The following is a 55,381-nucleotide window of genomic DNA, read 5'->3' on the forward strand; positions in this document are numbered from 1 at the left end:
TCCAGGGCACCGCCGGACCGGCTTTGCCGGACGGCCAGTGCCGCCCCCCTTGAGGGGGGTGACGCGAAGCGGCGCGGGGGGTGTTCATCGTTCGTGCACACAGCGGCCTTCGAACCAGGTCTGCAGCACTCGGGTCTGGCCCAGCTCGGTCGGGTCGATGTCGAAGACCCGTCGGTCCAGCACCGCGAGGTCGGCGGACTTGCCGGGGGTCAGCGACCCGGCGCGGTCCCCCAGGCCGGTGGCCTGGGCGGCGTTGAGGGTGTAGGCGCGCAGCGCGTCCTGCACGCCGATGGCCTGTTCGGGCGCGAGCGCACCGTCCAGCCGGCTCGAGGGGTCGCGCCGCGTGACCATGCCCTGTATGGCGGGCCATGGGTTGGGGTCGGGCACCACGGGCCAGTCCGAACCGCCGGCGATGAGCGCGCCGGCCTCGACCAGCGAGCGGATGGGCGCCATGCGGTCGACGATGGGCTTGGCCACGGTGCAGCGGATGGCGTCGATGATCACGCTCGGAAACCACAGCGGTGGCGACAGGTCGGCCACCACGTCCAGCGCGGCAAAGCGCGGGATCTCGGCGGGGTCGATGAAGGTCGCGTGCGCGATGTGGTGCTGCAGCCCGGGGCCGTTGAAGCTGCGCAGCACGTCGATGGCGTCCAGTGCCGCGCGCGTGGAGGCGTCGCCCGTGCAGTGGATCTTGACCCGGATGTTCTTCTGTTCGCAGTCGGACAGCACGCGCGCCAGCTGCGGCACGGTCAGTGTGGTACCGCCGCGGAAGCAGCAGCCGTGCACCGCGTCGGGCAGGTAAGGCTCCAGCATGGCGGCGGTGCGCGAGGTGGGCACACCGTCGAGGAATATCTTGCCGGCGTCGGGCAGGAAGTGCCGGGTGCGGAACTGGTCGCGCAAGGCCTGCAGCTCGTCCGGCATCTCGCCGGGCGCCAGCGGGGCTTCGGTCATGGGCAGCGAACCCATCACCCAGGCGCTCAGGCGGCCCTCGTCGTCCAGGGTCTTGAGGGCGCGCATCACGGCGCGCGTCGTCAGCGCCTCCTGCATGCCGGTGACACCGACGGTGTTGAGCCGTTTCACCGCGTGCGCCGCAGCCTCGACATCCAGTTGCGGTGCCGCATCCAGAGCACGCGCCACCGCCATCTCCACCAGGCTGCAGGCGGCCTCCAGCAGCAGGCCGGTGGCCTCGCCGGTGGTCGCATCGCGCACGATGCGGCCGTTGACGGGGTCGGGTGTGTCCTCGCCGATGCCCGCGGCGGCCAGCGCCGCACTGCTCACGAAGCGGTTGTGGTGGGAGTCGTCGCGCAGCATCACCGGGCGGCCGCCCGCGGCCTCGTCCAGGCGCCGCCGGGCCTGGCCATCGATCTCGCCGATCAGCGCCGAGCCCCAGATGCCGCCCACGATCCATTCGCCGGGGGCCTTGCCCGCGGCGGCGGCGCGCACCGCGTCCAGCACCTGGTCGAGGCTGAAGACGGGGGGCACGAACACCTCGTACAGCTCGGCCCGGCCGGCCCACACGAAGTGGTTGTGCACGTCGATCAGGCCGGGCGTCACCATCTCGCCGGGCAGGTGCATGACGGCGGCCTGGGGCAGCGCCTGGCGGGCCTCGTCCAGCGACCCCACCGCGACGATGCGGCCGTCGCGGACAGCGATGGCCTGGGCCCATGGCCGTTCGGGGTCCATGGTGCAGATCAGGGGGTGGTGCAGGATGGTTTCTGGCATGGCGATTGCTGTGAAGTTCGGGTGAATGAAAAGGGGCGCATGGGCAGGGAATCCACCCTTGCGGTGCGCCGGTTGCTCGCTAATCTCTGCCCACCATGTCGAACGCCCCCGCCGCCTTCCTGAGAAAACCGGACGAACTGATGCTGGACCTGTACGCGGGTGCCGCGCAGCCGGCGCGCTGGGTGCAGTCGATGGACCGGCTGTGCAGCCTCACCGGCGCGCAGTCGGCCGTGGTGCAGGCCTTCCGTTTCGAGGGCGGCCAGGCGCAGGTGCTGTGGTCCGCGCAGGACTCGCGCACCCGGGCGGTCACCTCGGTGCAGTCGCCCGAACTCAACACCGGCGACAACCCGCGGCTGGAGCAGCGGCGCGTGCTGCGCGGGCTGGACCGCGTGGCCAGCGACGAGCTGCTGTTCGACCCCGACGACGAGGCCCGGCCCCGGCTGCAGCAGCGGCTGGCCATGCTGGGCCTGGGCCGTTTCATCGGCACGCTGCAGGACGTGGGCCGTGGCGTGTACCTGGGCCTGGCCCTGCACCGCCCGGTGCACGACAGCAGCGACTTTTCGGTCGAACACATCAACCGGCTGGCCGACCTGGCGCCGCACATCGGACAGGCGTTCCTGCTGACCGACCAGCTGCAGGCGACCATGGAGCGCGACGAGCGCCTGCGTGGCCTGATGGACAGCCTGTGCTTCGGCATCGTGCTGTGCGGCGAGGACGGCCGCGTGCAGTGGGTGAACCGGCAGGCCACGGCCTTGCTGGCGCCCGGCGCGGCCCTGTGTCTGCAGGGCGAGCACCTGTACGGCCGCTCGGCCCAGGACACCCTGGCGCTGCTCGCGGCGCTGTCGGCGGCCCGGCGCGCGGGGCCGCAGCGGGTGGGTTACCTGCGGCTGGGCGAGGGCGCGCAGGCCCTGCACCTGGCCATCCGGCCCGGCGACGACCCCGGCGCGCTGATGCTGGTGCTGTCCTCGGCCGCGGTGGCGCTGGAGCTGCCCGCCGGGGCGCTGGAGAACCTGTTCGGGCTCACCCCCACCGAGGCACGCCTGCTGGGCGCCATCGCCACCGGCAGCACGGTCGAGGAATACGCGCAGCTGCGCGGGGTCTCGGTGGGCACGGCGCGGGTGCAGCTCAAGCAAATTCAGGCCAAGACCGGCCAGCACCGGCAGTCCGACCTGGTGCGCCTGGTGTTGTCGTCCGCCGCAGCCCATCTCTCGGTCCCCCGCCCGTCCTGAGTTCAGAACGTCCAGGCCGCGCGCACGGCGACCTGGGTGCCCTGGCTGCGGTTGCGCGCACCGAATTCCTTGTAGGCGTGGGCCCAGATCAGCGGCCAGTCCGAGCCGAGGTCGAAGAAGCTGATCGCCGGGCCCAGCGCCATCACGCGCGAGCGGTTGCCGTCCTGGAACTTGGCGCCGTTGACCTTGTCGTCGCTGAGTTGCTGGTACAGGTAGCCGCCGACGCCCAGCGTCCAGGGACCGACGTGCTGGCCAATGGCGAACTCGTGCTGGTATTCCACGCCGGACTGGTACTGCGTGTCCTTGTTCTTGCCGTGGAAGTTGATCTGGATGTTGGAGGACAACTCCAGTCCGCTCGGGCCGATCCAGGTGAAGGCCACGGCGGGCGACGCGGTCCAGTGGTTGGAACCGGTGTTGATCAGGCGCTCGGCTTTGTAAGAGCCGGTGGGCAGTTGCAGCTCCAGCCGGCCATTGACGAACAGACCGGGCGAAGGGGTCCACTTCACCATCACGGGAGCGATGGTCACGTCGCCCACCGCAGCGTTGGTTCCCTTGAGCGGCATGGGGTCGCCCGGGGTGGGGATCGTCAAGCGGTTGCTCATGTCCAGGTAGGGCACCACCGCGCTGAAGCCGTAGGTACCGCCCAGCAGCGGGATGTCGGTGGTCTTGACGATGGCCAGCGCCGCGCTGTTGACCTTGAGCTTGATGCCGACCGGCGAGACCTTGCCGTTCGTGTCGCGCAGTTCGCTCGCGCTGTAGAACGCGGCACGCACACCCACGGTGGCCACGTCCGATGGCGGCGGCAACATGCCGGCCCCGAAATCAAAGACGCCGAAGGGCGTGATGGGGGCGCCGTTTTCGACACAGTGCGCCGCGCCGGCCAGGGTGAGGGCCGCGGCCGACACCAGAAGTTTCGGGATGCAGAAGGACGTGGGGGACATGAAAGGCCTCTCGTGGGTCAGGGGTTGGAAGAACCGGAATCTGAGCCACAAGCGTAGGGATCGGCCTGCGTTGCCTCGCCTCCCAAACGGGATAGAGACCCATGGGGGTTTGTGCGGATGCCGCGCGCGCTATGCTGGCGCGATGAACGCTTCCGACCGCATCGAACTTCGTGAACTCGTCACCGGTGGTGACCCCGCCGCCCAGCCCGTGGCCAGCATCGTGGTGCTGCACGGCCTGGGGGCCGACGGTGGCGACTTCGTGCCCATCGCGCAGGAACTGGACCTGTCCGCCGTCGGCCCGGTGCGCTTTGTCTTTCCCAGCGCGCCGGTGCGCCCGGTCACGATCAACGGTGGCTACGAGATGCGCGCCTGGTACGACATCTACCCGCCCGGCCCCGACGGCTCACGCCGCGAAGACGAAGCCGGCCTGCGCGCGTCACAGGCCATCGTGCAGCAGCTGCTGGACCGCGAAGCCGCGCGCGGCGTGCCGCCCGAGCGCACCGTGCTCATGGGGTTTTCGCAGGGTTGCGCCATGACCCTGCTGGCCGGCCTTCGCGCGCCGCAGCGCCTGGCGGGGCTGGTGGGCCTGTCGGGCTACCTGCCGCTGGCCGAGGCCACCGACGCCGAGCGCAGCGCCGCCAGCGCGGACGTGCCGCTTTTCCTGGCCCATGGCGAGTACGACGATGTGGTGGTGATCGAGCGGGGGCTCGGTGCGCGTGACGTGCTCACCACCCTGGGCCACGTGGTGGACTGGCACCGCTACCCCATGGCGCACGAGGTCTGCGGGCAAGAGGTGGCCGATCTCAACCGCTGGCTGGTGGCTCGCCTGGGTCACCGCTGAGCCTGTGCGCTCCGGTGTGCAGCTCCACCATTCCGTAGCAGCGTGAAATCAGCCCCACTTCCTCCAGCGACTTCAGCGCCTTGTTGGCGCTCTGCCGGCTCACGCCCATCATCTGGGCGATCACTTCCTGGGGAACATTGACCCGCCGGCAGGGGGTCACCCGGCTTCCGTAGCCCGTGGCGATGCGCTCCAGGCGCTTGAGGATGCGTTGCTCCAGCGACAGGAAAGACGTCTCCTGGATCGAGTCCAGCATCACCCGCAGCTTGTTGCACGCCAGGATGCCGATGTCCCGCCAGCACAGCGGATGCTGGTTGAGCCAGGGCACCAGCGCGTCTCCCGGCACAAACAACACCTCGGTGCTGCCGTTGGCGTGGGCAGAAAAATGCCGCGTACCGCGGTCCAGGGTCGCGATCTCGCCAAACCACTGGCAGGGCTCGAACTGGGACAACACGGCCACCCGGCCGTCTTCGTTCACGTTGCTGATCAGCAGCGCCCCGTCCAGCACGCAGTACATGCCGCTTTCCGTCTCCCCGCGCTGAAAGAGTTCCTGCCCGTCGCTCAACCGGATGGGGCGCGACAACCGCACCAGGGCCGCCTGCAGCTCGGGAGGGCAGGCCCGGTACCACTTGTCGGTCCCGAGTTTGAGGTGCAACGGGTTGGATTTCATGGGCGGGCGGGTGGATGGGCTCGGACCGGTGGGCGTGCGCAAATCATGGGTGAATATCACGGATTGTGGGTGAATATGAATATTAATGAATAGTTATCCACAGACTGTCAATTGTTTGACAGTCGCACAAATAAAGTCAAGGCACAGTCGGCCCGCCTGAAGCGGGTGCGAGGCGACGTTTCAGGCCGTGTGACAGCCTCGGAATCCGGCCGGACGAAGTCCCGCTGGCCTGGTGGTCGCGATGTAACGCCGCATCCAGCCCACAAACCCTTGCCACCTGACGGACTTCAATCCATGGAAGAACCCATTCCCATCGTGCTGGTCATTGGCACCGGAGCGCCGGCGCGCCATATCGGGGAAGCGCTGCGCCACTGCGGGGTCCGCGTCGACTTCGTGCAGGAGCTGAAAAGCCTGCTGGGCGATGGCGCGCCGTGTCCGGCCGGCTCCCGCATCGCCGGCAGCGCCGACCTCGTGCTGTTCGCGGTGGACCCGGACGACACCCTGGAGTCGGCCATGCTGCTCCAGCGCCTGTTGCCGAAAGGCACGCCCGTGGTGGCGCTGCAGCCAGGCATCCGCCGCCTGGCCTGGGCCGCCCACGCGGCTCCCCAGCTGCGATGGATACGCTGCGTCATGGCCTTCGACCCGGCGCAGCTCTCGCAACCCCAGGGCTCGACCAGAAGGCGTCGCAAGCTCTACCTGAGCGACACTCCGCAGATGCGCCACTGGCAGTCGCGCTTCGAATGCGCTGGTTTCGAGGTGGAGCTGTGCGCGGACATGCAGTCCGTGCAGTGGGGGCACCTGTTGCTGCAGCTCAGCGCCCTGCTGGTGCTGGCCTCGGGTCTTGAATACAAGCAGATGCTGGCCGTGCGCGCCTGGCGGCTGCGTTATGCCCGTCTGCTGGACGAGGCCCTGGGGCTGCTGGCGGGCACGGCCATCGAGCCCCGGAACCTGCTGGGCGTGCCGTGGCGCACGGTGCCAATGATGCTTCGCCTGAACGACGCCCTGTTTTCCTGGCTGGCGGCGCGCCATTTGTCGGGCCGTGGCGAAGGGCTGCCCGACCTGTCCTGCGCCGACGACAAGTCGCTGGAGCTGGCCGTCGACGCCACCTGCGGGGAAATCATGCGCCTGGCGGTGGGCCTGGGGGCCGACGCGCCGCGCACGGTCGATCTCGCCGAGCAGCTCATGGTGATCGCTCGCCAGCAGACCGAAGACCGCCGACTGGTGACGACGGAATGGTGATGCGGGTCGGCCTGTTCAAAGCCCTCAGAGGGCCGGCGCATTTCCGCAGGCACCCCATGGCCACGCCCCGCGAAATGCTGGACCGGCTCAAGGGGGACGTCGACAGCCTGGTGGTGGGTGTGCTCGACGACCTCACCTTCGAGGTCATCCGCGCCTATAAAAACCGGCCTCCCCCGGGGTACCTGGAATGGGTGTCCACCACGGCCACGCACCGGATCAGAAGACTGGCCCAGACCATCTTCCACGACCGGGCCAGGGCCAGACCCCTCGGCCAGGCACCGACCGTCCATGACGAGCCCGAGGCGATACGGTCGCTGGTGGTCAACTGGCTGCAGCCGCAGATGGAGCAGAGCTTCGGCCCACTGCCCGACGCGGTCAAAAAGGTGTTCTCCGCCAAGGTTTCCTGATGCCCTGACGCGGGGCAGTTTCCCCCTCTGCGGCGGTGGGTGGGCGGGCCGTTGCCACCCGCATCGCCGGCCGTGCTCCTGCATCGCTATGCACACAAAGCATTGGCTGTTGCTCTGACTCATACCTACCATCTGGCGCATCTTGAACAGGTGCTCATATGGCTTTGGTGATGCGTCAGACGTTGGGGGTTCTTGGTGGCATGGGTCCCATGGCCACGGTCGATTTCCTGAGGAAACTGACCCAGGCCACGCCGGCCTCTTGCGACCAGGAACACATTCCCCTGGTGGTCCACTTTTCCTCGCAGACGCCCGACCGCTCGGACGCGCTCAGCGGTGTGGGGCCGTCGCCGCTGCCCGCGCTGATCGAGTCGGCGCTGATGATCCAGCGCTCGGGTGCCCGGGGTCTGGTCATTCCGTGCAACACCGCCCATGCGTGGTACGACGACGTGGCCAGCGCCATCCACATTCCCGTGCTGCACATCGTGGATGCCGCGGTGGAGCAGCTCCCGCCCGCGCTGCGCGGCCAGCCGGTGGGGCTGCTCGCCACCAGCGGCACCCTGAACAGCGGCATCTACGCCGCGCGCCATCCCGAAATCCATTGGGTGCTGCCGTCCGCGCACGTGGTGGACCTGTTCGTGATGCCCGCGATCCGCTGCGTCAAGAGCGACGACATGACCCGCGCCAGCCAGTTGCTCGACGCAGCGGTGTATTCGCTGGTGGAGCAGGGCGCCCGGGCCATCGTTCTGGGTTGCACCGAGCTGCCGCTGGCCCGCTCGGACCGGAACTTGCGTGTGCCTCTGATCGATGCCACCGATGCCTTGGCGCACATGGCGGTCCGCTGGGCCCTGAGCGGCCTGCCCCCAGCGTCTGAACACATGAAAGGTCTTTGATCATGGAAACCACCTGGCTGGAAGACTTCGTCGTGCTGGCGGAAACGCGCAGCTTCTCGCGCGCCGCGCAGCAGCGCCACGTGACCCAGCCGGCGTTCTCGCGCCGCGTGCAGGCGCTGGAGGCCTGGGTGGGCATGGACCTGCTGGACCGCACCACCTATCCCCCGTCCTTGACCCAGGCGGGCGAACATTTCTACACCCAGGCGCAGGACCTGCTCAACCGCATCGGCCATCTGCGGCTGAGCTCCAACGAACTGCCTGGCCAGAAGCAGGAAACCATCGGGTTCGCCATTCCGCACACGCTCTCGCTGAGCTTCTTCCCCGAATGGCTCGGGCGGGCCCAGGCCGCCGTGGGTGGCATCGAAAGCCGCTTGCGCGCGGGCAATGTGCTCGACGTGGTGCTGTGGCTGGTGGAGGGGGGCTGCGACATTCTCTTCTGCTACCACCACCCCCAGCAACCCGTTCAGCTCGATCCCGAGCGCTACGAGATCCTGACTCTGGGCACCGAATCGCTGGCGCCGTATTCCCTGCGTGGCGAGAACGGCAGGCCCCGGCACGACTGGCCGGGCAAACCGCAGAAGCCCGTGCCGTTCCTGGCCTACACCTCCAGTGCCTACCTCTCGCGCATGACCGACATCGCGCTGAGCCAGGGCCGGGCCTCACCCTATGTCAAACGCGTCTTCGACACCGACATGGCCGAGGGCCTGCGCCGCATGGCGCTCGCCGGCCACGGTGTGGCCTTTCTACCGGCGAGCCTCGCGTCGGCCGACGTGGAGCGGGGCGACTTGTGCAAGCTCGAAGGTGGGTGGGAGCTGGAGATGCACATCCGCGCCTACCGCGAACGCCCCACGCTGAGCCGCCCGGCGCGGCCCCGTGTTGAACAACTCTGGAAGTGGATGGAGCTGCACAGCATCCCCACCCCCTCCGTCGCGCTGGGCAGCCACGCGCCGGCACCGAATCTGCGAAGCGCCAGGCCCGCCAGCCGCCGCGCTTCCGCAGTGTCCCCGTCGCCCAAGGCCGGCAGTGCCCGAACGCGCAACCGCTAACCCGTCCCGCCACCCTCACCACCGGACAAGGAGTCCTTCATGAAAACTCGCCACGTTGTTGCCCTGTTGACCCTGGGCCTCTGCGCCACCACCGCCTTTGCCGAAGGCACGCTGGACAAGATCCGCGCCAGCGGCACCATCACGCTGGGCCACCGGGACGCGTCGATCCCCTTCTCTTACCTGGACGACAAGCAGCAACCCATCGGCTACGCCATGGACCTGTGCCTGAAAGTGGTCGATGCCGTGAAGGCCGAACTCAAGCTGCCGGCGCTGAAGGTGAGCTACCAGCCCGTGACCTCCGCCACCCGCATCCCGCTCATGGCCAACGGCACCATCGACCTCGAATGCGGCTCGACCACCAACAACACCGAGCGCCAGAAGCAGGTGTCGTACACCATGTCTCACTTCATCACCGCCAACCGCTTCGTGGCGAAGAAGGCCGACAAGCTCAGCAAGCTCGACGACCTCAAGGGCAAGACCGTGGTCTCCACCTCGGGCACGACCAACATCCGCCAGCTCACCGAGCTCAACGCCTCGCGCAACCTGGGCATCAACATCCTCGCCGCCAAGGACCACGCCGAGGCTTTCCTGATGGTGGACACCGGCCGCGCCGTGGCCTTCGTCATGGACGACATTCTGCTGGCCGGTCTGGTGGCCAACCACAGCAACCCCGGGCAGTTCGCCATCTCCAGCGAGCAGCTATCGGTGGAGCCCTACGGGATCATGCTGCGCAAGGACGACCCGGCGTTCAAGAAGGTGGTGGACGACGCCATGACCCAGGTCTACAAGAGCGGCCAGCTCACCGCGATCTACGACAAGTGGTTCATGGCGGCCATTCCCCCGCGCGGCATCAAGCTGAACATCCCCATGGGCGACGCGATGAAGAAGGTGATGAACGCGCCCACCGACTCGGCCGACCCGGCCCTGTACCGCTGAGTGTTTTCCGCAGGGCCCACGCGGCGTCGCGTGGGCCCATCCACACCATGACCTGGCCGCCGGGCTGAGGAGTACCGCTTGAACTACAACTGGAACTGGGGCATCTTCTGGGAGCTGTCGCCCGATGCGACGGGCACCTATCTGGCCACCCTGCTGCAAGGCCTGCGATGGACCGTGGCCACCGGCCTGAGCGCCTGGGTGATTGCGCTGCTGCTGGGGCTGGTGGTGGGCACCTTGCGCACCGTGCCCTCGCGACGGATCGTCATGCTGGCCAACGGCTACGTGGAACTGTTCCGCAACGTGCCCCTGCTGGTCCAGATGTTCCTGTGGTTCTTCGTCGTGCCGGAGCTGCTGCCGGTGGCCTGGGGCACCTGGATCAAGCAGATGCCCAACGCGTCGTTCTGGACGGCCGTGGTCGCGCTGGCGTTCTTCACCTCGGCGCGGGTCGCCGAACAGGTCAAAGCGGGCATCCAGTCGCAGCCCCGCGGCCAGTTGATGGCCGCCACCGCGCTGGGCATGACGCTGTCGCAGAGCTACCGCCATGTGCTGTTGCCCATGGCGGTGCGCCTCATCCTGCCGCCCTTGACGTCTGAGTTCATGAATGTGCTGAAGAACAGCGCGGTGGCCCTGACCATCGGTCTCATGGAACTCACCGCGCAAGCGCGTTCGATGCAGGAGTTCAGCTTTCAGGTGTTCGAGGCCTTCACGGCCGCCACGCTGCTCTACCTGCTGATGAACCTGGTGGTGGTGCTGGGCATGCGCGCCGTGGAGCGCGCCCTGGCCGTGCCGGGTTTCACCGGCAATCGCACGTCCGCATCCGCCACGCATTGAGTCCAGAAAGCCGCTCCCATGTTCAATACGTTCGACTTCGACACCATCACCCGCTCCTGGCACACCCTGATCTTTCAGGGGCTGGCCTTCACGCTGGAAGTCACCGCGCTGTCGATGCTCGGTGGCATCGTGCTGGGCACCTTGCTGGCCATGATGCGACTGTCCTCCTTCAAGCCGCTGGCGTGGTTCGCCGGGGGCTACGTCAACCTGGTGCGCTCGATTCCGCTGGTGCTGGTGATCTTCTGGTTCTATTTCTTGGTGCCCTACATCGGGGCCTGGATCATCGGCGCGAACCAGCCGATCCGGGTGGGGGCCTTTGCCTCCGCCCTCATCACCTTCGTCATGTTCGAAGCCTGCTACTACTGCGAGATCATGCGCGCCGGCATCCAGAGCATTCCCCGCGGGCAGCTCAACGCGGGCTACGCCCTGGGCTTCAACTACTGGCAGGTCATGGGCCACGTGGTCCTGCCCCAGGCGTTTCGCAACATGCTGCCGGTGCTCTTCACCCAGACCATCGTGCTGTTCCAGGACGTCTCGCTGGTCTACATCATTTCCCTGCCCGACTTCGTCACGCTGGCCAGCAAGATCGCGCAACGCGACGGCCGTCTGGTCGAGATGTACCTCTTCGTGGCGGTGGTGTATTTCGCCATCTGCCTCACGCTCTCCTACGGCGTGAAAAAGCTGCAGTCCCGTCTGGCCGTGATCCGCTGAATCACCGGCCCGCACCCCCTTCACCGCAAACACCGAGTTGAAAGAAAGACCCCCATGGCCATGATTGAGATCCGAGACGTGAACAAGTGGTTTGGCCCGTTCCACGCACTGAAGAACTGCAGCACCCAGGTAGAGAAGGGGGAGGTGGTGGTGGTCTGTGGCCCCTCCGGGTCGGGCAAGTCCACCCTGATCAAGACCGTCAACGCGCTGGAGCCCATCCAGCAGGGCGAGATCGTTGTGGACGGGCACAGCGTGCACGGCGGCAAGACCCATCTGCCGCGCTTGCGCTCGCGCATCGGCATGGTGTTCCAGAACTTCGAGCTGTTCCCCCACCTGTCCATCACCAGCAACCTGGCCATTGCCCAGGTCAAGGTGTTGGGGCGCGAGCCGGACGAAGCTCGGGAGCGCGGCCTGCGCTTGCTGGAGCGCGTCGGTCTGCTGGCGCACAAGGACAAGTTCCCCGGCCAGCTGTCAGGAGGCCAGCAGCAGCGCGTGGCCATTGCCCGCGCGTTGTCCATGGACCCGATCGCCATGCTGTTCGACGAACCCACGTCGGCGCTCGACCCGGAGATGATCAACGAGGTGCTGGACGTGATGGTGGAGCTGGCCCTGGAGGGCATGACCATGATGGTGGTGACCCACGAAATGGGCTTCGCCAAGAAGGTGGCCGACCGGGTGATCTTCATGGACGCCGGGGAGATCGTCGAAGACGCGAAGAAGGACGAGTTCTTCGGCAACCCGCGCTCGGAGCGGGCCCAGGCCTTTCTCTCCAAGATCCTTCAGCACTGAGAGGCTGTGAGAGTCTTTCAGTCCTTGTACCAGTCGTCCACCCGGTCGCTGGGGTACTTGAAGCTGTCGCGCAGGAAGAAAGGCATGGGCAGTTTCAGGTTGGTGCCCCGGGGCGGGATGGGCGATTCAAACCAGCGCTGGTAGATCGGGTAGATCTCGCGGTCCAGGATGATCCGGCGCATGGCTTCATTGATGAGCCTTTTGAACGCCGGCTCGTTCTTGGGCAGCATGATGGCGTAGGGTTCGATGCTCATCACCTTGCCCACCACGGCGTAGTCGTCGGGCCGTTCCGCGGTGGCGATGAGGCCGTACAACAGCACATCGTCCATGGCGAAGGCAGCGGCGCGTCCGTCGGCCACCATGGTGAAACCCTCGGCGTGGCCTTCGGCCTCCAGGATGTCGAGCCGCAGCGCCTGTTCGGCGTTCAGGCGCTTCAAGGTCTTGAGATTGGTGGAGCCTTTGGTGGACACCACCTTCTGGCCCGCGAGGTCGGTCAGGGCTGTCACGCCCGAACGCTTGCGCACCACCAGCCGCGATGACGACACGAAGTGGGCCACCGTGTAGTCGACTTGTTTGCGGCGCTCGGCGTTGTTGGTGGTGGAGCCGCACTCCAGGTCGGCCTGGCGTTGCGCGATCGCGGTGATGCGGGTGCTCGAAGTCACGGGCAGGTACTTCACGTCCAGCGCGGGCAGAGCCAGGTGCACGCGCACGGCTTCCACCAGCCGGTGGCAGATGTCGATGGAATAGCCCATGACCCGGCCTTGCCCGTCCACGTAGGAAAAGGGGATCGAGGCATCGCGGTGCGCCAGCACCATGTGCTTGCGCGCCTTGATCTCATCGAGCAGGTCGGCGTGCACCGCCGGAGCGAGCACCAGCGCACAGGCCACCGCCGCAGTCTGTGTTGCACGGCGGCTGAAAAACAAGCCCAGGTTCATCCGGATTCCTTTGGCAAGACAACACAGGCGGGAGGCTCCACGCACTTTGCGTCAGACCATGCTACTGAGATCGATCACGGAATTCTTGACGGGCAGGGGGTGATGCCGAGCGCGCATGGAGCGCCGCAACAGCCAGGCATTTCGTGGCGGCATGAGGACGGCGCCGCAGATTCAATGGCCCGCAGGCGGGGCGGCGTTGTTCCGCGGGCAGACCGGCTCTGGCGGACCGTGCCGCTGTGCCCCTCGCATGCGCGAAGGGCATCGGGGTACGCAGAACCTGCCTGCGGTGTCAGCCGGCGCTCAAGCCTTCGCCGAAGAGCGGGGCGCCTTGAAGGCACCGCGCAACGCCCCCACCCAGGCCAGCGCCTCGCGCCCGTACAGGATCAGCGCCAGCGCCGCCAGGATCAGCGGCATCGCCACGAACACCCAGCCGGTGAGCTGTTCGCCCCCGAGCAGCACGCCCACACACAGGGCCACCACCGGGTTGACGAACGAGTAGCTGCCGGCCAGCGCGGCCGAGCTGTTTTTCAGCAGCCACAGGTAGGCGTTGAGCGTGACCAGGGTGCCCATCACCACCAGGTAGAGCCATGCCGCGCCCGATGCGGCCGTGACCTGGCTCCACTGGAACTGCTGCGCGCCCGGCTCCCACAGCGCCGCCACCCCCAGGCCCAGCAGGCCGCCCAGCAGCCACTGCGCGCCCGAGGCCATGGCGGGCGCGGGCAGGGCCATCTTGCGCGAGGCGTAGGAGCCCAGGCTCCAGGCCAGCGGCGCACCGAAGGCGCACAGCGTGCCCAGCAAGGTGGCGGAAAAGTCGCCTTCCAGCGCCAGCACCAGCGCGCCCGTGGCGCCCAGCACCAGGCCGATCCAGCTGGTCAGCGGCACCGGCTCGCCGCCCCAGCGGGTCCACAGCGCGAGCCACATGGGCATGGTGGTCACCACCGTGGCCATCAGCCCCGAGCCGATGCCCAGCCGCTGCGCCAGCACCACCAGGGCCATGGCGACGAAGGCCATGAGCGAGCCGATGAGCGCGCTGCCGCGCCATTGCGTCGCCGTGGGCCAGGCCTGGCCCTGCCAGCGCGCATACGCCAGCATCACCACGCCGGCCAGCACGAAACGCGCGCCGTTCATGAGCAGCGGCGGCAGGCTCTGCACCGCCACGCTGATCGCGAAATAGGTGGTGCCCCACACCAGGTAGACAATCAGCAGGGCGCCGGCCAGGCGCATGGTCTGGCCTTCAAGCCCTGGGCTCTTGAGAATGGCTGGCATTTTGTGGCTCCTGGAAGATAATTTCCGGTGAAAATCGCAGGAGCCAGATTTTGAACAGAATTGGGTCGGTATGCAAGCAAATATTCAGCTCGATGACGTGGACTCAAGAATTTTGACGGCCTTGGGCGCGGATAGCCGTCGTTCTTACGCCGACGTGGCCTCCGAGGTGGGCCTGTCCACCGCCGCTGTGCACGAGCGGGTGAAGAAGATGGTGGAGCGTGGGGTGATCGAGCGTTTTTCGTTGCGCGTCGACCCGGAGCGCGTGGGCCTGCGTTTCACCGCCTTCGTGGCCGTGCGCAACGACGGCGGCATCCACTGCCGCGAGGTGGCGCCGCTGCTGCGCGAGATGCCCGAGGTGCTGGAGCTGCACAGCGTGGCGGGCGAATACGACTTTCTGGCCAAGATCCGCACCACCCATGCCCGCGCGTTGGAAGAGGTGCTCTACAAGATCAAGGCCATCCCCGGCGTGGCGCGCACCACCAGCACCGTGGTGCTGAACACCGAGTTCGAAGACCGGCCGCTGCGCCTGCCATGAACCGCGTTGAAACGCTGGAGCGCGCCGGTCCGGGCGCGTGGGGGCGGTCACCGTGTTGAGCTTCCTGGCGCGCCGCTGGCGGGGCGAGGTGCCGGTGCTCACGCTGTTCTGGCGCGACACGCTGCTGGTGGGCAGCATCGTCAATGTGCTGGCCACCTTCGTGGCGCTGGCGATCGTCTCGCAGGACGGCCCGGCTGGCCTGGCCGCCGCCCTGCATTTCCTGCCCTTGCCCTACAACCTGTTCCTGGTGGCCGCGCTCTGGCGTGCGCCCGAGCGCAGTCCCGCGCTGCGCTGGGCTTCGTGTGTGTGGCTGTTCGTGGCGACCCTGGTGTAGGAAAGGCCCCCCCCGCAGCGCTGCGCGCTACCCCCCAGGGGGCGACACCAGCCGTCCGGCAAAGCCGGCCCGGCGGTGTCCTGGGCTGCATCGTTTCATGCGTTGCGGGTCGCGCTCCGTGTGGCAGAGCAGCCGAAAATATCTTTTCAACGCGCCGCTTCGACCAGTGCCAGCGCGAGCCGGTTGTGGCGCTCCACCAGCGGCCCCAGGTCCACGGTGGTGAGCTGGCCTTCGCGCACCACCACCCGGCCGTTCACCACGGTGTAGGCCGCCTGCGGGCTGGCGCAGAGCAGCAGGCTGGCCACGGGGTCGTGCACGGCGCCGCCGGCGAAGCCCAGCGTGCGCAGGTCGAACAGCGCGAAGTCGGCGCACATGCCCACCGCGAGGTGGCCGATGTCCTGGCGCCCCAGTACCTGCGCACCGCCGCGCGTGGCGATGTGCAGCGCGTCGCGCGCGGTCATCTCGGCCGGGCCGAGGTCGCAGCCGAAGAAGGTTTGGCCATTGCGGGTTTCGGGCGGCATCAATGCTCGGCCCACGCGGGCCAGCAGCAGCGCCTGGCGCGCTTCGTTCACCATGTGCGCGCCGTCGTTGCTGGCGCTGCCGTCCACGCCCAGGCCCACGGGAACGCCCGCGTTCAGCATGCGGCGCACCGGCGCGATGCCGGAGGCGAGTCGCATGTTGCTGCAGGGGCAATGCGCCGCGCCGGTGCGGCTCGCGGCAAAGAGCGAAATGCCTTCGTCGTCCAGCTTCACGCAGTGCGCGTGCCATACGTCGTCACCCAGCCAGCCCAGCGCCTGCGCGTACTGCGCGGGCGTCTTGTTGAATTTTTCGCGGCTGTAGGCGATGTCGTGGTCGTTTTCGGCCAGGTGGGTGTGCAGGCGCACGCCCTGGCCCTGGAAGCTGCGCGCGAGCAGGGCGCTTTGGCGCATCAGATCGGGGCTCACCGAAAACGGCGAACACGGTGCCAGCGCCACCTGCAGCATGGCGCCGTGCGCGGCGCTGTGCCAGGTCTCGATCAGGCGCTGGCTGTCTTTCAGGATCGCGTCTTCGCGCTCCACCATGCTGTCCGGCGGCAGGCCGCCCGCGCTCTGGCCCACGCTCATGCTGCCGCGCGTGGCGAGGAAGCGCATGCCGATCTGCTGCGCCGCCTCGATGCTGTCTTCCAGTCGCACCCCGTTCGGGTAGATATACAGGTGGTCGCTGCTGGTGGTGCAGCCGCTCAGCAGCAGCTCGGCCATCGCAACCTGGGTGGACACCCGCACCATCTCGGGCGTGAGCCCGGCCCAGATCGGGTACAGCCCGCGCAGCCAGCCGAACAGCTCGGCGTCCTGCACGCCGGGAACCGCTCGTGTGAGCGACTGGAACATGTGGTGGTGTGTGTTCACCAGTCCGGGCGTGACGAGGTGGCCTCGTGCGTCGATGGTGTCAGCCGCCTCTTCGCGCAATGCAGGTGGCAGCGCGGCGGCGGGGCCGATCCATTCGATGCGGTTGTCGCGCACGAAGAGCGAGGCGTCCGCCAGCTCGCGGCCCTTGGCCGGGTCGGTGTGGTCGAAGCAGGCGATGCAGGTGGCGTGGTGGATCAGCAGGCTGGACATGGCGGGCGCGTGGGGAGTGTGGCGACAATGGCGGGCAGACGCCCATTCTCAACCCAGTCCTGTCAACCCAGCCCGGCCCCACCCATGAAGCACAGCACCCAGAACCCCCGCGCCCTGCTGCGCCACCTGTACCACGTGGCGGTGCAGCGCGCCCTGCCGTTGCACAACACCGCCGCCCACCTGCCGCCGCCTCCAAAAGGCAGGACGTTGGTGCTCGGCGCGGGCAAGGCCGGTGGCGCGATGGCGCAGGCGGTGGAGGCGCTGTGGCCGGCCGATGCGCCGCTCTCGGGCCTGGTCGTCACGCGCTACCACCACACGCCGCCGCGCCCCGACGGCCTGCCGCCGCGCATCGAGGTGGTCGAAGCCTCGCACCCCGTGCCCGACGCCGCCGGTCTTGATGCCGCGCAGCGCATCCTGCAGCTGACCGAGGGTCTGACCAAAGACGACCTCGTGTTGTGTCTCATCTCCGGCGGTGGCTCGGCCCTGCTCACGCTGCCCTGCGAGGGCCTCACGCTGGAAGACAAGCAGCGCATCAACCGCCAGCTGCTGGACAGCGGCGCGCACATCGGCGAGATGAACACCGTGCGCAAGCACCTCTCGGCCATCAAGGGCGGGCGTCTCGCCGCGGCCTGCGCGCCAGCGAGTGTGGTCACGCTCACCATCAGCGACGTGCCGGGCGACGACGTGAGCGTGATCGCCAGCGGCCCCACCGTGGCCGATGCGTCCACCTGCGCCGAAGCGCTCGACATCCTGCGCCGCTACGGCATCGAGGTGCCGCCCGCCGTGCGCGCGCAGCTGGAGAGCGGCGTGCTCGAAACGCCCAAGCCCGGTGATGCGCGGCTGGCCGGCATTCAAACCCACCTGATCGCCACGCCCCAACAAAGCCTGGACGCCGCCGCCGACGCGGCCCGCGCCCTGGGCCTGAACGTGGTCGTGCTCAGCGACGAGATCGAAGGCGAGTCGCGCGAAGTCGGCAAGGTGCACGCCGCGCTGGCGCGCTCCACGGCGCTCGGCCGCAGCAGCTTCGCCAAGCCCTGCGTCATCCTCAGCGGCGGCGAAACGACGGTGACGGTGCGCCCTCGCGCCGAAGGCCAGAAGAAAGGCCGCGGCGGCCGGGCCGGCGAGTTCTGCCTGGGCCTGGCCCAGGCGCTGGGCGGGCAGGGCGGTGTGTGGGCGCTCGCCGCCGACACAGACGGCATCGACGGCGTGGAAGACAACGCCGGCGCCCTCGTCACGCCCGACACCCTGGCCCGCGCCGCCGCGCTGGGCCTGAAGATCACCGACCACCTGGCCCGCAACGACGCCTACGGCTATTTCGGGCCGCTGGGCGATCTGGTCATCACCGGCCCCACCCACACCAACGTGAACGATTTCCGGGCCGTGCTGGTGCTGTGACAGCGGGCCGGACCGGCGGTTACAAACCCGCCGGCCGAATGGTTTCTAATGACGGCCTGCCGCCCCGGGCCGCCTCCAGAGGACGAACCCCGTGGCGGCACCGCGTGCCCAGGCACGCAAAAAACCCCACTGACCTGCGCCGATGGCCCGACAGGGCCGGCGCCAGGGGGCTGCCGCAGGCGGCCCGGGCCGTGTCAGTGCCGGTGCAGGCCCCGTGGCCCGCACCCCAACCCATGTCGTGATGTGAATGGCGCCCCTGGGGGCGCGAAGGAATTTTTTTTGCGCAGCAACCTCCACCGTTCCACCCTGGTGCGCCAGCTTGAGGGCTGCCTGCCCACGGGAGCGGCTGCGCCCGGCGACGTGGCGCGGCAGGACGTGGCCGAGCGCCTGGGACAGTGGCTCAACGTGGCCGATGCCATCAGTCTGAGTTCGGCGCACGCCACCATCGCCGCCGCCGGCCGGCAGGCCGCCCGCGTTTCCGGCCAGCCGGCCACCGCCGCCGCCACGCTGCAGGCCGAGCTGGAGCGCGTGCGCGCCGTGCTCAGCCAGTCCATCAGCACGCGCGACGCCAAGCACAAGCCCGACCCGGACGACCTCGACACCGAGTTCGCCCTCTGCCTGCAGCGTTACCAGGACCAGCAGCGCCGTCTGGAAATGAGCGTGGACGCGCTGCGCGGCCACGTGCGCCAGACGCTCGCCCAAGGCTCGCCCCGCCTGGCCCAGCTCGCCGCGCTCGACGCCGTGCTGGACGACATGCTCGGTGGGCGCGAGCAGCGCCTGCTGAACAACGTGCCCGCCTTACTGAAGGCGCGGTTCACGGCGCTGCGCCAGGCCGCCGCCGCGTCCGACACCCCGCGTGACTTGCACTGGCTGCAGGGCTTCAACACCGAGCTGGAGCAGACCCTGCTCGCCGAACTCGACCACCGCCTGCAACCGGTCGTCGGAATGATCGAGGCCGTGGACTCATGAATCCCCCGCCCAAAGCGCCAGGCCAACGCCCCACACCGAATTTGAGCCTTTGAAAACACAAGCCATGTCTTCTTCCTCCTTTTCCAGCCGCGCCCTGCTCGTCGGCGCCTTCCTGCTCGGCCTGTTCGCCATCGCCTGGGTGGGCGTGGGCTTCATCGGCACCGCCAGCTGGCTCGCCCTGGGCATGACGGTGGCCATCGCCGCCGCCTACCTGGTGGGCGCACTCGAAATCCAGCGCTTCCGCAGCGCCAGCGGCGGCCTGGCCGATGCGCTGGCCCACATCCCACAGCCGCTGAGCAGCCTCGCCGACTGGCTCGCCCGCGTACCCGCGCCGCTGCAGAACGCCGTGCGCCAGCGCGTGGAAAGCGGGCGCGGCGCGCTGCCGGGCCTGGCGCTCACGCCCTACCTCATCGGCCTGCTGGTCATGCTCGGCATGCTGGGCACCTTCCTGGGCATGGTGGTCACTTTCAAGGGCGCCGTGTTCGCGCTCGAAGGCTCGGCCGATCTGGGCGCCATCCGCGGCGCGCTCGCCGCGCCCATCAAAGGCCTGGGCATTTCCTTCGGCACCTCGGTGGCCGGTGTGGCCAGCTCGGCCATGCTGGGCCTCATGTCCGCCATCGCCCGCCGCGAGCGTTTGGATGTGGCCCGCCAGCTGGAGCAACACACCGCCGGCGCGCTGCGCCCCTTCACCGCCACCCAGCGCAGCGACGACACCTTCGCCGCCCTGCAGCGCCAGGCCGACGCGCTGCCCCAGGTGGTCACGCAGCTACAGGCGCTGATGGAGAAGGTGGAGCGCCGCCATGCGCAGCTGGACGAACAGCTCACCGCGCGCCAGGACCAGTTCCACCGCGAAGCCGCCGCTGCGTACACGGGCCTGGGCCAGTCGGTGGCGCAGGCGTTGAACGAGAGCCTCACCACCAGCGCGCGCGTGGCTGGCGAGAGCATCCAGCCCGTGGTGGAAAACGCCATGGCCGCGATCGCGCAGGAGTCCACCCGCCTGCACGAGCGCGTGAGCGCGGCCGTGCAGACGCAGCTGACCGGTCTGTCCACCCAGTTCGCCGCCACCACCGGCAGCGTGGCCGAGGGCTGGCAGTCCGCGCTGCAGAACCACGCACGCACCAGCGAGCAGCTCGTCAGCGGCCTGGGCAATGCCTTGGAACAGTTCAACGCCAGCTTCGAAGCCCGCGCCGCCCAGCTGCTGGCCAACGTGCAGCAGGCCACGGCGCAACAACACAGCGAGCAGGCCCAGGCCGAAGCGCAGAAGCTGGCGGTGTGGACCACCGCGCTGCAAGGCATGGCCAGCGGCCTGCAAGCCGAGTGGCAGCAGGTGGGCGCGCAGAACCTCGCGCAGCAGCAGGCCGTGTGCCAGACGCTGGAGCACACCGCCAGTGCCCTGCAACAGAGCGCCAGCGAACAGGCCACACGCAGCATGGAAAGCGTCGCCCGCCTGCTCGACAAGAGCGAAGCCCTGGTGCAAGCCCGCACCGAAGCCGAAGCGCAGTGGGCGCAGCAGCACGGCCAGCGCATGGACGAGCTGGCCGCCCTCTGGCGCAGCGAACTCAGCGCCCTGCGCGCGGAGGAAAGCACGCACCTGCAAGCCCTGCGCAGCGAAGAAGCCGCGCGCGGCCAGGCCGCGGTGGAGCGTCTCGCCAGCCTGCAAACCGAGCTGGCCACACAGCTGCAAGCTCTGCGCGCCGACGAAGCGAGCCGCCAGCGGGCCACCGCCGAACAAGCCGTCGCGCTGCACACCGTCATCAGCACCGAGTTGCAAGCGCTGCGCACCGAAGAAGCCACCCACCTGCAGACCCTGCGGAGCGAAGAGGCCGCGCGTGGCCAGGCCGCCGTGCAGCGTCTGGGCGAGCTGCAGGCCGCCGTCACCGAACACCTTGCCACGCTCGGCACTTCGCTCGAAGCGCCCATGTCGCGCCTGTTGGAAACGGCGTCCGAGGCGCCCAAGGCCGCGGCCGAAGTCATTGGCCAGCTGCGCGGCGAAATGAGTCGCCTCACCGAGCGCGACAACCTGGCCCTGCAGGAGCGCACCGAGCTGGTGGCGCACATCAGCAGCCTGCTGCAGAACGTGCAGCAGACCACCGGCGAGCAGCGCGCCGCCATCGAATCGCTGGTCGCTTCCGCCACCACCGTGCTCAACCAGACCGGCGCGCAGTTCGCGCAGACCCTGGGCGCGCAGGCGGGCCGGGCCGACGAGCAGACCGCGCAACTCGCCACCAGCGCCGCCGAGCTCGCCGCCCTCGGCCAGGCCTTTCAGCAGGGCGTGGCGCTGTTCAGCAGCACCAATGAAAAGCTGGTGGACGGTCTGCAGCGCGTCGAAGGCGCCATCGGCCAGCACATGGCGCGCAGCGACGAACAGCTCGCCTACTACGTCGCGCAGGCGCGCGAGGTGATCGACCTCAGCATCAGCGCGCAGCAAGGCATCGTGGAAGACATGCGCAGCCTGCGCGCGGCCAAGCCCGCCACCGCCAAAGCCGCCGCGCCTGCGGTGCAGGGGGTCGCCTGATGAGCGCCGCACGGCCGTTCCGAAGGCGCTCAGCCCCGCAGTGCGCAGCACGGAGGGTTGTCCGATGAACTTCAGCGTGGACGACACCGCGATCGACGACGGCCTCGGCGAGACCGCGCCCGTCTGGGCCGTGTTCGGCGACCTCATGTCCGGCGTGGTCGGCGCGTTCGTGCTCATCCTCATCGGCGTGCTGCTGGTGCAGGTGGACCTGGTCAACAGCCTGCAGTCCGAGATCGCCAAGCGCCAGCAGGAAGAAGCCCGCCGCATGGCGCTGGAAAAAGCGCTCGCCATTCCGCTGCAGAGCGGCCGCGTCACGCTCAACAACGGCCGCATCGGCATCAGCGGCAGCGTGCTGTTCGACTTCAACTCCGACGAGCTGCGCCCCGAAGGCCAGCAACTGCTCAAGAGCCTGGTGCCGCCGCTGGAGGTGTACCTCGGCGAGCGCGACGAGGTGCTCATGGTGAGCGGCTTCACCGACGACAAGCCCATCGTCAAAGGCCCCCACCAGCGCTTTGAAGACAACCTGGAGCTCTCGGCCCAGCGCGCGCTCACCGTGACGCGCACGCTCGTCAAGGAAGGCATGCCGCGCCAGCGCGTGTTCAGCGCCGCCTTCGGCGCCGAACAACCCGTGGCCAGCAACGCCGATGAGGCAGGCCGCGCCCTGAACAGGCGCGTGGAAATGGCCCCCGTGCCCCGCGCCGCGCCCGCGCCCAGCACGGCCGCGCCGGCACAGTCTGCAACGGCCACCACCGCCAGGCCATGAGCACCCAACCCTCACCCTTGGCGGCCCTCAACGCCCACATCGCCCAAGCCAGCCAGGCCGCGGCGGGCGGGCAAAGACCCAGCGCAGGCCAGTGGCCCGAACTGCGCAGCGCCCAGCGCTTCCGCGAAACCTGGGAGCGCCTGGGCGCCGAAGCCGCCGTGGTGCAGGCCACGCAGCGCGCGCCCGAAAACGCCGGCCCGCTCAACTCCCACATGCTCGTGCTGCGCACCCTCGGCCTCATGCGCGAGCTGTCGCCGCACTACCTGCGGCGCTTCCTCTCGCACACCGAAACCCTGCTCTGGCTGGAGCAGGCGCAGGTGCAGCTCAAGGCACCGGCGGGCAAGGGCAAGGCGGTGAAGGTGGGGCGGCAGAAGAGTTGACCGCTGGCAACACAGTGATCAGTGGCGATTGGCCAAGAGGCGCCGTTCACGACCGACCACGCTGGAGAAGCGGAATGCAGGCAAATGCACCGCGTTGATGTGGCCCAGTGCGCCAACTGAAGGCAGGCCAGACTGTGCGCCACCAGCACGACGGGCGGCTCGCTACCGCGCACCGCAGCTTCGAGCGCTGCGACCCATAGGCAGGGCATCGGAAAACGCGCTGCGAAACACTGAAGTCATCGGTTCTTGCGGTAGGAGTTCTTCAGCGCGATCTTGCCGTCTCTGAAGGTGAAGAGATCACAACCATGGACTTCGACTTGAGTGCCGTCTGCCCGCGTTCCCGTGAATGTCCACTCGGACACGCCCCTGTCCCCATGGACAAAATGGCGTGCGTTTCCCCAGTGAGCATCGGGGAAGGTCGCCCAGACTTCGGCGAAGCCAGCCCGCACCGCCTCACGGCCCGCGTACCGGGTGCCACAGATGTCCGGGCCTGCGGAGGCCTCGAAGAGACAGTCATCGCACATGTACGACATGAGGGCATCGATATCGTGGCGATTCCAAGCATCGGCAAAGGCTTGCAGAACCTCGGTGGTGACCTCTCCAATCACGTTCATGTTCACGTTTGGCATGACTTGAACCCCTTTCCGTGTGCCCGCTGGCAATTATGCTTCTGACACCCAGCGTTTGACGGAATACGAAGGGACTCCCACTTCCGGGCGACGGCATCGAAGTGCCAGGATTGGTTTTGGAAGTCAATCTGAAACCCATGCCGGAAGGAGCAGTCCCATGACTCCGCCCAGCAGCGTGGAGCCGTCGCTCTCGGGTCCGCTTGATTTGAATCAACGGACTTGGGCCGTGCAGCCCAAAAAATGGCGTGCGGGCTGACCCAGAAGGTCTGGGCGAAGCAGACGACATGCTTGGGGGAAACGATGATGAACAAGCTGACACGCAGGGCGTTGCTGGCGACCACACCAGGGGTTCTCGGGGGCGCTGCCACGTTCGGAGCAAGTCCGTCGGCCTGGGCCTCGGAGAGTTACGAAGCGGCGACGGCGCGCATCTGGCGCGCGGGGCCTTTGCAGGGCCTGTCGGGCGTCGCGCTGAGCCAGGAGCTGGTGCGCTACGCGACCCTGGCGCCGTCGAGCCACAACACGCAGTGCTGGAAGTTCGCGCTGGACGGACGGAGCGTCACCATCCTGCCCGACCTTTCACGCAGGTGCCCTGTGGTGGACCCGGACGACCACCATCTCTACGTCTCGCTGGGCTGTGCCGCCGAGAACCTGGTGCAGGCGGGGCTGGCGCTGGGCCTGGCCAGCGAGGTCCATTTCGATGCGGCGCGCGACGCGGTGGTCGTCAACCTGTCACCCACGCCCGCCGTCGTCACGTCGTTGTTCAAGGCGATACCCGAACGCCAGTGCACGCGTGGCGAATACGACGGCAAACCCCTGAGCGCCCAGGACCTGGGCCTGCTCGAACGCGCCGGCAGCAACGACGGGGTGCGCCTGCTCCTGCTCACCGAGCGGGCCGCCATTGGCAGGGTGCTGGATTTCGTCGTGCAGGGCAACACCGCGCAACTGAACGACAAGGCCTTCGTCAAGGAACTGAAGTCCTGGATCCGCTTCAGTGCCTCGGACGCGGTGGCGCGGGGCGACGGGCTGTTCGGCAAGTCGTCGGGCAGCCCCACGCTGCCGTCCTGGCTGGGCAATCTGCTGTTCGACTTCGTGGTCACGGCCAAGTCGGAAAACGAGAAATACACCCGGCAGTTGCACAGCTCGGCTGGCGTCGCGGTGTTCGTGGCCGCCAAGGAAGACAAAGCCCATTGGGTGGAGGTGGGCCGGGCCTATGAGCGCTTCGCGCTGCAGGGCACCGTCATGGGTGTGCGCAACGCACACGTCAACATGCCGGTCGAACTCGCGGCGTTGCGTCCCCGGTTCGCGAACGCCATCGGCCCGGGCCACCAGCGGCCGGACCTGGTGGTCCGGTTCGGACGCGGACCAACCCTGCCGCCCTCGCTGCGCCGCCCGGTGCAGGCTGTGCTGGTGTGAGTGCTGCGCCGGGAAGACGGATGAAGATCGCACTGGCCACCATCTTGGTCGTTGCCCTGGCATTCGCCGCGCTCACCGCATGGGGCGCGTGGAAATGGCGTGGCTTGACCCAGTCTCTGGTGGACCGGCTGGAGGCCAGCCGTGTGGCGCCGAGCCCTGCGCGCTTCGATGCGCAAGAGCTCGCGGGGTTGCCACCGGTGGTGCAGCGCTACTTCCGGGTGACGATGCCCGACGGCGCGCCCATCGTCGCCGCGGTCACGGTGGAACACACCGGCACCTTCAACCTGGGCGAGACCGTCGACAACTGGACGCCGTTCAGCTCCTACCAGCGTGTGGTGACGCGGCGGCCGGGCTTCGTGTGGGACGGCCGCATGAACCTGTTGCCGGGGCTGGGCGTGCGGGTGCACGACGCCTATGTCGCGGGCGAAGGCGTTCTGCACCCCACCGTTCTCGGCCTGTTCACGTTGATGGAGCTGCGGGGCACCGGGGCGGTGGCGGAAGGCGAGTTCATGCGCTTCTTTGCCGAAGCGGCGTGGTACCCCACCGCCTTGCTGCCGAGCCAGGGTGTGCGCTGGGAAGCGGTGGACGAGCGATCGGCCCGAGCCACGATGACCGACGGCGGGCTGTCGCTCACGCTGACGTTCACCTTCGACGCACAAGGGCTGATGGAGTCGGTGCGTGCCGATGCGCGCGGGCGCACAGAGAGCGGCAAGATCGTCATGCGGCCATGGGAAGGCCGCTGGTCGAACCACCAGTGGCGCGAAGGCATGCGCGTCCCCCTGTCGGGTGAAGTGGCCTGGCTGCTGCCGCCCGAAGAGGGTGGGCGCAAGCCCTATTGGCGTGGAACGATCCGCTCACTGAGCTACGAGTGGGCGCCCTATTGATCCGGCCCGCACAACGCCCACATGCTCGTGCGGCGCACCTTCGGCCTCATGCGCGAGCTCTCGGCGCACCACCTGCGGCGCTTTCTCGTTGGTGTGGTAGCGCACAGTTCTGCATCCGGGGGCGAGAGAAACTGAGCGCCGCTCAACCCCAACCGGAGAACCACCATGTCTTACATCGACGGCTTCGTGATCGCGGTCCCGACCGGGAACCAGCAGCAGTTCATGGCCCACGCCAAGCAGGTTGACAGCGCTTTCATCGACCACGGCGCGACGCGGGTGGTCGAGTGCTGGGGGGCCGATGTGCCCAAAGGCAAGACCACCGACTTCCAGGGCGCGGTGGCGGCGCAGGACGACGAGACGGTGGCGTTCTCGTGGATTGAATGGCCCGACAAGGCCACACGCGACGGCGTGATGGGCCGGATGGAAGAACTGGGCAAGACCGACAAGCGCTTCGACCCGGCGAAGAACCCGATGCCTTTCGACGGCAAGCGGATGATCTACGGCGGCTTCGAGCCGATCGTCGAACAAGGCCGCGAGGCCGCCGACAGCTACGTCCAGGGCTTCGTCATCCCGGTACCCGCGGGCAAACGCGAGGACTACCGCAAGATGGCCGAAGAGGCCTGGGCGATGTTCAAGGACTACGGTGCGCTGCGGGTGGTCGAAGCCTGGGGCGACGATGTGCCCGACGGCAAGCTCACCGACTTTCGCCGCGCCGTGAAGGCCGAGCCGGGCGAGACGATCGTGTTCTCTTTCATGGAATGGCCCTCACGCGAAGTCTGCGGCGCCGCGCAGGACAAGATGATGAAAGACGAACGCATGAAGCCACCCGAGGGTACGGACTGGCCGTTCGACCCCCAGCGGATGATTTTTGGCGGTTTCAACCGCGTCGTGACACTGGAGAAGTGACATGGGCAACCCCAAGGGCGATTTCATCTGGTACGAGTTGCTGACCACCGACGCCGACGCCGCACAGCGCTTCTATGGTGCTGTCGTCGGCTGGAAGGCGAGCGACAGCGGCCAGCCGGGCATGGACTACCGCATCCTCGACGCCGGTGACGGCCAGGCGGGCGGCCTGATGCAGATCAACGAACAGATGCCCGGCGCCAAACCGGTCTGGCTCGGCTACGTCGCGGTGCCCGACGTCGACGCCGCAGTCACCGACTGGACCGCAGCCGGTGGCAGCGTGCAGATGCCCATGATGGACATCCCGAACGTGGGGCGCATGGCCATGCTCGCCGATCCGGACGGCGTGCCGCTGTACGTGATGCGCGGCGCAAGCGATGAGGTCAGCACGGCCTTTCGCGTCGCCGATGCGCGCCATGTGCGCTGGAACGAAGTCGCCGTGAAGGACGACAAGGCATCCCTCGCGTTCTACCAGGCGCGCTTCGGCTGGACGGTGGTCGACACCATGCCGATGGGCGAGCTGGGCGACTACCACCTGCTGGCCGCCAACGGCGTGCGCATGGGCGCATTGATGCGCAGCCCGGCCGGTAAGGAACCGCGCTGGCTCTACTACTTCGGGGTAGACGACATCGATGCGGCGGTGGAGCAGATCAAGGCCGGCGGAGGCCAGGTGCTCAACGGCCCCGACCAGATTCCCGGTGGCGAATACAGCCTCCAGGCGCGCGACCCGCAAGGCGCTGCCTTCGGCCTCGCCGGCCCGCGGATTGCGTCGCGGTGAGTTGACGCGCGGCGGCGATTGTGCGCCATATTCACCGCACATAAAGCGGTGAATATGGCGCACAATCGCCGCATGTTCCCCGAAAAACCCCAACCCCGCCGCACGTACATCTGGCAGCGCCCCGACTGGCCGCAGTGGCGGTTTGACGCCGCAGCGCTGGCCGCGCCGCTGGCCCAGGTACACCGTGCCCAGGGTCATCTGGCGGGCCGCATGGCCGAGCTCGGGTTGGCCCAGCGCGACCAGGCCACGCTGCAAGCCCTGACGCAAGAAGTCATCACCACCAGCGCCATCGAGGGCGAGGCGCTCAACCTCGACGCCGTGCGCTCCTCCATCGCCCGCCGGCTGGGCGTGGACATTGGCGCGCTGGCCCCCGCCGACCGCCATGTGGACGGCGTGGTGGACATGGTGCTCGACGCCACCCAGCACCACGCCCAGCCGCTCACAGCCGAGCGCCTGTTTGGCTGGCACGCGGCCCTGTTCCCCACCGGCTTCAGCGGCCGCGTCCGCATACAGGTGGGCGCATGGCGCAACGACGCAGCCGGCCCCATGCAAGTGGTGTCCGGCCCCGTGGGCAGAGAGAAGGTGCATTACCAGGCCCCGCCCGCCGCCGCGCTGTCCGCAGAGACCGCCACCTTCCTGCAATGGTTCAACGCCGCCCCGGCAGGCGACGCCCTCATCCACGCCGGGCTGGCCCACCTGTGGCTCGTCACCCTGCACCCGTTCGACGACGGCAACGGCCGCATCAGCCGCGCCGTGGGCGACATGGCCCTGGCCCGCGCGGAAGGGTCAGCCCAACGCTTCTTCAGCCTCAGCGCCCAGCTGCAGCGCGAGCGAAAACAGTATTACGACCAGCTCGAAACCACCCAGCGCGGCACGCTGGACGTCACGCCCTGGCTCAGCTGGTTTCTGGCCTGCCTGCTGCGCGCCGTGCAGGGCGCCGACGGCTTGCTGGCGGGCGTGCTGGACAAGGCCCAGTTCTGGCAGCGCTGGGCGGGCACGCCCATGAACCCGCGGCAAACCCTGGTGTTGAACCATGTGCTGGACGGCATGGAAGGCAAGCTCACCAACGCGAAGTGGACCGCGCTGGGTAAATGCTCGGCCGACACCGCTTTGCGCGACATCAACGACCTGCTGGCACGGGGCGTGCTGCGCAGGCTGGAGGGTGGGGGGCGGAGCACGGGGTATGTTTTGGTCAGATAGGCCAGATGGCGGCGGCATTCACATGCCGATGTGCGATCTTTTCATGGGCATACATCGAGTAAGCTCAAATGCGTGATTGGGAGGTCATAGGTACATGCAAACAGAAACCGATACTGAGTGGTTTGTCCCTGATACGTCAGTGGAGGTACGCCAAGGTGATCTGCTGGTGGCAAGGTCACTGCAAACGGGCAAGGTCGAGGAGATCTGCCTCGTTATTACAGCCGACTGTGACATCAGCAAAGGCAAGTTTGGTCGTCAACTCGCCTGCCTTAGAGTGCTGCCGATTGATCGGTATGTTCGGACGAACTGGGCAACAAAAAAGCTAGACAAGCTGAAATTGAGTGAACGCATCAAGTTGCGTGGCCAAGTTGCAAAATGGCATACGCAGTTTTTGGGCTCGGAGAGTTCAATTACTGCGGATGCCGCTACGGACTGGGTGATGCGCGAGGAACCTGAGGCAATTTGTGAAGCCTTGCAGGTTCCTGAGAAGGAGCGCAAAAAATTCAATGCTGCATTGAGCGCCTTTCGAGGTGCAATTGATGCTTTGGATGCGAACGCATCACGCGACAAGCTTGCTCAATTCGTCGCCTATAGAGCTGCTGTTCTCCGACGTGATATAGAGCAGAGTCGACAGGAAGTGTTGGCAGACGCGCAGAAGGAGTCTGAGGCCTTGCCCGAGGATGCCTTCCTACTTACGAGCCTTCCTCAAGTCTCGGAGGATGGTGCTGTAGTTCTGCTCCGAGAGATTGTTGGTATTCCGTATGAGGCAGTTTGCTATCGCGTGACGGACGCAGAGGCTGAGACTTCACTGCTACGCGTAGGGCGGCTGCATCCCACATTTAAATATGCAGTCTCGCAGGCGTTCGGGGCTTTGTACTCAAAGATCGGACTTCCCCCTACGTACGAAAAACGCTGTAAAGATGTCACTATGAGCTTGACGAGCATTACTTTGGAATAAGCATGAAAAGCATCACGATTGACCAAAAGTCGATGTCTGCCGCTGCCGCGGGCCAGATAGATTTAGACAGTGTTTGTGACGCGCTGAAATTGCCGGTGTCAGATGATCAGATGAAGTGCGTCGAGGTTGGCGAGCATGGTTTCATTTTGTCGCGTTCGTTTCAACCTACTGACGCACTATTGACGATTAGTCTTGCTGCGGAGGGCCCGTTGACATGCCTGTCTACGCAGGGGCGCCAAGAGGCGCTCGGACGAGTCATGCGATGTGCAACGATGCTCGTGAACGGAAGAACTAGGTCGATACCAGTCACATGGCGTGCCTATCACTCGAAGAACAGATTATCTTTCCAGGCTGACCGCTACCTCCGAACTTCGAATGGCGGTCGCACCGAGGTAGGTCGAGTCATTTTGGAGCTTACCCATGGTGGTGGACAGCGCGTCTTTGCGTTCCACCTTGATAGGACTGGTACCCGTGATCTATCCGCGTTTCAGCCTCCGCTTGAGTTGCAAAATGCAGCACTCGAAAATCTGGGGACGGCTCTATCGGTTGTTGTACCGCCGGCAACACCTGACAGCATTGGTCGTGCAGTTGCGCTCGATGCGTCGTTGCCGATGAAGGCGAAGGGTCAACTGACTGTCGATGATTGGTACCGAACGCGACTTACTGCCCCGCAGCGTCGGTTCGTAGAGCACCCGCACGATGGCAGTATTCGACTTATCGGGCCTGCAGGTACAGGTAAAACCGTTGCACTCGTTGTTAAGTGCTTGCGTGACTTGAAGCGGGCAGCGGCCAAAAATGAGATCAAGCGTTTCTTGTTTCTGACGCATGCCTCGGCCACAGCAGAAGCCATCGAAAATCTTGTCATTGAGATGGAGCCGGAAGCCGGTCTAGAGTTTCTCTCTTCGGAGCGTCCAAGCTTGGTGGTCTCGACGTTGTACTCCCTAGCGAATCGTCAGATGCGATATGACCTCGACGAACTTACGCCAGTTTCGCTTGATGGTCATGAAGGGCGCCTATTTCAGGCCGACGTGTTGAATGATGTCATTGAGGAGTACAAGCGTGGCGACTGGGTTGCCTACAAGTCGGGATGTTCACAACCGTTTGTAGCCTATATGGCCGCTGAGCGAGACTCTATGGAGCGGCGCTTCTTCCTATGGGAGATGTTGAATGAATTCGCCTGCGTTTTGGATGCGGAGGGGATTCGAGGTGGAAATGCGCGACGTGAGCAGTATCTTTCGGAGAGGCGAAAAGGCTGGATGATGTTTCTTCAGACCAAGGAGGAGCGAGAGGTAACATTGGCGCTGTATGACAGATTCCGACTAATGCTTCGAGAGATGAAAGCGATTGGTGGAGATCAAATGGTGACGGATTTCCTAAATCACCTCGACAGTTTCCGATGGGAGGCGACTCGGGAGACAGAAGGGTTTGATGCAGTTTTTGTGGATGAGTTACACCTTTTTAATCGGCAGGAGCGAATGATTTTTAGGCATTTGCTTAGATCGCCGACACAGAACCCGGCAGTCTTTATGGCGTATGACGCAAAGCAGTCCCCGCGGGATACCTTTCTGAAACTTCCCAGTGCCGAGACCAAGCAGCTTGATTTTTGGAGGGATGCCAAACTCGGAAAAGTGGAAAAGATTGAACTGGTCGAGGTCTTCAGGTACACGCCACAGATTGCCCAAACTCTTGCTCGAATTGATGAGTCTTTTCCCGGGCAAGATCTCGACGAAGAGTGGCCTAAGTACAGTGGCGTTTCCAAGATTGAAGATGGACAGATCCCAACAGTCTGTACGACAAGATCCACGGTTGCAACTTACACGCTGGTATTTCAACGTGCTCGCTTGTTGCAGCGCGAGCTTGGAAAGGATGGACGAGTCGCAGTGCTATGTGCAAGCAATGAGCTCTTCAAACGTTATCTTGATTTTTCTGAACTTAGAGATTCATTTGTTGCCATTACCTCCCGCGACGAAGCATCTAGCATTTCTCACAGTACGCGCAAGTTCTTGTTCAGTATGCCCGAGTTCGTTGCAGGCCTTCAGTTCGACACGGTCCTTTTGATTGATGTGAATCAGGGAGAAGTACCTGATGGCCCATATTCCGCCGCGGCCCTCAGGAAGTTTGTATCGCAGGTTTATCTTGGTGCAAGCAGGGCAGAACGCCGACTTGAGTTCTATGCCGCTACGGAGCACGGCGGCATTGCTGCATTGCTGTCTCGCGCTGTTCATGAAAAGGCGGTGGAGGTCGTTGGAGAAGCTAGTTTGTCTAAAGGATGATTTAGCCTTGGAGCTTCGGAATAAAAGCCAAATCGCTTTTGGCCGAGTGCAATATCTGACCCGAAATTATCGATGGGTTCAAGGGTGGTGATCCATCTTCCTGTTAGGTAGCTTGGCCATGGTGGACACAAAATGGAGATGCTTCAGCCATTCATCCAGCCACCTCTTCAACGCCAATAACGGCAGCCCTTCAAACCACCCCGGCTCCACCGCCGCGAACTGCCGCACAAACGGAAAGATGGCGATGTCGGCAGCGCAGGGGGCGGGGCCACCCAGTTGGCCGGTGCGTTGCAACTGCGCGTCCAGCGGCTTCAGCAACACTTCCACCGCCTGCTCGCGGTGGTGCGCTCTGGAATCCACGCCATCGAAGCGCTCGGGGTATTTGTACCTATCCAGATGGTGTTTGAACGCGCCATCGCAGACCGCCAGCAGCTCCAGGTTCACCGGATTTTGTGCACGCGCCCACCAGCCTTCGGTGTCGCCGGTTTCAACAAAGGCCCAGCGCATGATGTCCAGGCTCTGCTCCAGCACCTGCCCGTCTGGCAGCCGCAGCACGGGCACCGTGCCCTTGGGTGACAGGGCCAGCATCTGCTTGGGTTTGTCGCGCAAACTGATCTCGAACGTATCAAACGCCACGCGCGCGTGCAGCAGGGCCATCCGTGCGCGCATGGCGTAGGGACAGCGCCGGTAGGAGTAGAGCAGCGGGGCGGGTGTCATGGCGGGACGACCTGTGACGCGCTCAACAACTCCGCCCAGTCCCCCGGCGGATGCCCGCTCGCCAGCATCCTGGCGAACACGCGGTAGGCGTCGGTGTGGCTCTCGTAGGCGCGCTTGCTGTCTTCGTCGTTGACCCAGACGTAGACGATGGTCTGGCTGGGTGCGTGGAAGCGGAAGAACAGCCGGTATTGCTGAAAGAACTTGGCGCGGAACCAGTGTTTGTTGCCGTCGCCGAGGGTGTTGCCCTGGCGGTATTCGGACCGGGTGGGGTCTTGCGGAATGACTTCAAACGCGAGCTGCCGGATGGCGGCGAGGCGTTTGGTGGCGTTCTTCTTCTGGTAGCCCTTGGGGTCCTTGCGCTGGAGTTCGGCGACCTGGGCTGTGAGCGCGTTGAGCTGCTGCAGGAAAAGAGGGTGGGCAAACAGCGTCCAGCCGTTGACGACGAGGGGCGCGCCGGCGGGTGGGGTGCCTGGCGCATCGGCCCGTTTGCGGGCCGCGCTCATTCATCGTCGGCCGAGAGCGGCGCGTCCAGGTCCACCACCATGCCCTGGGTGAGCGCTTGCACGCGCTGGAGCAGGCTGGCGTCGAGCGCTTGCAGGTGCTCGGGGTGCTGGGCGATGTCTTGTGCAAGGAAGTGCAGGAACGGCTCAAGTGCGGGGTCGCCTTCGGCCTCAGGCTGGGCACGGGTGAGAACGACTTCGCCGTCGCTGCGGATGACGTAGCTGATCTTGTCGCGCTTGGTCAGGCCCAGCGCCTTGCGCACGGGCTCGGGCACGGTGGTCTGGTAGCGGTCGGTGAGGGTGGATTCGGCGGCGATCAGGGCGGGCATGGGGTGCTCCGACGGTGGGACAGGCTTGCATGGTAATGCAGGTGCATTGTCATGGCAATGCGGGTGCATTGCTCGGGGTCAACAGATTCGAGCCGCTTGATGTGAGTCAACGGGATTGGGCCGCGCAACCCAAAAAATGGCCTGTGGACCGAACTGGCAGGGCCGGGCGAAGCAGACCACTTACTTGGGGGAAACGATGATGCGCAGCGCCAGGAAGACCATGAAAGCGACGGCCTGGGGTGCCGTCGCCTTGGGCCTGCTGGTCGTGGCCCTGTGGACCGGCTGGCGCTTCCGGCAGGACATCGGGCGGGCCGGCGTGTTGTCGGCCGCGGGCAGCGAGCTGGTGAACACCCGGTGCGGCCCTATCGAGGTGCAGCAGGCGGGGCAAGGCATTCCGCTGCTGGTGATCCACGGCAGCGGAGGCGGCCACGACCAGGGCATGGCGTGGGCGCGACCCTTGACACAACACGGTGTGCGGGTGATCGCGATGTCGCGCTTTGGCTATCTGCGCACGCCCCGGCCGGCGGACGCCTCGCCCGAGGCGCAGGCCGATGCGCATGTGTGCCTGCTCGATGCGCTGGGGCTCCAGCGCGCGGCGGTGATGGGCGTGTCGGTGGGTGGCCCGTCGGCCATGCAGACCGCCATCCGCCACCCGGACCGCTTGAGCGCGCTGGTGCTGGTGGTGCCGATTGCCTGGAAGCCCGGCGACGTCGCGGCCACGGCGCCGCCCGTTTCCGACCGCAAAGACGCGCTGCTGCTGCGCCTGCTGGGTTCGGACTTTCTGTTCTGGGCCGGCCTGCAGCTGGCCCGCGATCAGGTGGTCCGCCACGTGCTGGCCACGCCGCCCGAGCAGGTGGCCGCGGCCAGCGAAACCGAGCGTGCGCGCGTGAACGATCTGGCCGACCGCATCCTGCCGGTGTCGGCCAGGGTGGCGGGGCTGCGCGACGACACCCGGCTGGGCAAGGGGCTCAAGGCCTATGCGCTGGCGCGCATCCAGGCGCCCACGCTCGTGGTGAGCGCGCGTGACGATGGCTTTGGCACCTACGCGCCCGCCGAGTACACGGCCAGCCAGATCGCTGGTGCGAGGTTTCTCGGTTTTGAGCAAGGGGGCCACCTGCTGGTGGGGCACGATGGCACCGTGCGCGATGCCGTGCTGGCTCTGCTGAGATCGGCTCACCGGCCCTGAGCCCGGTCCACACCTTTCACTCGACCCCGCAGCGGAGAACGGACATGGGACTTCTGAAGATCGCACTGGCCACTGCCCTGGGAAGCGGTGGACGAGCGATCGGCCCGAGCCGCTATGACCGACGGCGAGCTGTCGCTCACGCTGACGTTCACCTTTGACGCACAAGGGCTGATGGAGTCGGTGCGTGCCGATGCGCGCGCCAAGATGGTGGAGCAGGATCGCGCCGCTCTCGAAGATCAAGATATGCAGTTCGTCGATCAGGCCGTGGACCAGAAGGTCGTTCCACAACACATGGCTGCCGAAAACGAGAACGTCGCTCAGCGTGCTCGCCTGGTGCTGCAGCGGCCCGGTCAGGCGGCGCCGCTGCGCGCCGGGCCGGTGGAGGTGCGCACCACCAGCACCGGGTCGGGCACCTGCACAATGGTGGGCTCGTGCGTCGGGTTTTCTATCAGGTCCAGCAGCAGGTTGATGGAGATGGTGGCCACCTGCTCAATGCCCAGAGCCACCGTGGTGAGAGCGGGCCGCATGTCCTTGGCCAACTGGATGTCGGTGATACCGATAAGCGAGATGTCTTGCGGAATGCGGATGCCCCGGTCGGCCAGCGCCTGCGAGGCGCCATAGGCCATCAAGTCGTTGGTGCAAAAAATGGCGGTGAGATCGGGGTGCTGCTCCAGCAGCGACACCGCCGCGTCGTGGCCACCGGCCACGGTGTCACTCACGTTGCGGATGACCGCGTCCGGCAGCGCCACGCCAGCCGCGTGCAGCGCATCGCGAAAACCTTCGAGCCGCCCGACCTGCATGCCTTCCAGGCCACAACCCACAATCACGCCAATGCGCCGGTGGCCCAGCGTCAGCAGGTGCTGGCCGGCAATCTCACCAGCGCGGTGGAAGTTCACCACCACATGCGGGATCTGGTCGGCCAGGTCCACCTTTTCTTCGGACGCCAGCACGATGGGGGAGCGGCGCGTTTTCAGCGCGTTGATATCGTCGGCACTGATACCGGTGTGCAGCACCAGCACGCCGTCGGCCAGCGTGCCGGCGATCTGGTGCAGGTAGGCGCGGCCAATGTCGGGGCGCTCGTCGGTGTTGCACACCATCAGGAAGTAGTTGCGGTGCCGCGCCACGCGCTCGGCCACGCGCACGAACTCGGGGTAAAACGGATTGTTGATGTCGGGCAGCACCAGCGCCACCATGGACGACTTGCCCTCGGCCAGCGCACGCGCCATCAGGTTGGGCCGGTAGCCGGTGGCGGCGATGGCTTCCTGCACCTTTTGCACGGTGGCAGGCTTCACCTTCTGCGTGTTGCGCAGCACGTTGGAGACGGTGGCGGTGGTGACACCGGCCAGGCGGGCGACTTCACTCAGGGTGGCCATGTGCGCTGCGACTTCATGTGAATGGGCATCAATTGATGCGTTTTTTTGAACCCTGGGACTTACCCTAGGACGCAGTCTATTTGTCTGTACCCGTAGATATACTCCAAAAATGGCTGAATTTAACCGCTTAAATTCTAATTTTTAGAGTGTTTCAGAGGAGCTTCCGGGATGTCGCTCTCTTGGTCAGTCAGCAAACGCGGGCCTGAGTCGGCTTGAAAATTTAACCGCTTAAATTTTGGAAAGGATGCCCGTCGCACCACCGTCATCACACGCTTACCGGAGACAACAAGCCAGGCTGCCCATGTTCTACCGGCCGCCACTTGCCACCAATTCATTGACACAGAGACAGGAAAACAAACCATGAATTTCGCGAAACGCAGCACCCTCAGCGCCATGATCGGCCTGGCCCTGAGCACCTCCGGCCTGATGGCCAGCCACGCCGCCCACGCGGGTGAAGTCACCATCTGGGCCTGGGACCCCAACTTCAACATCGCCATCATGCAAGAGGCCGCCAAGCGCTACACCGCCAAGCACCCCGGCGTGACCTTCAAGATCGTCGACATGGCCAAGGCCGATCTGGAGCAGAAGCTGCAGACCACCCTGGCCTCCGGCGTGACCAAAAACCTGCCCGACATCGTGCTGGTGGAAGACTACAACGCACCCAAGTACCTGCGCTCATTCCCCGGCGCGTTCGAATCCCTGTCCGGCAAGGTGGACCACAAGGGTTTTGCCAACTACAAGGTCAACCTCATGACCCTGGGTGGCAAGGTGTACGGCCTGCCTTTTGACACCGGCACCACCGGCATGTACTACCGCACCGATCTGATCAAGCAGGCCGGCTTCAGCGACAAGGACATGCAGAACATCACCTGGGACCGCTTCATCGAAATCGGCAAGCAGGTTGAAGCCAAGACCGGCAAGAAGATGTTTGCCATGGACCCGCAGGACGGTGGCCTCATCCGCGTGATGATGCAGGGTGCCGGCCGTTGGTACTTTGACAAGGACGGCAAACTCGACATCAAGAGCAACCCCGCGCTCAGGGCCGCCCTGGAAACACAGGCCAAGTTCCTCAAGACCGGCATCTACAAACCCACCTCCGGTTGGGGCGAGTGGGTGGGCGCTTTGAACAAGGGTGACGTGGCATCCATCACCACCGGCGTGTGGATCACCGGCTCGGTCAAGGCCGAAGCCAGCCAATCCGGCAAATGGGCCGTGGCACCCACGCCCCGTTTGGACCTGCCGGGCGCAGTGAACGCCTCCAATCTGGGCGGCTCCAGCTGGTATGTGCTGTCCAGCGGCAAGGAGAAGGCCGCGGCGGCCGACTTCCTGAATGAGATCTACGCCAAGGATGTGGATTTCTACCAGACCATCCTGCAGTCCCGCGGCGCCGTGGGTTCGCTGCTGGCTTCCCGCAGTGGCAAAGCCTACTCTGAAGGCGATGCTTTCTTTGGCGGCGACAAGGTGTGGCAGAAGTTCAGCGACTGGATGGGCAAGGTGCCTTCCGTGAACTATGGCATGTACACCTACGAGGGTGACGCCGCCGTGGCCGCCCAGCTGCAGGGCCTGGCCCAGGGCATGCCGGTGGACAAGGTGCTGGAGAACATCCACAACCAGCTCGCCTCGCAAGTCAAATAAGCCGAACCGGAAGACCACCATGGGGCCCACGCCTGCGACCAGCTACCGGCGTTTTTACGACGTCAACGGCTGGCTCTTTGTGTCCACCGCGCTGGCGCTGATCGGGGTCTTCATGGCCTACCCGATTGCCAAGTCGCTGTGGATGTCCCTGCACGCCGGGCAGGGGACCGTCATCGAATTCGTAGGCACCGGCAACATGGTGCGTCTGGCCAGCGACCCGATCTTTCTTCGGGCGCTGCAGAACACTTTTATCTTCCTGATCATCCAGGTGCCGCTCATGATCGTGCTGGCCCTGGTCATGGCGAGCTGCCTGAACATGCCGAACCTGCGCTTTCGCGGGCTGCTGCGCACGGCGGTGTTTCTGCCCTGCGTGACCTCGCTGGTGGCGTATTCGGTGCTGTTCAAGAGCATGTTTTCGTACGACGGCCTGATCAACCATGCGCTCGCATGGCTGGGCCTTATCAGTGAGCCAATTCCTTGGCTCAACGACCCATTCTGGTCCAAGGTGGTCATCATCACCGCCATCACCTGGCGCTGGACCGGCTACAACATGATCTTTTATCTGGCGGCCATGCAGAACATCGACAAGTCGATCTACGAAGCCGCCCGCATTGACGGCATCTCGGCCTACCGCCGCTTTGTCTCCATCACCATCCCCATGCTCAAGCCGGTGATCCTGTTCACCACGGTCACCTCCACCATCGGCACGCTGCAGCTGTTTGACGAGCCCATGAACATCACCTCCGTCAGCGGCGTGGTGTCCGACAGCACGCTCACGCTCTCGCTCTACATCTACAACCTGTCGTTCAAGTTTGTGCCCAACTTCGGCTACGCCGCCACGGTGTCCTACGTCATCGTGCTGCTGGTGGCCCTGCTGGCATCCATCCAGTTCTATGCCGCCCGAGAGCGAAAGTGAGGAACACAGGATGACCAACTGGACTGAAAAATTTCGCATGGCCGGCGTCTACCTCTTTCTGGGGGTGATGGCCTTTCTCTCGCTCTTCCCCTTTGCCTGGATGGTGATTGGTGCCACCAACACGTCGGTGGACGTGACCAAGGGCAAGTTTTCGCTGGGCACAGCCCTGTTGGACAACGTGGCCAAGCTCAACAAGACCTTCGACATGGCGCAGATCTTCTGGAACTCCGGAAAGATCGCCCTCCTGGGCGGCTTCGCCACGCTGATGATCTCGTCCATGGCCGGCTATGGCTTTGAAGTGTTCAGCTCCAAAGCCCGCGAACGCGTCTACAACGGCCTGCTGCTCACGCTGATGATTCCGTTTGCCGCACTGATGATTCCGCTGTTCATCCTGATGGCGCAGTTCGACCTGCTGGACACGCACATGGGTGTCATCCTGCCCGCGCTGGCCTCGGCCTACATCGTTTTCTACTTCCGCCAGAGCACCAAGGCCTTCCCGTCCGAGCTGCGCGAGGCAGCGCGGCTGGATGGCCTCAAGGAGTGGCAGATCTTTCTGTTCGTCTACATGCCGGTGATGCGCTCCACCTACGCGGCGGCTTTCGTCATCATTTTCATGACGGCGTGGAACAACTTCCTCTGGCCCCTCATCGTGCTGCAGTCGACAGAGCTCAAGACCATCACCCTGGTGTTGTCCTCGCTGGGCTCAGCCTACTTCCCGGACTTCGGCGTGATCATGGTCGCCGCCGTGCTCGCCACCTTGCCCACCCTCGTGGTGTTTTTTGCAATGCAACGGCAGTTCGTACAGGGCATGCTGGGCTCCGTCAAATAGGGTTTTTCTTCATGCGAACCGTTACCAAGCTCGTCTCGGGCTGGACCTTTCACACTTCTTTTTCGTCTGAACACACCACCAAGGCCCTGCCCGGCGTCGCCGTGCGCCTGCCACACAACGCAGTGGACCTGGAACTGACCTACCTGGACGAGCACAGTTACCAGAAGGAATTTGCCTACCAGTACACCCTGGCCTGGGAGCCCGCCTTGGCGGGCCGCGAAGTCAGCCTGCGCTTTGACGGCGCCATGGCCAACAGCGTGGTCTGGGTCAACGGCCAGCAAGTCGCCGCGCACAAGGATGGCTACACCCCCTTCAGCGCCCGCCTCACCGGCCTGCTCAAGGAAGGCGACAACCTCATCACCGTCAAGATCGACGGGAGCGAGAACCCCGAGATCCCGCCCTTTGGCGGCCAGATCGACTACCTGACCTATGCCGGCATCTACCGCGATGTGTGGCTGCAGGTGAACGACGCCGTATCGATTGCCAACCTCAAGGTGGAAACCTCGCAGGAATTGACGGACACCAAGGGTGTGCTGGTCAAGGGCTTCCTGGCCAACCCCGCGAACGCCCCCGTCAGTGGCAAGGCCCTGGTCGAACTCTGCAGCGTGGACGGCACCGTGCTGCACCAGCAGACCGTCAGCCTGGGTGCCACGGGTTTTGAAGCCGCATTTGCATCACTCGCAGGTCTCAAACTCTGGGAGCTCGACGCGCCTCAGCTCTACCTGGTGCGCGCCACGTTGGACAACGGCGACCAGCTCAGCACGCGCTTCGGTTTCCGCACCGCCCGCTTCACCACCGAGGGCTTTTTCCTCAATGGCAAACACCTCAAGATCCGCGGCCTCAACCGCCACCAGAGCTACCCCTACGTAGGCTACGCCATGGGCCAGCGCGCCCAGGCCAAAGATGCCGACGTGGTGAAGCACTCGCTCAAGTGCAACCTGGTGCGCACCTCGCACTACCCGCAGTCCACCTACTTTCTGGACCGCTGCGACGAGATTGGCCTCTTGGTGTTTGAAGAAATTCCAGGCTGGCAGCACATTGGTGGCCAGACCTGGCAGGACGAGTCGGTGGAGAACGTGCGCCGCATGGTGGAGCGCGACTGGAACCACCCCTCCATCATCATCTGGGGCGTGCGCATCAACGAGTCGCAGGACCACCACGACTTCTACACCCGCACCAACGCCATGGCGCGCAGCCTGGACACTACACGCCAGACCGGCGGCGTGCGCTACATCGAAAACAGCGAGCTGCTCGAAGACGTGTACACCGTCAACGACTTCTGCCACGTCGCCACTCCCGAATGGATGAAGGGCATTGCCCCCACACCCCTGCGCCAGCCGCGCCAGGTGACCGGCCTGGACCATGAGGTGCCGTATCTCATCACCGAGTTCAACGGCCACATGTACCCCACCAAGCGCATCGACCCCGAAGACCGCCAGGCCGAACACGTGATCCGCCACCTGCAGGTGCTGGACAAGGCGTATGAAAACCCGGTCATCAGCGGCGCCATTGGCTGGTGCATGTACGACTACAACACGCACAAGGACTTTGGCGCGGGTGATCGCATCTGCCACCACGGCGTGCTGGACATCTTCCGCGAGCCCAAGTTCGCCGCCTGGGGCTACACCAGCCAGTGCAGCCCAGCCGAACAGGTGGTGCTGCAGCCCGTGACCTATTGGGCCCGTGGCGAGAAAGACCGCTGCGAGGTGCTGCCCCTCATCGTGCTGACCAACTGCGACCATGTGGAACTGAAGGTGGGCGACTTTGCCGCCAAGCGCGCCGAGCCCGACCGCGAACGCTACCCCCACCTGCCGCATGCGCCCGTCATCTTCGACAGCCGCCACGTCAACATGAGTGACCTGGGCGCCTGGGGCATGCTGTGGCGCGACGCCACCGTCACCGGCTACATCGATGGCAAGGCCGTGGCTACCGTGAAGCTCTCCGGCAACCCGCTGCCCACCACACTGCAGGTGCAGGTGGACGACACGGTGCTGCGCGCCGACGAGAAAGACGCCACCCGCGTGATCGTGCGTGCGCTGGACCAGGCCGGGCGCTTGTTGCCTTTCCTGGACGAGGTGGTGCATGTACAGGTGGCCGGTGCGGCCAGGCTGCTGGGGCCCGACACGCTCACGCTCAAGGGCGGAGTGACCGGCTTCTGGGTCGAGACCACCGGCGCGGTGGGCGACATCACCGTGCGCGTCTCCACACGCCGCATGGGCGAGCAAGTCCTGACACTACGCGCAGAATAAAACGAGGAGAACCGCATGGCAGACGTCAAACTCACCCAGGTCCGCAAATCGTTCGGCGATGTCGATGTCATCCGGGGCGTGGACCTGGACATCAAACACGGCGAGTTCGTGGTGTTTGTCGGCCCCTCGGGCTGTGGCAAGTCCACGCTGTTGCGCGCCATCTCGGGCCTGGAAGACATCACCAGCGGCGAGCTGCGCATCGGTGAACAGGTGATGAACCACGTGGACCCGTCCAAACGCGGTATTGCCATGGTGTTCCAGAGCTACGCGCTGTACCCCCACATGACGGTGCGCGAGAACATGGGCTTTGCGCTCAAACACGCCGGTGTGGCCAAGGCGGAGGTCGCCACCAAGGTGGACGCCGCCGCCAACATCCTGGGCCTGGGCCCGCTGATGGAGCGCAAGCCCAAGGCCCTGTCGGGCGGGCAGCGCCAACGCGTGGCCATCGGCCGTGCCATCGTGCGCGACCCGCAGGTGTTTCTGTTTGACGAACCCCTCTCCAATCTGGACGCCGAGCTGCGCGTGCACATGCGCATCGAGATTGCGCGCCTGCACCGCGAACTGGGCAGCACCATCATCTATGTGACGCACGACCAGGTGGAGGCCATGACGCTGGCCGACAAAATCGTGGTGCTGCGCGCCGGTGTGGTGGAGCAGGTGGGCGCGCCGCTGGAGCTGTATGACAACCCAGCCAACACCTTTGTGGCGGGCTTCATCGGCTCGCCCCGCATGAACTTCTTCGACGGCACAGTGACGGGCCACAACCGATTCAACGGCGTGAACCAGTGCCAAGTGGCCCTGGCCGGCTTTGACAACACCGTGGTGACCCTGCCGCTGGACGGCAACCTGCCCGCTGTGGGCACCGAGGTGTCGGTGGGCGTGCGGCCCGAACATTTCCAAGAAGACGGCAGCGCCACGCTGCCCGTCAGCATCGACATGCTGGAGCATTTGGGCGGCGAGACCTTTGTGTACGCACGCTCGGCCAGTGGTGTGATGGTGGTCATGGAAAGCAAACACGGTCGCAGCCTGCGCTCGGGCCAGACAATGGACGCCCACTTTGACGCGGCCAAGGCCCTGCTGTTTGACAAGAGCGGCCAGCGCATCTACTGCAACTGAACATGCCCACCCACGCACCCGAGGCCTCTGCCGCATTCACCGTTTTGCACGGCACCCACAGCAGTGTGGTGCTGGAGGTGCGCCCGGACGAGGCACCGCTGTGGCGCTATTGGGGCCCGCGCCTGCCGGACCACTGTGTGCCGCTGGCGCCGCTGCGGGATGGCCGGGCCATCCCGCCCAGCAGCATGGAGTTGGACCAGCCGCTGACCGTGGCGCCCACCTTTGGCGTCGGCTGGTACGGCCAGAGCGCGCTGCTGGCACACCGCAGCGGACGGCAGTTTGCTCAGCAGTTCACCGCCTGCCGTATCGAGACCCTGGTGCCCGGCCAAAGCATTGCCATCCACCTGACAGACAGCGTGGCCCAGCTGCGCCTGGTGCTGCACCTGGCGCTGGACGCTAACGACGTGCTGCAGCTGCGCTGCGAGTTGTTCAATGACGGTGCCGACGTGCTGGACGTGCACTGGCTGGCCGCGGGCACCGTGCCGCTGCCGGGCGATGCGCAGGGCGTGCGCTCCTACACGGGCCAATGGGCCAATGAATTCCAGCTGCAGGTGGATGCCCTCTCGCGCAGCCTGTGGCAGCGCGAGAACCGGCGTGGCCGCACCTCGCACGACAGCTTTCCGGGCGCCGTGGTCACCACGCCGGGCGCCACGCAGCACACGGGCACCGTGTATGGCGCGCACCTGGCCTGGTCGGGCAACCACCGCCAGGCCATTGAATGGCTGCACGACGGCCAGTACCAATGGCAAATGGGCGAATGGCTGGCGCCGGGCGAAGTGCGCCTGGCTGCGGGTGAATCGCTGCAGACGCCCACGCTGTTTGCCAGCTGCTCCACGCAGGGTCTGAACGGCCTGGCCGCCAACTTCCACGCCACGGTGCGCAGCCGCCTGCCCTGGCCCGGCGGGCGCATGCGCCCGCGCCCCGTGCACCTGAACACTTGGGAGGCGGTCTACTTTGACCACCGTACCGAGGACATCCGCGCGCTGGCCGCTGCCGCCGCCAGCGTGGGCGTGGAGCGCTTTGTGCTGGACGACGGCTGGTTCCAGGGCCGGCACAGCGACCAGGCCGCGCTGGGCGACTGGTGGCCCGACCCCGGCAAGTACCCGCACGGTCTGCAGCCGCTGGCGAACCATGTGAACGAGCTGGGCATGGAGTTTGGCCTGTGGGTGGAGCCCGAGATGGTGAATCCCGACAGCCAGCTCTTTCGCACCCACCCCGACTGGGCGCTGCAGCTCGAAGGCCGCCCGCTGCTCACCATGCGCAACCAGCTGGTGCTGGACGTGGCCCGCCCCGAGGTGGCGGACTACCTGTTCACCCAGCTGGACACCCTGCTGCAGAACGTGCCCATTGCCTACCTGAAGTGGGACATGAACCGCGACCTGACCACGGCGGGCGATGCGTTGGGGCGCCCGGCCTACCGCAGCTTTGTGCACGCGCTGTACGCCCTTCTGGACCGGGTGCGCGCCGCCCACCCGCAGTTGGAGATTGAAAGCTGTGCCTCTGGCGGCGCCCGGCTGGACATGGGCGTGCTGGTCCACACCCACCGCGTGTGGACCAGCGACTGCAACGATGCGCTGTCGCGCGTGAGCATCCAGCGCGGTGCGCTGCAGTTTTTGCCACCCGAGATTCTGGGCGCCCACATTGGCCCCGCGCCCGTGCACACCACGGGCCGCAGCCAAAGCCTCAACTTCCGCGCCGGCGTGGCACTCAGCGGCCACCTGGGCATAGAGGCCGATGTGCGCCACCTGAGCGACGAGGAGCGCATGGCGCTGGGCCGCTGGGTGGGCCTGTACAAACAGCTGCGCAACCGCCTGCATACCGGCCAGGTGTGGCTGGGCGAGGCCGGCGACGGCGTGCTGTGGCAAGCGCATGGTGACGCCCATGCCAGCGAGGTACTGCTGCTGGTTTACCGCACCACGCCCACCAGCCACCGCAACACGCCCCCGCTGCGCCTGTCCATGCTGCGCACGGCCGCGCACTACACCATCGAACGGCTGGACCCCACGCCGCCCGACTGGACCAGCAGCCCGCTGAACGACGCGGCCCTGGCCGCCGGGGCCCAGCAGGCCCTGCCGCCCACCGCGCACGGCGCCTGGCTGGCGGCCGTGGGCCTACCGCTGCCGCGCATGAACGCGGAGAGTGCGTTGATCTACCGGTTGCGGCTTGTCCCACCGTAAAAGTCGCGGCAATTTTCAAAACTTGTTATAGGCCATGCACCTGATGCATCAACACGCAAGTTTCGGAACGAGGCGTCGACTGAGCTTCTGATCCGCGTCCTGACGCGTGAACGTCCACCCGATGGTTCGCTGAGCAGCGTTGCGGGCCTGCTGCCAAGCTTCAGCCTCGCGTTGCAGTCGGCGTCGGCATTCAACACGCCGGTCCAGGCATTGACGACTGAGGATGCCGATCTTGAGTGGATGTTCAGGTTGTCGATCACCAGATGAACGCGGCGAGCCTTGGCATGCGTGTGGGTCAGCAGGTCGTCGACGAGGGTCACAAAGTCGGCCTTGCAGGCTGATGACACGCGGCCTGCCTTGTATCCGCATGTAAAACCCCGCAAAAGCAGACCGTTGGCTCTCCCAAACAGGGGATGGCGCTCTCCCATGTGGGGGATGCCACCCGCGCAGGCGACTCGCAGACTGAACGCGGTCGTTTCCCATGACGCATCGGGCCTCATGCGGATCGATCGCCCACCCCAATCACCGAGGAGTCGCCATGGCCAAGTCACCCAACCCAGGTGCGGGCAGCAATGCCCGCACCACTCCGTCCCCTGATCGCGCCGCTGTTGCCGCAGCGCGCCTGTCCGCCGACTTTGACGCCGCCGAGTCGGCGGTGGTCGGCAAGCTGGGCGCCGCGCGCCTGGCGGCCTTGAGCGGTGCGCCGATCAAACGCCTGGCCGGTCAGCCGGTGGCCGAGCTGAAGGCCAAGCTGGGCCATGTGCTGGACCCGCGCTGGCTCTTCATGCAGCGGGTGTGCGGCAAGGTGGTGCGCACTGACGCGACCACGGGTCGCCAGATGCCGGTGCCGCTGGCCACCGTGCAGGTGGAAGACACCGACTGTTCGCTGTTCGCTTTCCACCCCGTGGGTTCGCCGTGGAGCTGGCTGTTTCCGTTCAACTGCCGGCGCGAGGTGATCGCCACCGTGAAGACGGACGCGTGCGGCAACTTCTGCGTCTGGATTCCACGCTTCGACATCGACTGGGTGCTGCGCTGGCGCACGCTGCGGCTGTGTTTCCCGGTGCTCTTCGAGCGGCCGAACTGGCGCGAGCTGCTGGACGATCTGCGGGAGCGCATCCCGGTGCTCACCGAGCGCGACCCGCGCGGGCCCATCCCGGGGCCGGATCCGGCGCCCGACTTCGCGGCACTGCGGCGCATCGCCGCGATGGGCGATACGCGCGCGGCCGAGGCACTGGCCCGCTTCGAGACCCTGCCCGGCGCCGCGTTTGGCGAAGACACTTCCGCGCTGGACCAGGCGCTGGACGCACCGGCGGCGCTGCGCATGGCGCCGCCGCTGCCGGCCGACTTCATGGTCGACACCGGTGGCAAGAAGGGCGTGCTGTCGCGCGTGGCGCTGGACAGCGTGGCCGCACAGCTGCGGCTGGACCCCAAGGCGTTCGAGGGTTTTGACCCGCAGCACTGGATCGGCCCGATGCGGCGCTGCGTGAACATTCATGTGCCCGAGTGGGTGCCCATCATCGACGTGCCCGACATCACCTTCCGCGTGCTGCAGGACGTGGACGGCGACGGCGTGGAAGAGGTGATCTATGGCGAGAGCCACTTCGACGTGCGCTGGAACGCCGGGAACCTGCCCTTCGTGACGCTGGAGGCGGACCCGAGCGCGCGCGTGGCGCCCGACTGTTTCCCCGACGAGCAGATACCTTGCGGCAACGCGCCCGCCATCGTCATGGCCGGGCGCCTGCCGCTCACGGGTGACCCGACTACCTTTGACGGTGCCACCGGCTACAACCTGCGCACCAACCGCCCGCACCCCTCGGGCACCAGCGTCGATGCCTTGCCCAACCCGACCGCGCGTTCCCCGGCCTACGGCAAGCTGTCGCTGCTGGGCTGCCACCGCACGCACCCGGCGGCCACGCACTACCGCGTGCTGTACCGCCACCGCGCGCCGGGCAGCGCGGTCTTTGGCCCGCAGACGCCTTTTGTGGGCGTGAGCTGGTGGCTCTACCGGCTCAACGGCGTCGGCGTGGGCGAGTGGCACGCGCCCACCAGCGATGCCAACGGCTGGTACCCGATCAACCTGCCCGCCGGGCCCAACAACTGGCTGCCCAGCGAGCAACTGCTGCTCGACTGGCCCACGGGAGGCGCCTACCCCGACGGCACTTACGAGCTGGTGCTGCAGGTGGGCACGCTGCCAAGCAACGTGTTGTCCAGCGCGGCGCCGGTGGCGGTGGTGGTGGACAACCACGCACCCGGCTTCGTGTTCGACATCGCGTGGCGCAAGGCCGGCGATGCCGCCTGGCTGCCCATCGGCGGCAACTGCCCGGTGGTGCACCGTGGGGCTGTGCCGGTGGCGGTGGAGTTCCGCGTCACGATGGACGTGCACAGTGAGCACTTCCGCAACGCCTACTTCCACCCGACCGTCTGCGGCAACGTGGGCATGGTGCGCACGGGCGGCAGCGGTGGTGCGGACGGGCCGCTCGGCTTTGAGCACTGGCACACCACGGTGGGCGACCAAGGCGGGCTGATGCAGGCGGTGTACACACTGCCGGCCGCCGCCGCCCAGGGCTCCTACGGCTTCTTTGCCCGCAGCGTCTCGCGCGCCTTTGACACCAACCAGGTGATGGCGCCGCCGACACCGGCCTTCGAATACGAGGCCACACGTGTGTACCAGGACGCGAGCCGCCTGTTCGCGGTGTTCAACGCCGATTGAGCCCGCCCATGGACCTCGGCTTTGGCTCCGAGCCACCGTGGTTTGAAGCGGTGCTCTCGGTGCTGGCCGTGTGGCGGCTGGCCCGGCTGGTGGCGCGTGAGCGGGGCCCGTTCGACCTCGTCTCGCGCCTGCACGTGGCCGCGGCCGGCACGCCGCTGGCCGACGGCCTGGCCTGCGTGCACTGCCTAGGCGTCTGGCTGGCGGTGCTGCCCGCGGCCCTGCTGGCGCCGGGGTGGGTGGCGGGGTTGCTGCTGTGGCTGGCCGTGGCCGGCGGCGCGAGCGCAATCGAATTGGCTGTGGGAGAACGATCATGAGCTGTTGTCAACGACCCTCGGCGCTGGTACCCGACCGCTGGGCCGCTGCCGGTTCGCCGCAGCCGCCCGCTGCAATGGCGGCTGTGCCCGGGCGCCTGCGTTTCAACGGTGGCCGGGCGCTCAGCCTCCCGGTGGGTCATCGCCGGGTACTGGCCCGGCCGGGTGAGGAACTGTTGGGTTTGAGCGAAGCAGAGCGCGAGGTGCTGTGGCGCACCGGTCTGTTCGGGCCGGTGGTCTGAGCGACCGCCTCACGCCGTGGGGAAAGCGGTCGTCTGGTTGGCCGGCAGCTTTGTCATCGCCGTGTTGAACAGGGTGGTTGACAGCCAGCCGTGCAGCCAGTCCTTGAGCGCAGGCAGCGGCAGTGCTTCAAACCATGCGGGATCCACCGCAGCGAACTGCCGCACGAACGGAAAGATGGCGATGTCGGTGGCGCAGGGGGCCTGACCACCCAAATGGCCGGTACTTTGCAACTGCGCGTCCAGCGGACTCAGCAACACGTCCACCGCCTGCTCGCGGTGGTGTGCCTTGGAATCCACGCCGTCGAAGCGCTCGGGGTATTTGTACTGGTCCAGGTGGTGTTTGAATCCGCCGTCGCAGGCCGACAGCAGCGCCAGGTTTGTGTCGCTCTGCCCACGCGCCCACCAGCCGTCGACGTCACCGGTTTCCAGGAAGGCCCAGCGCACGATGTCCAGGCTCTGCTCCAGCACCTGGCCGTCAGGCAGCCGCAGCACAGGCACCGTGCCCTTGGGTGATAGGGCCAGCATCTGGGCGGGTTTGTCGCGCAACACGATCTCGAACGCGTCAAACGCCACGCCCGCCTGCAGCAGGGCCAAACGCGCACGTATGGCGTAGGGGCAGCGGCGGTAGGTATAGAGCAGCGGGGCGGATTCTGACCTCATGGCTGGGCATTACATCGCAAACCCCTGTGCTGCGGGCGCCGCCGTTTACCATCCCCCCATGACCCAAGACACCCAAGACCCGATCCACGAAGACCGCGTGTGGAGCGACGAGCACTGGACCGCGCGCGTGATCAAGAACGAAGACGACGATGGCTGGGCGGTGGCCATGTTTCTGGACGGCCAGACCGAGCCCGCGCTGGTCGGCCCCTGGACCATGGGGCGCAACAAAAAGGACCCCAAGCCGCTGGACACCAGTGCGTTCAACACGCTGGTGAAAACGGCGAAAGAGGTGATCCGCCGCTCGGAGCAGCAGCGCTTTGCCGAGCTGAACAAGAACGTGAGCATCACGGTGGGTGGCCAGCGCATCCGCGTGGAGCTGGCCATCGTGCCGGACGAAGAGGGCGCCACCGCCACGCTGCGCGCGCTCAACGAGTTCGACGAAGAGCTGGCCCTGGTGTCCGCGCCGCCAAACTTTAAACTCAACGCGAACAGCGCCGAGGCCTGGGTGGTCTCGGGTTTCGAGAAGCCGCGCTCATGATCGACGGACTCATTGCCGGCCGCCTGATGGGCGACGCTTCCCGCCGCGTGGACAAGGCGGGCCGCGGCTACATCGTGGCGCGCGTGCTGGCGCGTAACAAGGCGGACGAAGAGTTCATCGTCAACGTGATCGCCTTCGACGAGGCGCCCTGCGCGGCGTTGCTGGCGCTGGCCGATGGCGAGGCGCTCACGCTCTCGGGCGCGCTCACGCCCAAGGTGTGGACCGACAAACAGGGCATCGTCCGCCCGAGCCTGGACCTGATTGCCGCACAGGTGATGACGGCCTACCACGTGAGCCGCAAGCAGGCTGCGCTGGGTGGTGGGTCGGTGTCTGAATAGTGGCGAACTGACACGCGACCTTCATACGCCTGACATCGAAACCCCGAAGACTGCAGCGCTGTTGCAACTGTCTTTGGAGTGTTTCGATGGATCGTCGTCTTTTCATGGCCCAAGGGGCCTTACTTGGTGGTGCCGTGGTGGCGCCAGCGTCGCGTGTGTGGGCGCAGGGCGCCGCAGCCCCCGCCATCATCACGCGCGATGGCGCGCGCCCGCAAATGGCGCATGGCATCCAGAGTGGTGACCCGAAGGCCGATGGCGCGGTGATCTGGACGCGCAGCGACCGCCCGGCACGCCTGTGGCTGGAGTGGGCCACCACCGCGAGCTTTGCCAATGCCACCCGCGTGCGTGGCCCGCACATGCTGGAAGACTCCGACTTCACCGGTCGCGTCGACCTTACCCGGCTGCCCGCCGGCCAGGAGATTTTTTACCGCGTGGTGCTGCAGGACCTGCACAACGAGCGCGTGCTCTCGGAACCCCTGCTAGGGCATCTGCGCCTGCCACCGGCGGCCACCCAGGGCCGGGCCACGCGCGACGTGCGCTTTGTCTGGAGCGGTGACACGGCCGGGCAGGGCTGGGGCATCAACGAGGCCTGGGGCGGCATGAAGATCTACGAGCAGATGCGCAAGACCAACCCCGACTTCTTCCTGCACTGCGGCGACACCATTTACGCCGACGGTCCGATCAGCGCACAGGTGAAGCTGGCCGACGGCAGCCTGTGGAACAACGTGGTGACCGAAGAGGTGAGCAAGGTCGCTGAAACACTGAACGAGTTCCGTGGCCGCTACCGCTACAACCTGATGGACGCCAACGTGCGCCGCATGGCGGCCGATGTGCCCCAGATCTGGCAGTGGGACGACCACGAGGTGGTCAACAACTACTCGGATGCCAAGGACCTGAGCGACGACAAGCGCTACACCGAGAAGAACGTCCCGCTGCTGGTGGCGCGGGCCACCAAGGCTTTCAACGAGTTCGCACCGATGCGCCGCACGGCCGATGTGGAGTCCGAGCGGGTGTACCGCCACCTGCCGCAAGGCCCGTTGCTCGATCTGTTCGTGGTGGACATGCGCAGCTACCGCGGCCCCAACACCGCGAACCTGCAGACCAGTGAAAGCGCCGAGACCGTCTTCATGGGCAGGCCCCAGCTGGACTGGCTGCTGGACGGGCTCAAGCGCTCGAAGGCGGTCTGGAAAGTGATCGCCGCCGACATGCCACTCAGCCTGCATGTGGCCGATGGCAAGGAAAAATGGGAAGCCATCGCCAACGGCGAAGACGGCGCACCCAAGGGCCGGGAGCTGGAACTGGCCGGTCTGCTGCGCGCGATCAAGAAGGCGGGGATCAAGAACTTGGTGTGGCTCACCGCCGACGTGCACTACACCGCGGCCCATTACTTTGATCCGGCCAAGGCGCAGTTCAGCGACTTCTCGCCGTTCTGGGAATTTGTCTCCGGCCCGCTCAACGCCGGCGGCTTCGGCCCCAACAAGACCGACGCCACCTTCGGCATGCAGGTGGTGTACCAGAAGGCGCCCACCGAGGTGAACGCGCCGCCCACCAATGGCCTGCAGTTCTTCGGCCAGGTCGACATCGACGCCCGGACGCGCGCGTTGACGGTGACGCTGAAAGACCTCGCGGGGGATTCGCTCTACAGCAAGACGCTGGTGCCGCAACGGGGATAAGCGCCGCTTCGCCGCGCCTGGGAGCCGGGACGTTCGGGTCAACGTCCACGCCTCCCTGGAAATGCTTGAGCCAGCGCAAGCAAGGCTCCCACGGCATCGGCGAAACTGTGTCCATGGAACTCAGTGAACTGGGCATGGATGCATGGCTCGCCCCCAGCATCAGCGAACTGGCGGCGCTGGACCTGTGTGCCGCCCGGGTGACGGCGGTGGACCGGGGCCGTTACCTGGTGCGCAACGAGGCGGGCGAGGTGCCCGCCGAGCTCACGGGCAAGCTGCTGCACCTGGCCGAGAGTTCGGCCGATCTGCCTTGCGTGGGCGACTGGGTGGGCGTGCGTTACCGCGATGGCGGCACGCAGGCGAGCATCCACACGGTGCTGCCGCGGCGCTCGTTCCTGCGGCGCAAGGCAGCGGGCCGCGACGTTGAATTCCAGATGATCGCCGCCAACATCGACGCGGCGTTCATCGTGATGTCGTGCCACTTCGATTTCAACATCCCCCGGCTGGAGCGTTACCTGGTGATGGCGCACGACGGGCATATCGAGCCCGTGGTGGTGCTGACCAAGACGGACCTGATCAGCCAGGAGGTACTGGAGCAGCTGATCGGGCAAATCCGGCGCGTGGGCGTGGAGGCCCGGATCGTCTGCGTCAGCAGCGTGACCGGCGCGGGCGTGGAGCAGGTGCGCGAGCTCATGACACCGGGCAAGACGTACTGCCTGCTGGGCTCATCGGGCGTGGGCAAGACGACGCTGATCAACCGCCTGCTGGGCGACGGCGATCTGGAAACCCGCGAGGTCAGCCACACTGGCGAGGGTCGCCACACCACCACGCGGCGCCACCTCATCGTGCTGGCGCACGGCGCGCTGTTGGTCGACATGCCCGGCATGCGCGAGCTGGGCCTGCTGGGTGCGGGCGAAGGCATCGAAGACAGCTTCGCCGACATCGCCGAGCTGGCGGGCCAGTGCCGTTTTCCCGATTGCACGCATGGCAGCGAACCGGGCTGTGCGGTGCGTGCCGCGATCGACCGGAACGAGGTCAGCGAAGCGCACCTGCGCAACTACCTGAAGTTGCGCAAGGAGTCCGAGTTTCACGAGCTGTCGCTCACCGAGCGGCGCAACAAGGACCGCGCGTTCGGCCGCTTCATGCACAACTACAAGAAGCGGAAGGGCAACCGGGACTGATGGCGCCAGGCGCAGGCGGGATGCGGGAACACGGTTCACAAATAAAAACCGCCCGTCGCGCCCAGAGGCGCATAATGCCTTGGCGTAGGCGTCAAGCCTGCGCATTCAGGTGATCGGTCAGTTTCGCGCGCTACGGCGGCACTCTAGGGTTTGTTGAGCTTTCGGGACCCCATCGCTTTTGTGTATCTGTTTTTTCTGGAGTCCCTATGGGCAATAAACTTTACGTCGGCAACCTGCCGTACACCGTCCGTGACGAAGACCTGCAACAGTCTTTCAGCGAGTTCGGCTCGGTCACCAGCGCCAAGGTCATGATGGAACGCGACACCGGTCGCTCCAAGGGCTTTGGTTTCGTCGAAATGGGCAGCGATGCCGAGGCGCAAGCCGCCATCAATGGCATGAACGGTCAGTCGCTGGGTGGCCGCAGCGTCACGGTGAACGAAGCCCGTCCGATGGAGGCACGTCCTCCCCGCACCGGCGGCTACGGCGGCGGCGGTGACCGCTCGGGTGGCGGTGGCTACGGCGGTGGTGGCGATCGCTCCGGCGGTGGCGGCTACGGCCGCGGCGGCTACTAAGCCCTGCGCATCTACCGTCTTAGCCCAGCGCTGAGACCAGCCAAGAGGCTTCGGAACTCCGGTTCCGAAGCCTTTTTTTTGGGACGCGTGCCGTTGGGGCGTCCGTTCACACCGGTCGTCAGGGGGCTGAGCGGGGCCAGGTCGGTGGCGAAGGGCCGGTGGGGTACGGTCCGTAGAATCCGCGCTTTGTCAAAAAGCAGGATTCGAGATGCCGTCCATGCCGCGTTCCTCCGCCGCCCAACCGATGGTCCACGACACCCTGTCGCGCAGGACGCTGATGTACCGCCTGGGAGCGGGGCTGCTGTTGCCCGCGCTGCAGGCCTGCGGTGGTGGTGACGATGCGGGTTTGGGCGGAGACAGCGAAGCCAGCGGCGGTGACGTGACATTCAAAAGCACCAGCGATCGCGGGCTGGCGACCCCGGCGTCCACCGGCAGTTTTGTCCACCCCGGTGTCATGCACAGTGCGGCCGATTTCACGCGCATGAAAACCCAGAAGGACAATGGCGTGTCACCCTGGACGAGTGGCTGGGATGCGCTCACCGCCAGCGGACGCTCGCAACTGGGGCGGGCTCCGGTGCCCTTGGTCACGGTGATTCGCGGTGGCGAAGGTGAGAACTTCCGCGCCATCGTGGAAGACGTGCAGCGCGCCTACCAGTTCGCGTTGCGCTGGAAGGTCTCGGGTGACACGCGTTATGCCGATGCATCGGTCGCGTATCTGGATGCCTGGTCGTCCACCATGACCACGCTCACGGGCAACGCAGACCGCTTTCTCGCGGCCGGTCTGTATGGCTACCAATGGGCCATGGCCGGTGAAATGATGCGCGGCTACGCCGGCTGGTCCAGCGCGGGTCTGGAGGCGATGCAGGACCTGTTGCTGAAGGAGTTCCAGTCCAAGTGCTCGGACTTCCTGGACAACCACAACGGCTCCAACATCACCAACTACTGGGCCAACTGGGACCTGATTGCCCTGTGCGGCCAGATGGCCATCGGCATCTTCTGTGACCGTCGCGACATTTACGACAAGGCCCTGAACTACTACCTGACCGGTCGCGGCAACGGTGCCGCGGACCACAACGTCTACTGCATCCACCCTGGTTATCTGGGCCAGTGGCAGGAGCTCGCGCGCGACAACGGGCATGCCACCCTGAGCGTGGGCCTGAGCGGCCTGCTGTGTGAAATGGCCTGGCAGCAAGGCGATGACCTGTACAGCTACCGCAACAACCGGCTGCTGGCGGGGGCGGAGTACGTGGCCAAGGCGCAGCTGACCGATAGCAACGGCATTTACTACACGCTGCCTTTTTCCCGGTATGCCAACCGGCAGGGCGTGTTCACCCAGGTCTCCGAGTCGGGCCGGCCGCATCTGCGGCCCATCTGGGAATGCCTCTACAACCACTACGCCAACCGCAAGGGCCTGTCCGCGCCATACGTGCGCCGCATGGCGGAGCGGCTGCGCCCGGAAATGAACCAGTGGGGCGGCGACACCCCCAGTTTTGGCACGCTGACCTTCTCCCTCCCACCCGCCAGCGCCGCCGTGGCGCCCAGCGGGCTCACGGCCTACGTTACCAACGGTGTGGTGCTGCTGTCCTGGTGGGGCAGCGCCGTGGCCACCTCGTACCTGGTTCAACGCAGCGCATCGGCCAATGGCTCATTCACCACCATTGCCACCCTCGCCAGCGACGCCACACGCACCTGGACCGACAACCCGGGCACTGGCCAGTGGTTCTACAGGGTGTGCACGGTGCACGGCGGCCAGACCCTGGTGGGCACCGACCGCGCGCGGGTGCAGCTGGCCATCGAACTGCGCCTGGACATGCCACTGAACCAGACCTCGGGCACAAGCGCCACCGACAACAGCAGCAGCGCCCGCCACGGCAGCCTGGTGGGCAACGCCAGCTGGACCACAGGGCGCACCGCCGGCAATGCGCTGGCCTTCAACGGCAGCACCAGCCATCTCGCCCTGAGCAAAGGGGTGGTGGAGGACTTGGGCGACTTCACCATCGCGCTCTGGGTGTACTGGAACACCGCCGTGACCAACACCCGCATCTTCGATTTCGGCAGCAGCGACATCAGCTACATGTGTCTTATCCCCAGAGACAGCGCCGGCAAGCTGAGCTTTCGCGTCACCGGCACCACCTACTTTGGCGAGCAAGCCATCTCC

52 protein-coding genes and 4 pseudogenes (1 of these 56 cut by a window edge) are annotated in these 55,381 nt (G+C 66.1%); 43 read left to right on the forward strand and 13 right to left on the reverse strand.

Annotation, left to right across the window (positions count from 1 at the left end; all coding sequences use genetic code 11):
- Window positions 1-84: 84 nt before the first annotated feature.
- Window positions 85-1,722 carry an amidohydrolase gene (locus tag HTA01S_RS13125; protein WP_068172179.1) on the reverse strand — a complete coding sequence of 546 codons (1,638 nt, stop codon included), beginning with the start codon at window positions 1,720-1,722 and terminating at the stop codon, window positions 85-87.
- Window positions 1,723-1,817: 95 nt separating this feature from the next.
- On the opposite strand from HTA01S_RS13125, the gene HTA01S_RS13130 reads away from it, so the two are divergent.
- Window positions 1,818-2,951: a helix-turn-helix transcriptional regulator gene (locus HTA01S_RS13130; RefSeq protein WP_068172182.1), complete on the forward strand. Its 1,134-nt coding sequence runs from the start codon at window positions 1,818-1,820 to the stop codon at window positions 2,949-2,951.
- A gap of 2 nt (window positions 2,952-2,953) precedes the next feature.
- Here HTA01S_RS13130 and HTA01S_RS13135 read toward each other — a convergent pair whose 3' ends face one another.
- On the reverse strand, window positions 2,954-3,892 hold the full coding sequence (locus HTA01S_RS13135; protein ID WP_068172185.1) for a SphA family protein: 939 nt from the start codon (window positions 3,890-3,892) through the stop codon (window positions 2,954-2,956).
- A 142-nt stretch (window positions 3,893-4,034) separates the two neighbouring features.
- Here HTA01S_RS13135 and HTA01S_RS13140 point away from each other — a divergent pair, with 142 nt between their 5' ends.
- Window positions 4,035-4,733, forward strand: coding sequence for an alpha/beta hydrolase (locus HTA01S_RS13140; RefSeq protein WP_068172187.1), 699 nt, complete (start codon window positions 4,035-4,037; stop codon window positions 4,731-4,733).
- Here the strand turns inward: HTA01S_RS13140 and HTA01S_RS13145 are convergent.
- Window positions 4,696-5,400, reverse strand: a complete 705-nt coding sequence (locus tag HTA01S_RS13145; protein WP_084236090.1) for a Crp/Fnr family transcriptional regulator — start codon at window positions 5,398-5,400, stop codon at window positions 4,696-4,698. The genes HTA01S_RS13140 and HTA01S_RS13145 overlap by 38 nt on opposite strands.
- 294 nt (window positions 5,401-5,694) lie before the next feature.
- Here HTA01S_RS13145 and HTA01S_RS13150 point away from each other — a divergent pair, with 294 nt between their 5' ends.
- From HTA01S_RS13150 to HTA01S_RS13185, 8 genes are all read left to right on the forward strand, one after another.
- The gene (locus HTA01S_RS13150) at window positions 5,695-6,639 is read left to right on the forward strand and encodes a hypothetical protein (RefSeq protein ID WP_068172192.1); all 945 of its coding nucleotides are present in this window, start codon (window positions 5,695-5,697) and stop codon (window positions 6,637-6,639) included.
- Entirely contained in the window at window positions 6,633-7,046 is a 414-nt protein-coding gene (locus HTA01S_RS13155) for a hypothetical protein (protein ID WP_068172200.1), read from the forward strand. Before HTA01S_RS13150 ends, HTA01S_RS13155 begins: the two co-directional genes overlap by 7 nt.
- Window positions 7,047-7,216: 170 nt before the next feature.
- Window positions 7,217-7,936: a cysteate racemase gene (cuyB, locus tag HTA01S_RS13160; protein ID WP_279338502.1), complete on the forward strand. Its 720-nt coding sequence runs from the start codon at window positions 7,217-7,219 to the stop codon at window positions 7,934-7,936.
- 2 nt (window positions 7,937-7,938) lie between these two features.
- Window positions 7,939-8,982 carry a LysR family transcriptional regulator gene (locus HTA01S_RS13165; RefSeq protein ID WP_068172202.1) on the forward strand — a complete coding sequence of 348 codons (1,044 nt, stop codon included), beginning with the start codon at window positions 7,939-7,941 and terminating at the stop codon, window positions 8,980-8,982.
- A 39-nt stretch (window positions 8,983-9,021) separates the two neighbouring features.
- Window positions 9,022-9,918: an amino acid ABC transporter substrate-binding protein gene (locus HTA01S_RS13170; protein ID WP_068172205.1), complete on the forward strand. Its 897-nt coding sequence runs from the start codon at window positions 9,022-9,024 to the stop codon at window positions 9,916-9,918.
- A 78-nt stretch (window positions 9,919-9,996) separates the two neighbouring features.
- Window positions 9,997-10,749, forward strand: coding sequence for an amino acid ABC transporter permease (locus HTA01S_RS13175; RefSeq protein ID WP_068172207.1), 753 nt, complete (start codon window positions 9,997-9,999; stop codon window positions 10,747-10,749).
- Window positions 10,750-10,767: 18 nt separating this feature from the next.
- Window positions 10,768-11,460 carry an amino acid ABC transporter permease gene (locus HTA01S_RS13180; RefSeq protein ID WP_068172209.1) on the forward strand — a complete coding sequence of 231 codons (693 nt, stop codon included), beginning with the start codon at window positions 10,768-10,770 and terminating at the stop codon, window positions 11,458-11,460.
- 60 nt (window positions 11,461-11,520) lie between these two features.
- Window positions 11,521-12,249: an amino acid ABC transporter ATP-binding protein gene (locus tag HTA01S_RS13185; RefSeq protein WP_157572093.1), complete on the forward strand. Its 729-nt coding sequence runs from the start codon at window positions 11,521-11,523 to the stop codon at window positions 12,247-12,249.
- Between the two features lie 17 nt (window positions 12,250-12,266).
- On the opposite strand, the gene HTA01S_RS13190 is transcribed toward HTA01S_RS13185, so the two are convergent.
- Window positions 12,267-13,184, reverse strand: a complete 918-nt coding sequence (locus HTA01S_RS13190) for an amino acid ABC transporter substrate-binding protein (protein WP_084236091.1) — start codon at window positions 13,182-13,184, stop codon at window positions 12,267-12,269.
- A gap of 300 nt (window positions 13,185-13,484) precedes the next feature.
- Window positions 13,485-14,450: an EamA family transporter gene (locus HTA01S_RS13195; RefSeq protein ID WP_068172214.1), complete on the reverse strand. Its 966-nt coding sequence runs from the start codon at window positions 14,448-14,450 to the stop codon at window positions 13,485-13,487.
- A gap of 70 nt (window positions 14,451-14,520) precedes the next feature.
- Between HTA01S_RS13195 and HTA01S_RS13200 the strand changes: the two genes are divergently transcribed.
- Entirely contained in the window at window positions 14,521-14,985 is a 465-nt protein-coding gene (locus tag HTA01S_RS13200) for an Lrp/AsnC family transcriptional regulator (protein ID WP_174545192.1), read from the forward strand.
- 52 nt (window positions 14,986-15,037) lie between these two features.
- Window positions 15,038-15,319, forward strand: coding sequence for a hypothetical protein (locus HTA01S_RS13205; RefSeq protein WP_157572094.1), 282 nt, complete (start codon window positions 15,038-15,040; stop codon window positions 15,317-15,319).
- Window positions 15,320-15,465: 146 nt separating this feature from the next.
- Here the strand turns inward: HTA01S_RS13205 and HTA01S_RS13210 are convergent, their stop codons facing one another.
- Entirely contained in the window at window positions 15,466-16,914 is a 1,449-nt protein-coding gene (locus HTA01S_RS13210) for an 8-oxoguanine deaminase (RefSeq protein ID WP_084236092.1), read from the reverse strand.
- 84 nt (window positions 16,915-16,998) lie between these two features.
- On the opposite strand from HTA01S_RS13210, the gene HTA01S_RS13215 reads away from it, so the two are divergent.
- From HTA01S_RS13215 to HTA01S_RS13235, 5 genes are all read left to right on the forward strand, one after another.
- On the forward strand, window positions 16,999-18,309 hold the full coding sequence (locus HTA01S_RS13215) for a glycerate kinase type-2 family protein (RefSeq protein ID WP_068172222.1): 1,311 nt from the start codon (window positions 16,999-17,001) through the stop codon (window positions 18,307-18,309).
- A gap of 279 nt (window positions 18,310-18,588) precedes the next feature.
- The gene (locus HTA01S_RS13220) at window positions 18,589-19,278 is read left to right on the forward strand and encodes a DUF3348 family protein (protein WP_068172225.1); all 690 of its coding nucleotides are present in this window, start codon (window positions 18,589-18,591) and stop codon (window positions 19,276-19,278) included.
- Window positions 19,279-19,342: 64 nt separating this feature from the next.
- Window positions 19,343-21,793, forward strand: coding sequence for a DUF802 domain-containing protein (locus HTA01S_RS13225; protein ID WP_068172228.1), 2,451 nt, complete (start codon window positions 19,343-19,345; stop codon window positions 21,791-21,793).
- 64 nt (window positions 21,794-21,857) lie between these two features.
- A complete protein-coding gene (locus tag HTA01S_RS13230) occupies window positions 21,858-22,556 on the forward strand; it encodes an OmpA family protein (RefSeq protein WP_068172231.1) in 699 nt (232 codons plus the stop codon).
- The gene (locus HTA01S_RS13235; RefSeq protein ID WP_084236094.1) at window positions 22,553-22,936 is read left to right on the forward strand and encodes a DUF2894 domain-containing protein; all 384 of its coding nucleotides are present in this window, start codon (window positions 22,553-22,555) and stop codon (window positions 22,934-22,936) included. The genes HTA01S_RS13230 and HTA01S_RS13235 overlap by 4 nt, the downstream gene beginning before the upstream one ends.
- A 107-nt stretch (window positions 22,937-23,043) precedes the next feature.
- Here HTA01S_RS13235 and HTA01S_RS26175 read toward each other — a convergent pair.
- Together HTA01S_RS26175 and HTA01S_RS13240 are read right to left on the reverse strand one after the other, a co-directional pair.
- Window positions 23,044-23,145: pseudogene (locus HTA01S_RS26175) on the reverse strand (alpha/beta hydrolase); the annotation flags it as partial.
- A gap of 27 nt (window positions 23,146-23,172) precedes the next feature.
- Window positions 23,173-23,565: a nuclear transport factor 2 family protein gene (locus tag HTA01S_RS13240; RefSeq protein WP_068172237.1), complete on the reverse strand. Its 393-nt coding sequence runs from the start codon at window positions 23,563-23,565 to the stop codon at window positions 23,173-23,175.
- A gap of 303 nt (window positions 23,566-23,868) precedes the next feature.
- On the opposite strand from HTA01S_RS13240, the gene HTA01S_RS13245 reads away from it, so the two are divergent.
- The 9 genes and pseudogenes from HTA01S_RS13245 (at window position 23,869) to HTA01S_RS25265 (ending at window position 31,974) form a co-directional block, all read left to right on the forward strand.
- Window positions 23,869-24,978: an Acg family FMN-binding oxidoreductase gene (locus tag HTA01S_RS13245; protein WP_245638082.1), complete on the forward strand. Its 1,110-nt coding sequence runs from the start codon at window positions 23,869-23,871 to the stop codon at window positions 24,976-24,978.
- 20 nt (window positions 24,979-24,998) lie between these two features.
- Window positions 24,999-25,862 (forward strand): DUF6920 family protein, encoded by an 864-nt coding sequence (locus HTA01S_RS13250; protein WP_068172242.1) that lies wholly within the window; start codon window positions 24,999-25,001, stop codon window positions 25,860-25,862.
- A 15-nt stretch (window positions 25,863-25,877) separates the two neighbouring features.
- A pseudogene (locus HTA01S_RS26265) lies at window positions 25,878-25,997 on the forward strand (hypothetical protein); the annotation flags it as partial.
- Between the two features lie 30 nt (window positions 25,998-26,027).
- Window positions 26,028-26,387 (forward strand): annotated as a pseudogene (locus HTA01S_RS26000) (DUF1428 domain-containing protein); the annotation flags it as partial.
- The gene (locus HTA01S_RS25765; protein WP_279338509.1) at window positions 26,379-26,768 is read left to right on the forward strand and encodes a DUF1428 domain-containing protein; all 390 of its coding nucleotides are present in this window, start codon (window positions 26,379-26,381) and stop codon (window positions 26,766-26,768) included. The pseudogene HTA01S_RS26000 and the gene HTA01S_RS25765, both read left to right, overlap by 9 nt.
- Before the next feature lies 1 nt (window position 26,769).
- Window positions 26,770-27,543 (forward strand): VOC family protein, encoded by a 774-nt coding sequence (locus tag HTA01S_RS13260; protein WP_068172246.1) that lies wholly within the window; start codon window positions 26,770-26,772, stop codon window positions 27,541-27,543.
- A 72-nt stretch (window positions 27,544-27,615) separates the two neighbouring features.
- A complete protein-coding gene (locus tag HTA01S_RS13265) occupies window positions 27,616-28,743 on the forward strand; it encodes a Fic family protein (RefSeq protein WP_068172249.1) in 1,128 nt (375 codons plus the stop codon).
- 94 nt (window positions 28,744-28,837) lie between these two features.
- Window positions 28,838-29,701, forward strand: coding sequence for a hypothetical protein (locus HTA01S_RS25260; protein ID WP_157572096.1), 864 nt, complete (start codon window positions 28,838-28,840; stop codon window positions 29,699-29,701).
- Window positions 29,702-29,703: 2 nt separating this feature from the next.
- Window positions 29,704-31,974, forward strand: coding sequence for a UvrD-helicase domain-containing protein (locus HTA01S_RS25265; protein WP_157572097.1), 2,271 nt, complete (start codon window positions 29,704-29,706; stop codon window positions 31,972-31,974).
- Window positions 31,975-32,052: 78 nt separating this feature from the next.
- Here HTA01S_RS25265 and HTA01S_RS13275 read toward each other — a convergent pair whose 3' ends face one another.
- From HTA01S_RS13275 to HTA01S_RS13285, 3 genes are read right to left on the reverse strand one after another with little or no spacing between them, the layout of a single operon-like run.
- The gene (locus HTA01S_RS13275; protein ID WP_068172254.1) at window positions 32,053-32,691 is read right to left on the reverse strand and encodes a glutathione S-transferase; all 639 of its coding nucleotides are present in this window, start codon (window positions 32,689-32,691) and stop codon (window positions 32,053-32,055) included.
- Entirely contained in the window at window positions 32,688-33,194 is a 507-nt protein-coding gene (locus HTA01S_RS13280; RefSeq protein ID WP_068172257.1) for a type II toxin-antitoxin system YhaV family toxin, read from the reverse strand. Before HTA01S_RS13280 ends, HTA01S_RS13275 begins: the two co-directional genes overlap by 4 nt.
- Window positions 33,191-33,520: a type II toxin-antitoxin system PrlF family antitoxin gene (locus tag HTA01S_RS13285; protein ID WP_068172261.1), complete on the reverse strand. Its 330-nt coding sequence runs from the start codon at window positions 33,518-33,520 to the stop codon at window positions 33,191-33,193. The genes HTA01S_RS13280 and HTA01S_RS13285 overlap by 4 nt, the downstream gene beginning before the upstream one ends.
- Before the next feature lie 220 nt (window positions 33,521-33,740).
- Here HTA01S_RS13285 and HTA01S_RS13290 point away from each other — a divergent pair, with 220 nt between their 5' ends.
- The gene (locus tag HTA01S_RS13290) at window positions 33,741-34,706 is read left to right on the forward strand and encodes an alpha/beta fold hydrolase (protein WP_169804777.1); all 966 of its coding nucleotides are present in this window, start codon (window positions 33,741-33,743) and stop codon (window positions 34,704-34,706) included.
- 72 nt (window positions 34,707-34,778) lie between these two features.
- Window positions 34,779-34,922: pseudogene (locus HTA01S_RS26270) on the forward strand (DUF6920 family protein); the annotation flags it as partial.
- 134 nt (window positions 34,923-35,056) lie between these two features.
- Here the strand turns inward: HTA01S_RS26270 and HTA01S_RS13295 are convergent.
- Window positions 35,057-36,079, reverse strand: a complete 1,023-nt coding sequence (locus HTA01S_RS13295) for a LacI family DNA-binding transcriptional regulator (protein WP_068172265.1) — start codon at window positions 36,077-36,079, stop codon at window positions 35,057-35,059.
- Between the two features lie 360 nt (window positions 36,080-36,439).
- Here HTA01S_RS13295 and HTA01S_RS13300 point away from each other — a divergent pair, with 360 nt between their 5' ends.
- The 9 genes from HTA01S_RS13300 to HTA01S_RS25270 all read left to right on the forward strand — a co-directional run bounded on the left by HTA01S_RS13300 (window position 36,440) and on the right by HTA01S_RS25270 (window position 48,264).
- The gene (locus HTA01S_RS13300; protein ID WP_068172266.1) at window positions 36,440-37,714 is read left to right on the forward strand and encodes an ABC transporter substrate-binding protein; all 1,275 of its coding nucleotides are present in this window, start codon (window positions 36,440-36,442) and stop codon (window positions 37,712-37,714) included.
- A 19-nt stretch (window positions 37,715-37,733) separates the two neighbouring features.
- Complete coding sequence (locus HTA01S_RS13305) at window positions 37,734-38,630, forward strand: carbohydrate ABC transporter permease (RefSeq protein ID WP_068172268.1); 897 nt, start codon at window positions 37,734-37,736, stop codon at window positions 38,628-38,630.
- A 10-nt stretch (window positions 38,631-38,640) separates the two neighbouring features.
- Window positions 38,641-39,459: a carbohydrate ABC transporter permease gene (locus HTA01S_RS13310; RefSeq protein ID WP_068172270.1), complete on the forward strand. Its 819-nt coding sequence runs from the start codon at window positions 38,641-38,643 to the stop codon at window positions 39,457-39,459.
- Between the two features lie 11 nt (window positions 39,460-39,470).
- Window positions 39,471-41,708, forward strand: a complete 2,238-nt coding sequence (locus tag HTA01S_RS13315; protein ID WP_068172272.1) for a glycoside hydrolase family 2 protein — start codon at window positions 39,471-39,473, stop codon at window positions 41,706-41,708.
- 15 nt (window positions 41,709-41,723) lie between these two features.
- Window positions 41,724-42,824 carry an ABC transporter ATP-binding protein gene (locus HTA01S_RS13320; protein ID WP_068172276.1) on the forward strand — a complete coding sequence of 367 codons (1,101 nt, stop codon included), beginning with the start codon at window positions 41,724-41,726 and terminating at the stop codon, window positions 42,822-42,824.
- A gap of 2 nt (window positions 42,825-42,826) precedes the next feature.
- Complete coding sequence (locus HTA01S_RS13325; protein ID WP_068172279.1) at window positions 42,827-45,001, forward strand: alpha-galactosidase; 2,175 nt, start codon at window positions 42,827-42,829, stop codon at window positions 44,999-45,001.
- A 538-nt stretch (window positions 45,002-45,539) separates the two neighbouring features.
- Complete coding sequence (locus tag HTA01S_RS13330) at window positions 45,540-47,711, forward strand: hypothetical protein (RefSeq protein ID WP_068172282.1); 2,172 nt, start codon at window positions 45,540-45,542, stop codon at window positions 47,709-47,711.
- An 8-nt stretch (window positions 47,712-47,719) separates the two neighbouring features.
- Entirely contained in the window at window positions 47,720-48,025 is a 306-nt protein-coding gene (locus HTA01S_RS13335; protein WP_068172285.1) for a hypothetical protein, read from the forward strand.
- Window positions 48,022-48,264 carry a hypothetical protein gene (locus tag HTA01S_RS25270; RefSeq protein WP_157572098.1) on the forward strand — a complete coding sequence of 81 codons (243 nt, stop codon included), beginning with the start codon at window positions 48,022-48,024 and terminating at the stop codon, window positions 48,262-48,264. The genes HTA01S_RS13335 and HTA01S_RS25270 overlap by 4 nt, the downstream gene beginning before the upstream one ends.
- A 9-nt stretch (window positions 48,265-48,273) precedes the next feature.
- On the opposite strand, the gene HTA01S_RS13340 is transcribed toward HTA01S_RS25270, so the two are convergent.
- Window positions 48,274-48,924 (reverse strand): glutathione S-transferase, encoded by a 651-nt coding sequence (locus HTA01S_RS13340; RefSeq protein ID WP_068172288.1) that lies wholly within the window; start codon window positions 48,922-48,924, stop codon window positions 48,274-48,276.
- A gap of 58 nt (window positions 48,925-48,982) precedes the next feature.
- Between HTA01S_RS13340 and HTA01S_RS13345 the strand changes: the two genes are divergently transcribed.
- From HTA01S_RS13345 to HTA01S_RS13370, 6 genes are all read left to right on the forward strand, one after another.
- On the forward strand, window positions 48,983-49,462 hold the full coding sequence (locus HTA01S_RS13345) for a hypothetical protein (RefSeq protein ID WP_068172291.1): 480 nt from the start codon (window positions 48,983-48,985) through the stop codon (window positions 49,460-49,462).
- Window positions 49,459-49,800 (forward strand): single-stranded DNA-binding protein, encoded by a 342-nt coding sequence (locus tag HTA01S_RS13350; protein ID WP_068172294.1) that lies wholly within the window; start codon window positions 49,459-49,461, stop codon window positions 49,798-49,800. Before HTA01S_RS13345 ends, HTA01S_RS13350 begins: the two co-directional genes overlap by 4 nt.
- Before the next feature lie 86 nt (window positions 49,801-49,886).
- Window positions 49,887-51,473: an alkaline phosphatase D family protein gene (locus HTA01S_RS13355; RefSeq protein WP_068172297.1), complete on the forward strand. Its 1,587-nt coding sequence runs from the start codon at window positions 49,887-49,889 to the stop codon at window positions 51,471-51,473.
- A 65-nt stretch (window positions 51,474-51,538) separates the two neighbouring features.
- Window positions 51,539-52,651 (forward strand): ribosome small subunit-dependent GTPase A, encoded by a 1,113-nt coding sequence (gene rsgA, locus HTA01S_RS13360; RefSeq protein WP_218017352.1) that lies wholly within the window; start codon window positions 51,539-51,541, stop codon window positions 52,649-52,651.
- Between the two features lie 206 nt (window positions 52,652-52,857).
- Window positions 52,858-53,223 carry an RNA recognition motif domain-containing protein gene (locus HTA01S_RS13365; protein WP_068172300.1) on the forward strand — a complete coding sequence of 122 codons (366 nt, stop codon included), beginning with the start codon at window positions 52,858-52,860 and terminating at the stop codon, window positions 53,221-53,223.
- Between the two features lie 217 nt (window positions 53,224-53,440).
- On the forward strand, window positions 53,441-55,381 hold the 5' portion of the coding sequence (locus tag HTA01S_RS13370; RefSeq protein WP_245638084.1) for a LamG-like jellyroll fold domain-containing protein. The gene runs 369 nt beyond the window's last position; only the first 1,941 of its 2,310 coding nucleotides appear in the window; it begins with the start codon at window positions 53,441-53,443; its stop codon lies off the right edge, out of view.

Origin of the sequence: Hydrogenophaga taeniospiralis CCUG 15921 (assembly GCF_001592305.1) — a bacterium.
GTDB classification, from domain to species: domain Bacteria; phylum Pseudomonadota; class Gammaproteobacteria; order Burkholderiales; family Burkholderiaceae_C; genus Hydrogenophaga; species Hydrogenophaga taeniospiralis.

Excerpts from the sequence above, each read along its gene's own strand:
- HTA01S_RS13125 (WP_068172179.1), bottom strand. The coding sequence starts at position 1,722 with ATGCCAGAAACCATCCTGCACCACCCCCTGATCTGCACCATGGACCCC.
- HTA01S_RS13130 (WP_068172182.1), top strand. The coding sequence starts at position 1,818 with ATGTCGAACGCCCCCGCCGCCTTCCTGAGAAAACCGGACGAACTGATG.
- HTA01S_RS13135 (WP_068172185.1), bottom strand. The coding sequence starts at position 3,892 with ATGTCCCCCACGTCCTTCTGCATCCCGAAACTTCTGGTGTCGGCCGCG.
- HTA01S_RS13140 (WP_068172187.1), top strand. The coding sequence starts at position 4,035 with ATGAACGCTTCCGACCGCATCGAACTTCGTGAACTCGTCACCGGTGGT.
- HTA01S_RS13145 (WP_084236090.1), bottom strand. The coding sequence starts at position 5,400 with ATGAAATCCAACCCGTTGCACCTCAAACTCGGGACCGACAAGTGGTAC.
- HTA01S_RS13150 (WP_068172192.1), top strand. The coding sequence starts at position 5,695 with ATGGAAGAACCCATTCCCATCGTGCTGGTCATTGGCACCGGAGCGCCG.
- HTA01S_RS13155 (WP_068172200.1), top strand. The coding sequence starts at position 6,633 with ATGGTGATGCGGGTCGGCCTGTTCAAAGCCCTCAGAGGGCCGGCGCAT.
- cuyB (WP_279338502.1), top strand. The coding sequence starts at position 7,217 with ATGCGTCAGACGTTGGGGGTTCTTGGTGGCATGGGTCCCATGGCCACG.
- HTA01S_RS13165 (WP_068172202.1), top strand. The coding sequence starts at position 7,939 with ATGGAAACCACCTGGCTGGAAGACTTCGTCGTGCTGGCGGAAACGCGC.
- HTA01S_RS13170 (WP_068172205.1), top strand. The coding sequence starts at position 9,022 with ATGAAAACTCGCCACGTTGTTGCCCTGTTGACCCTGGGCCTCTGCGCC.
- HTA01S_RS13180 (WP_068172209.1), top strand. The coding sequence starts at position 10,768 with ATGTTCAATACGTTCGACTTCGACACCATCACCCGCTCCTGGCACACC.
- HTA01S_RS13185 (WP_157572093.1), top strand. The coding sequence starts at position 11,521 with ATGATTGAGATCCGAGACGTGAACAAGTGGTTTGGCCCGTTCCACGCA.
- HTA01S_RS13190 (WP_084236091.1), bottom strand. The coding sequence starts at position 13,184 with ATGAACCTGGGCTTGTTTTTCAGCCGCCGTGCAACACAGACTGCGGCG.
- HTA01S_RS13195 (WP_068172214.1), bottom strand. The coding sequence starts at position 14,450 with ATGCCAGCCATTCTCAAGAGCCCAGGGCTTGAAGGCCAGACCATGCGC.
- HTA01S_RS13200 (WP_174545192.1), top strand. The coding sequence starts at position 14,521 with ATGCAAGCAAATATTCAGCTCGATGACGTGGACTCAAGAATTTTGACG.
- HTA01S_RS13210 (WP_084236092.1), bottom strand. The coding sequence starts at position 16,914 with ATGTCCAGCCTGCTGATCCACCACGCCACCTGCATCGCCTGCTTCGAC.
- HTA01S_RS13215 (WP_068172222.1), top strand. The coding sequence starts at position 16,999 with ATGAAGCACAGCACCCAGAACCCCCGCGCCCTGCTGCGCCACCTGTAC.
- HTA01S_RS13225 (WP_068172228.1), top strand. The coding sequence starts at position 19,343 with ATGTCTTCTTCCTCCTTTTCCAGCCGCGCCCTGCTCGTCGGCGCCTTC.
- HTA01S_RS13230 (WP_068172231.1), top strand. The coding sequence starts at position 21,858 with ATGAACTTCAGCGTGGACGACACCGCGATCGACGACGGCCTCGGCGAG.
- HTA01S_RS13235 (WP_084236094.1), top strand. The coding sequence starts at position 22,553 with ATGAGCACCCAACCCTCACCCTTGGCGGCCCTCAACGCCCACATCGCC.
- HTA01S_RS13240 (WP_068172237.1), bottom strand. The coding sequence starts at position 23,565 with ATGCCAAACGTGAACATGAACGTGATTGGAGAGGTCACCACCGAGGTT.
- HTA01S_RS13245 (WP_245638082.1), top strand. The coding sequence starts at position 23,869 with ATGAACAAGCTGACACGCAGGGCGTTGCTGGCGACCACACCAGGGGTT.
- HTA01S_RS13250 (WP_068172242.1), top strand. The coding sequence starts at position 24,999 with ATGAAGATCGCACTGGCCACCATCTTGGTCGTTGCCCTGGCATTCGCC.
- HTA01S_RS13260 (WP_068172246.1), top strand. The coding sequence starts at position 26,770 with ATGGGCAACCCCAAGGGCGATTTCATCTGGTACGAGTTGCTGACCACC.
- HTA01S_RS13265 (WP_068172249.1), top strand. The coding sequence starts at position 27,616 with ATGTTCCCCGAAAAACCCCAACCCCGCCGCACGTACATCTGGCAGCGC.
- HTA01S_RS25260 (WP_157572096.1), top strand. The coding sequence starts at position 28,838 with ATGCAAACAGAAACCGATACTGAGTGGTTTGTCCCTGATACGTCAGTG.
- HTA01S_RS25265 (WP_157572097.1), top strand. The coding sequence starts at position 29,704 with ATGAAAAGCATCACGATTGACCAAAAGTCGATGTCTGCCGCTGCCGCG.
- HTA01S_RS13275 (WP_068172254.1), bottom strand. The coding sequence starts at position 32,691 with ATGACACCCGCCCCGCTGCTCTACTCCTACCGGCGCTGTCCCTACGCC.
- HTA01S_RS13280 (WP_068172257.1), bottom strand. The coding sequence starts at position 33,194 with ATGAGCGCGGCCCGCAAACGGGCCGATGCGCCAGGCACCCCACCCGCC.
- HTA01S_RS13285 (WP_068172261.1), bottom strand. The coding sequence starts at position 33,520 with ATGCCCGCCCTGATCGCCGCCGAATCCACCCTCACCGACCGCTACCAG.
- HTA01S_RS13290 (WP_169804777.1), top strand. The coding sequence starts at position 33,741 with ATGAAAGCGACGGCCTGGGGTGCCGTCGCCTTGGGCCTGCTGGTCGTG.
- HTA01S_RS13295 (WP_068172265.1), bottom strand. The coding sequence starts at position 36,079 with ATGGCCACCCTGAGTGAAGTCGCCCGCCTGGCCGGTGTCACCACCGCC.
- HTA01S_RS13300 (WP_068172266.1), top strand. The coding sequence starts at position 36,440 with ATGAATTTCGCGAAACGCAGCACCCTCAGCGCCATGATCGGCCTGGCC.
- HTA01S_RS13305 (WP_068172268.1), top strand. The coding sequence starts at position 37,734 with ATGGGGCCCACGCCTGCGACCAGCTACCGGCGTTTTTACGACGTCAAC.
- HTA01S_RS13310 (WP_068172270.1), top strand. The coding sequence starts at position 38,641 with ATGACCAACTGGACTGAAAAATTTCGCATGGCCGGCGTCTACCTCTTT.
- HTA01S_RS13315 (WP_068172272.1), top strand. The coding sequence starts at position 39,471 with ATGCGAACCGTTACCAAGCTCGTCTCGGGCTGGACCTTTCACACTTCT.
- HTA01S_RS13320 (WP_068172276.1), top strand. The coding sequence starts at position 41,724 with ATGGCAGACGTCAAACTCACCCAGGTCCGCAAATCGTTCGGCGATGTC.
- HTA01S_RS13325 (WP_068172279.1), top strand. The coding sequence starts at position 42,827 with ATGCCCACCCACGCACCCGAGGCCTCTGCCGCATTCACCGTTTTGCAC.
- HTA01S_RS13330 (WP_068172282.1), top strand. The coding sequence starts at position 45,540 with ATGGCCAAGTCACCCAACCCAGGTGCGGGCAGCAATGCCCGCACCACT.
- HTA01S_RS13335 (WP_068172285.1), top strand. The coding sequence starts at position 47,720 with ATGGACCTCGGCTTTGGCTCCGAGCCACCGTGGTTTGAAGCGGTGCTC.
- HTA01S_RS25270 (WP_157572098.1), top strand. The coding sequence starts at position 48,022 with ATGAGCTGTTGTCAACGACCCTCGGCGCTGGTACCCGACCGCTGGGCC.
- HTA01S_RS13340 (WP_068172288.1), bottom strand. The coding sequence starts at position 48,924 with ATGAGGTCAGAATCCGCCCCGCTGCTCTATACCTACCGCCGCTGCCCC.
- HTA01S_RS13345 (WP_068172291.1), top strand. The coding sequence starts at position 48,983 with ATGACCCAAGACACCCAAGACCCGATCCACGAAGACCGCGTGTGGAGC.
- HTA01S_RS13350 (WP_068172294.1), top strand. The coding sequence starts at position 49,459 with ATGATCGACGGACTCATTGCCGGCCGCCTGATGGGCGACGCTTCCCGC.
- HTA01S_RS13355 (WP_068172297.1), top strand. The coding sequence starts at position 49,887 with ATGGATCGTCGTCTTTTCATGGCCCAAGGGGCCTTACTTGGTGGTGCC.
- HTA01S_RS13365 (WP_068172300.1), top strand. The coding sequence starts at position 52,858 with ATGGGCAATAAACTTTACGTCGGCAACCTGCCGTACACCGTCCGTGAC.